The organism is Kitasatospora sp. NPDC114501 (assembly GCF_055633695.1).
In genome coordinates, this window is sequence record NZ_JBVKDS010000008.1 from 169,808 (window position 1) to 227,478 (window position 57,671).

Annotated in this window: 49 protein-coding genes and 1 pseudogene (1 of these 50 cut by a window edge); 22 read left to right on the forward strand and 28 right to left on the reverse strand. The window is 72.8% G+C overall.

Annotated elements, in window-relative coordinates:
* Window positions 1–216: 216 nt before the first annotated feature.
* Both ACZ7RU_RS16880 and ACZ7RU_RS16885 read left to right on the forward strand, forming a co-directional pair.
* Entirely contained in the window at window positions 217–876 is a 660-nt protein-coding gene (locus ACZ7RU_RS16880) for a response regulator (protein WP_470341711.1), read from the forward strand.
* A gap of 64 nt (window positions 877–940) precedes the next feature.
* On the forward strand, window positions 941–2,041 hold the full coding sequence (locus ACZ7RU_RS16885; protein ID WP_470341712.1) for a phosphotransferase: 1,101 nt from the start codon (window positions 941–943) through the stop codon (window positions 2,039–2,041).
* A 4-nt stretch (window positions 2,042–2,045) separates the two neighbouring features.
* Here the strand turns inward: ACZ7RU_RS16885 and ACZ7RU_RS16890 are convergent, their stop codons facing one another.
* The 10 genes and pseudogenes from ACZ7RU_RS16890 to ACZ7RU_RS16935 form a co-directional block, all read right to left on the reverse strand.
* The gene (locus ACZ7RU_RS16890; protein ID WP_470341713.1) at window positions 2,046–3,722 is read right to left on the reverse strand and encodes a protein kinase domain-containing protein; all 1,677 of its coding nucleotides are present in this window, start codon (window positions 3,720–3,722) and stop codon (window positions 2,046–2,048) included.
* Between the two features lie 112 nt (window positions 3,723–3,834).
* Entirely contained in the window at window positions 3,835–5,235 is a 1,401-nt protein-coding gene (locus ACZ7RU_RS16895) for a protein kinase domain-containing protein (RefSeq protein WP_470341714.1), read from the reverse strand.
* Window positions 5,236–5,536: 301 nt separating this feature from the next.
* Complete coding sequence (locus ACZ7RU_RS16900; protein ID WP_470341715.1) at window positions 5,537–6,151, reverse strand: bacterial proteasome activator family protein; 615 nt, start codon at window positions 6,149–6,151, stop codon at window positions 5,537–5,539.
* Between the two features lie 228 nt (window positions 6,152–6,379).
* Entirely contained in the window at window positions 6,380–7,072 is a 693-nt protein-coding gene (locus tag ACZ7RU_RS16905; RefSeq protein ID WP_470341716.1) for a hypothetical protein, read from the reverse strand.
* A 174-nt stretch (window positions 7,073–7,246) separates the two neighbouring features.
* Window positions 7,247–8,224, reverse strand: a complete 978-nt coding sequence (locus ACZ7RU_RS16910) for an NAD(P)H-quinone oxidoreductase (protein ID WP_470341717.1) — start codon at window positions 8,222–8,224, stop codon at window positions 7,247–7,249.
* A 42-nt stretch (window positions 8,225–8,266) separates the two neighbouring features.
* Entirely contained in the window at window positions 8,267–9,328 is a 1,062-nt protein-coding gene (locus ACZ7RU_RS16915) for a potassium channel family protein (protein ID WP_470341718.1), read from the reverse strand.
* Window positions 9,325–10,533 (reverse strand): molybdopterin molybdotransferase MoeA, encoded by a 1,209-nt coding sequence (locus ACZ7RU_RS16920; RefSeq protein ID WP_470341719.1) that lies wholly within the window; start codon window positions 10,531–10,533, stop codon window positions 9,325–9,327. Before ACZ7RU_RS16920 ends, ACZ7RU_RS16915 begins: the two co-directional genes overlap by 4 nt.
* Window positions 10,530–11,472 (reverse strand): annotated as a pseudogene (locus ACZ7RU_RS16925) (NTP transferase domain-containing protein). The gene ACZ7RU_RS16920 and the pseudogene ACZ7RU_RS16925 overlap by 4 nt, the downstream one beginning before the upstream one ends.
* Before the next feature lie 16 nt (window positions 11,473–11,488).
* Entirely contained in the window at window positions 11,489–12,574 is a 1,086-nt protein-coding gene (locus tag ACZ7RU_RS16930; RefSeq protein WP_470341720.1) for an MBL fold metallo-hydrolase, read from the reverse strand.
* Between the two features lie 109 nt (window positions 12,575–12,683).
* Window positions 12,684–13,331 carry an FMN-dependent NADH-azoreductase gene (locus tag ACZ7RU_RS16935; RefSeq protein WP_470341721.1) on the reverse strand — a complete coding sequence of 216 codons (648 nt, stop codon included), beginning with the start codon at window positions 13,329–13,331 and terminating at the stop codon, window positions 12,684–12,686.
* Between the two features lie 108 nt (window positions 13,332–13,439).
* Here ACZ7RU_RS16935 and ACZ7RU_RS16940 point away from each other — a divergent pair, with 108 nt between their 5' ends.
* Window positions 13,440–13,847, forward strand: coding sequence for a winged helix-turn-helix transcriptional regulator (locus ACZ7RU_RS16940; RefSeq protein ID WP_470341722.1), 408 nt, complete (start codon window positions 13,440–13,442; stop codon window positions 13,845–13,847).
* A gap of 111 nt (window positions 13,848–13,958) precedes the next feature.
* On the opposite strand, the gene ACZ7RU_RS16945 is transcribed toward ACZ7RU_RS16940, so the two are convergent.
* Window positions 13,959–14,726: a polyprenol monophosphomannose synthase gene (locus ACZ7RU_RS16945; protein WP_470341723.1), complete on the reverse strand. Its 768-nt coding sequence runs from the start codon at window positions 14,724–14,726 to the stop codon at window positions 13,959–13,961.
* A 335-nt stretch (window positions 14,727–15,061) separates the two neighbouring features.
* Between ACZ7RU_RS16945 and manA the strand changes: the two genes are divergently transcribed.
* Entirely contained in the window at window positions 15,062–16,267 is a 1,206-nt protein-coding gene (gene manA / locus ACZ7RU_RS16950; protein WP_470341724.1) for a mannose-6-phosphate isomerase, class I, read from the forward strand.
* Between the two features lie 30 nt (window positions 16,268–16,297).
* Here the strand turns inward: manA and dnaB are convergent, their stop codons facing one another.
* On the reverse strand, window positions 16,298–17,779 hold the full coding sequence (gene dnaB, locus ACZ7RU_RS16955; protein WP_470341870.1) for a replicative DNA helicase: 1,482 nt from the start codon (window positions 17,777–17,779) through the stop codon (window positions 16,298–16,300).
* A 577-nt stretch (window positions 17,780–18,356) separates the two neighbouring features.
* On the opposite strand from dnaB, the gene ACZ7RU_RS16960 reads away from it, so the two are divergent.
* Window positions 18,357–19,703 (forward strand): MATE family efflux transporter, encoded by a 1,347-nt coding sequence (locus ACZ7RU_RS16960; protein ID WP_470341725.1) that lies wholly within the window; start codon window positions 18,357–18,359, stop codon window positions 19,701–19,703.
* Window positions 19,704–19,796: 93 nt separating this feature from the next.
* On the opposite strand, the gene rplI is transcribed toward ACZ7RU_RS16960, so the two are convergent.
* The 4 genes from rplI to rpsF form a co-directional block, all read right to left on the reverse strand.
* On the reverse strand, window positions 19,797–20,243 hold the full coding sequence (gene rplI / locus ACZ7RU_RS16965) for a 50S ribosomal protein L9 (RefSeq protein WP_470341726.1): 447 nt from the start codon (window positions 20,241–20,243) through the stop codon (window positions 19,797–19,799).
* A 17-nt stretch (window positions 20,244–20,260) separates the two neighbouring features.
* Window positions 20,261–20,497: a 30S ribosomal protein S18 gene (gene rpsR, locus ACZ7RU_RS16970; RefSeq protein ID WP_030059640.1), complete on the reverse strand. Its 237-nt coding sequence runs from the start codon at window positions 20,495–20,497 to the stop codon at window positions 20,261–20,263.
* 79 nt (window positions 20,498–20,576) lie between these two features.
* The gene (locus ACZ7RU_RS16975) at window positions 20,577–21,191 is read right to left on the reverse strand and encodes a single-stranded DNA-binding protein (protein ID WP_470341727.1); all 615 of its coding nucleotides are present in this window, start codon (window positions 21,189–21,191) and stop codon (window positions 20,577–20,579) included.
* A gap of 96 nt (window positions 21,192–21,287) precedes the next feature.
* Entirely contained in the window at window positions 21,288–21,578 is a 291-nt protein-coding gene (gene rpsF, locus ACZ7RU_RS16980; protein WP_188298654.1) for a 30S ribosomal protein S6, read from the reverse strand.
* Between the two features lie 324 nt (window positions 21,579–21,902).
* Here rpsF and ACZ7RU_RS16985 point away from each other — a divergent pair, with 324 nt between their 5' ends.
* The 3 genes from ACZ7RU_RS16985 to ACZ7RU_RS16995 all read left to right on the forward strand — a co-directional run bounded on the left by ACZ7RU_RS16985 (window position 21,903) and on the right by ACZ7RU_RS16995 (window position 24,615).
* The gene (locus ACZ7RU_RS16985; protein ID WP_387751989.1) at window positions 21,903–22,202 is read left to right on the forward strand and encodes a hypothetical protein; all 300 of its coding nucleotides are present in this window, start codon (window positions 21,903–21,905) and stop codon (window positions 22,200–22,202) included.
* A gap of 246 nt (window positions 22,203–22,448) precedes the next feature.
* Window positions 22,449–23,567 carry a lipid II:glycine glycyltransferase FemX gene (locus ACZ7RU_RS16990; RefSeq protein WP_470341728.1) on the forward strand — a complete coding sequence of 373 codons (1,119 nt, stop codon included), beginning with the start codon at window positions 22,449–22,451 and terminating at the stop codon, window positions 23,565–23,567.
* A 13-nt stretch (window positions 23,568–23,580) separates the two neighbouring features.
* On the forward strand, window positions 23,581–24,615 hold the full coding sequence (locus ACZ7RU_RS16995) for an alanine racemase (RefSeq protein ID WP_470341729.1): 1,035 nt from the start codon (window positions 23,581–23,583) through the stop codon (window positions 24,613–24,615).
* Between the two features lie 25 nt (window positions 24,616–24,640).
* On the opposite strand, the gene ACZ7RU_RS17000 is transcribed toward ACZ7RU_RS16995, so the two are convergent.
* Both ACZ7RU_RS17000 and ACZ7RU_RS17005 read right to left on the reverse strand, forming a co-directional pair.
* Complete coding sequence (locus ACZ7RU_RS17000; protein WP_470341730.1) at window positions 24,641–26,218, reverse strand: glycosyltransferase family 87 protein; 1,578 nt, start codon at window positions 26,216–26,218, stop codon at window positions 24,641–24,643.
* A gap of 259 nt (window positions 26,219–26,477) precedes the next feature.
* Entirely contained in the window at window positions 26,478–29,105 is a 2,628-nt protein-coding gene (locus ACZ7RU_RS17005; RefSeq protein WP_470341731.1) for a transglycosylase domain-containing protein, read from the reverse strand.
* Between the two features lie 351 nt (window positions 29,106–29,456).
* Between ACZ7RU_RS17005 and ACZ7RU_RS17010 the strand changes: the two genes are divergently transcribed.
* The 5 genes from ACZ7RU_RS17010 to ACZ7RU_RS17030 all read left to right on the forward strand — a co-directional run bounded on the left by ACZ7RU_RS17010 (window position 29,457) and on the right by ACZ7RU_RS17030 (window position 34,654).
* Window positions 29,457–30,158: a PadR family transcriptional regulator gene (locus ACZ7RU_RS17010; RefSeq protein ID WP_470341732.1), complete on the forward strand. Its 702-nt coding sequence runs from the start codon at window positions 29,457–29,459 to the stop codon at window positions 30,156–30,158.
* Window positions 30,159–30,284: 126 nt separating this feature from the next.
* On the forward strand, window positions 30,285–31,367 hold the full coding sequence (locus ACZ7RU_RS17015; protein ID WP_470341733.1) for an inositol-3-phosphate synthase: 1,083 nt from the start codon (window positions 30,285–30,287) through the stop codon (window positions 31,365–31,367).
* A 180-nt stretch (window positions 31,368–31,547) separates the two neighbouring features.
* Window positions 31,548–32,807 carry an MFS transporter gene (locus ACZ7RU_RS17020; protein ID WP_470341871.1) on the forward strand — a complete coding sequence of 420 codons (1,260 nt, stop codon included), beginning with the start codon at window positions 31,548–31,550 and terminating at the stop codon, window positions 32,805–32,807.
* Window positions 32,808–32,915: 108 nt separating this feature from the next.
* Complete coding sequence (locus ACZ7RU_RS17025; RefSeq protein ID WP_470341734.1) at window positions 32,916–33,596, forward strand: LppU/SCO3897 family protein; 681 nt, start codon at window positions 32,916–32,918, stop codon at window positions 33,594–33,596.
* 32 nt (window positions 33,597–33,628) lie between these two features.
* Complete coding sequence (locus tag ACZ7RU_RS17030) at window positions 33,629–34,654, forward strand: LppU/SCO3897 family protein (protein WP_470341735.1); 1,026 nt, start codon at window positions 33,629–33,631, stop codon at window positions 34,652–34,654.
* A 90-nt stretch (window positions 34,655–34,744) separates the two neighbouring features.
* Here ACZ7RU_RS17030 and ACZ7RU_RS17035 read toward each other — a convergent pair whose 3' ends face one another.
* A complete protein-coding gene (locus ACZ7RU_RS17035) occupies window positions 34,745–36,169 on the reverse strand; it encodes a CCA tRNA nucleotidyltransferase (protein WP_470341872.1) in 1,425 nt (474 codons plus the stop codon).
* A gap of 355 nt (window positions 36,170–36,524) precedes the next feature.
* On the opposite strand from ACZ7RU_RS17035, the gene ACZ7RU_RS17040 reads away from it, so the two are divergent.
* The 7 genes from ACZ7RU_RS17040 to trxA all read left to right on the forward strand — a co-directional run bounded on the left by ACZ7RU_RS17040 (window position 36,525) and on the right by trxA (window position 47,178).
* Entirely contained in the window at window positions 36,525–39,080 is a 2,556-nt protein-coding gene (locus tag ACZ7RU_RS17040) for a DUF6049 family protein (RefSeq protein ID WP_470341736.1), read from the forward strand.
* 57 nt (window positions 39,081–39,137) lie between these two features.
* Window positions 39,138–41,612, forward strand: a complete 2,475-nt coding sequence (gene murJ, locus ACZ7RU_RS17045) for a murein biosynthesis integral membrane protein MurJ (RefSeq protein WP_470341737.1) — start codon at window positions 39,138–39,140, stop codon at window positions 41,610–41,612.
* A 303-nt stretch (window positions 41,613–41,915) separates the two neighbouring features.
* Window positions 41,916–43,874, forward strand: a complete 1,959-nt coding sequence (locus ACZ7RU_RS17050) for a protein kinase family protein (protein WP_470341738.1) — start codon at window positions 41,916–41,918, stop codon at window positions 43,872–43,874.
* 41 nt (window positions 43,875–43,915) lie between these two features.
* Window positions 43,916–44,620 (forward strand): RNA polymerase sigma factor SigM, encoded by a 705-nt coding sequence (sigM, locus tag ACZ7RU_RS17055; RefSeq protein WP_470341739.1) that lies wholly within the window; start codon window positions 43,916–43,918, stop codon window positions 44,618–44,620.
* On the forward strand, window positions 44,617–45,582 hold the full coding sequence (locus tag ACZ7RU_RS17060) for a hypothetical protein (protein ID WP_470341740.1): 966 nt from the start codon (window positions 44,617–44,619) through the stop codon (window positions 45,580–45,582). The genes sigM and ACZ7RU_RS17060 overlap by 4 nt, the downstream gene beginning before the upstream one ends.
* Window positions 45,583–45,755: 173 nt before the next feature.
* Window positions 45,756–46,721 (forward strand): thioredoxin-disulfide reductase, encoded by a 966-nt coding sequence (gene trxB, locus ACZ7RU_RS17065; protein ID WP_470341741.1) that lies wholly within the window; start codon window positions 45,756–45,758, stop codon window positions 46,719–46,721.
* A gap of 130 nt (window positions 46,722–46,851) precedes the next feature.
* A complete protein-coding gene (trxA, locus tag ACZ7RU_RS17070) occupies window positions 46,852–47,178 on the forward strand; it encodes a thioredoxin (RefSeq protein ID WP_387751947.1) in 327 nt (108 codons plus the stop codon).
* A gap of 79 nt (window positions 47,179–47,257) precedes the next feature.
* On the opposite strand, the gene ACZ7RU_RS17075 is transcribed toward trxA, so the two are convergent.
* The 9 genes from ACZ7RU_RS17075 to rpmH form a co-directional block, all read right to left on the reverse strand.
* Complete coding sequence (locus tag ACZ7RU_RS17075) at window positions 47,258–47,875, reverse strand: GNAT family N-acetyltransferase (RefSeq protein WP_470341742.1); 618 nt, start codon at window positions 47,873–47,875, stop codon at window positions 47,258–47,260.
* A 132-nt stretch (window positions 47,876–48,007) separates the two neighbouring features.
* Window positions 48,008–49,066, reverse strand: coding sequence for a ParB/RepB/Spo0J family partition protein (locus tag ACZ7RU_RS17080; RefSeq protein ID WP_470341743.1), 1,059 nt, complete (start codon window positions 49,064–49,066; stop codon window positions 48,008–48,010).
* Entirely contained in the window at window positions 49,063–50,136 is a 1,074-nt protein-coding gene (locus ACZ7RU_RS17085; RefSeq protein ID WP_470341744.1) for a ParA family protein, read from the reverse strand. The genes ACZ7RU_RS17080 and ACZ7RU_RS17085 overlap by 4 nt, the downstream gene beginning before the upstream one ends.
* 173 nt (window positions 50,137–50,309) lie before the next feature.
* Window positions 50,310–51,128, reverse strand: coding sequence for a 16S rRNA (guanine(527)-N(7))-methyltransferase RsmG (gene rsmG, locus ACZ7RU_RS17090; protein WP_470341745.1), 819 nt, complete (start codon window positions 51,126–51,128; stop codon window positions 50,310–50,312).
* Window positions 51,129–51,287: 159 nt separating this feature from the next.
* On the reverse strand, window positions 51,288–51,818 hold the full coding sequence (locus ACZ7RU_RS17095; protein WP_470341746.1) for a Jag family protein: 531 nt from the start codon (window positions 51,816–51,818) through the stop codon (window positions 51,288–51,290).
* Window positions 51,819–51,900: 82 nt separating this feature from the next.
* Window positions 51,901–53,076 (reverse strand): membrane protein insertase YidC, encoded by a 1,176-nt coding sequence (yidC, locus tag ACZ7RU_RS17100; RefSeq protein WP_470341747.1) that lies wholly within the window; start codon window positions 53,074–53,076, stop codon window positions 51,901–51,903.
* Window positions 53,073–53,444 carry a membrane protein insertion efficiency factor YidD gene (gene yidD, locus ACZ7RU_RS17105; protein ID WP_387760620.1) on the reverse strand — a complete coding sequence of 124 codons (372 nt, stop codon included), beginning with the start codon at window positions 53,442–53,444 and terminating at the stop codon, window positions 53,073–53,075. The genes yidC and yidD overlap by 4 nt, the downstream gene beginning before the upstream one ends.
* Window positions 53,441–53,869, reverse strand: coding sequence for a ribonuclease P protein component (gene rnpA, locus ACZ7RU_RS17110; RefSeq protein ID WP_387760621.1), 429 nt, complete (start codon window positions 53,867–53,869; stop codon window positions 53,441–53,443). Before rnpA ends, yidD begins: the two co-directional genes overlap by 4 nt.
* Window positions 53,870–53,887: 18 nt before the next feature.
* Entirely contained in the window at window positions 53,888–54,025 is a 138-nt protein-coding gene (rpmH, locus tag ACZ7RU_RS17115) for a 50S ribosomal protein L34 (RefSeq protein WP_030392420.1), read from the reverse strand.
* Window positions 54,026–54,379: 354 nt separating this feature from the next.
* Between rpmH and dnaA the strand changes: the two genes are divergently transcribed.
* Both dnaA and dnaN read left to right on the forward strand, forming a co-directional pair.
* Window positions 54,380–56,215, forward strand: a complete 1,836-nt coding sequence (dnaA, locus tag ACZ7RU_RS17120; protein ID WP_470341748.1) for a chromosomal replication initiator protein DnaA — start codon at window positions 54,380–54,382, stop codon at window positions 56,213–56,215.
* A 971-nt stretch (window positions 56,216–57,186) separates the two neighbouring features.
* Window positions 57,187–57,671: the 5' portion of a DNA polymerase III subunit beta gene (gene dnaN, locus ACZ7RU_RS17125; protein ID WP_470341749.1), read on the forward strand. The gene runs 646 nt beyond the window's last position; the window shows 485 of its 1,131 coding nt (coding positions 1–485); it begins with the start codon at window positions 57,187–57,189; its stop codon lies beyond the right edge, outside the window.

Genomic DNA, 57,671 nt, shown 5'->3' on the forward strand with positions numbered 1-57,671 from the left:
GCCGCGTTCGGCTCGCCGTCGGAAGGGTGGGGGTGACGGTCGGCGTGACGCAGCTCTCAATTCGAGCGCCTTCAGGACACCAGCGCACGTTATCCGGGCAGACGCCCGTACGTAAGGGGGTTCTCGGTATCGGTTTCGGACGGCCCTGGCCGGATCACGTCGTCGTGGAGGTCCGGGTGATAGGTCTTTCGTACGGTGATATGGGAGGCTTTGGACGTGACTGATAACGGACAAATCAGGGTATTCCTGCTCGACGACCACGAGGTCGTCCGGCGGGGCGTGCACGATCTGCTCTCGGTCGAGGGGGACATCGAGGTGGTCGGCGAGGCCGGCACGGCCGCCGAGGCACTCACCCGGATCCCGGCGGTCCACCCGGACGTGGCGGTGCTCGACGTCCGGCTGCCGGACGGCAACGGGGTCGAGGTCTGCCGCGAGATCCGGTCCGCACTGCCGGAGATCAAGTGCCTGATGCTGACCTCGTTCTCGGACGACGAGGCGCTGTTCGACTCGATCATGGCCGGCGCCTCCGGCTACGTGCTGAAGGCGATCCGCGGCAGCGACCTGATCACCGCCGTCCGGGGCGTCGCGGCCGGCCGCTCGCTGCTCGACCCGGTCGCCACCAGCAGGGTGCTCGCCCGGCTGCGCGACGGCGGCGAGAAGGAGGACGAGCGGCTCGCCCAACTCACCAAGCAGGAACGGCGGATCCTCGATCTGATCGGTGAAGGCATGACGAACCGTCAGATCGGCAACGAGTTGCACCTGGCCGAGAAGACGGTGAAGAACTACGTCTCCAGCCTGCTCGCCAAGATGGGCATGGAGCGGCGCACCCAGGCGGCCGCCTTCGTGGCGCGGCACCAGGTCGACCACCAGTACTGACGGACAGCTTCACAGAACTGACGGTTTGTCAAGGGCCCCCGCAAGGGGGCCATAACCTCTTCACGTGACTTTCAGCCAGACCCTCGCCTGCGCACCGGCCCGCCCCGACCTCTCCGCACCGCCGATGGGGACCCTCAGCCCACCCGTCCCGCTGGGAGCGCTCGCCGAGGTCCTGACCCGCTACCGGGTAGGACGGCTGCTGACCGCCGAACCGGTCGCCGAGGGCCTGCTGAACCGGGGGTACCTGGTCACCACCGAGGCCGGTCCGTACTTCCTGAAGTGCTACGTCGACTCCGCCACCGCCCGCCGTCCGAAGATCCTCGCCCACCACCGCGCGATGGCCGCGCTGAACACCCTCGGGCTGCCCGTCGCACCCCCGCTGGCCTGCGCCGAACGGTCCGGCACGGTGGCCGCCTGGGGCGGCCGGCTGTTCGCGCTGTTCCCCTGGGTGGACGGCCGGCACCGGCACGGCGGCGAGCTCGACCCGTCGCGGTGCGACGCGCTCGGCACGCTGCTCGGCCAGCTGCACGGCGCACTCGACGACGTCTGCGCCCCCCTCGAACAACCCGCCGGCTACCAGAGCGCCGACCCCGTCGACAGCGCCGACCTCGCCCGCGACCTGCGGCGCCGTGCCCGCGACCACCACCCGGCCGGGGAGCTGGACGCACTGGTGGTCGAACGGCTCACGGAACGGCTGGAACTGCTCGCCGAGCACGCCCACCGCCGCCCCGCCCCGGAGACCGCACCGCCCACCGGCTGGACCCACGGCGACTTCCACGGCCTCAACCTGCTGTACGACGACGGCCCCGAGGGCGGCCGGGTGGCGGCCGTCCTGGACTGGGACAAGCTCGGCCCGCAACCACGCGCCGAGGAGGCCGTCCGGGCCGCCACGCTGCTCTTCAACGACCGCTCGTCCGGCGTCCTCGACCTGGTCCGGGTCCGCCGCTACTCCCAGGCCTACCGGGCCTCCGGCGCCGCCACCGCCGAGCACCTGGCCGCCGCCGTCCACCGGGTCTGGTGGGAGCGGCTGAACGACTTCTGGATGCTGCAGTGGCGCTACCAGCGGGCCGACCACCGGGCCGACCCGCTCTACCCCGCCTCCGCGGGGCAGCTGGCGTGGTGGTGCCAGGAGTACGAGCAGGTCCTGGACGCCTTCGCCAACTGACCCGTCAGTTGGCGCCGGGCGTGGCCGGTGCGGTGACCGGCAGCGACGGCTTGGGCGTCTGGGGCGGCACCGGCTGCCCCGTTCCCGAGGTGCCGCCGGTCGGTGCCGTCGTCGGTGCCGTCGTCGCCGACGCCGTCCCCGTCGGCGTGCGGGTCGGGCCCCCGGTCGGCGTCGGTGCCTGCGTGTGCTTGCCGGTGTTCGGCGACGGCGACATGTTGTTGCCGCTGTTCCCGGTGTTGTTCCCGCTGGTGGTGCCGGGGTCGGTCGGCTGCTGCGGCTTCCTGCTGCCGGAGGACGAGGGCGGCAGGGTCGTCGGACCGCTCGGGACCGGCGCGGTCGTCTCGGTGCTGGTGACCACCGGGGCGTGCGTCGGGGGCACCTTGGAGCCGGGGTCGTCGCCGCCGCTGAGCGCGAACGCGATGCCCGCACCGGCCGCGACCAGCACGGCGACCGCGCCGGCCACCCAGGCCCACGGCCCGCGCCGCCGGCCGGAGCCGTCGCCGTCCCCGTCCGCGCCGTCGCCGTCGTACGGGCCGCCGGCCGCCGGGTAGGGCGAGGCGGAGGTGTGCGCGCCGCCCGTCGGGTACGGCAGCACGGAGGTCCGGTCGCCGGGGCCCACCGTGCCGAAGGCCGTGGTGGCCGCGATCTGGTCCGGGCGGATCACCTGGGTCGCGCCGGTGTCGCCGGCCGCGGCGCCGCCCCAGCCGGGCCCGCCCGCGCCGTGCATCTCGCGCAGCGCGTGCTGCACGTGGGCGCGGAACTCGTCGGCGTCCTGGAAGCGGTCGTCCGGGTTCTTGGCGAGCGAGCGCAGCACCAGCGGGTCGAGGCCGACCGGCACCCGGCCGTTGGCCTGCGAGGGCGGCACCGGCGGGTCCTGGACGTGCTGGTAGACCACCGAGAGCGGGGTGTCGCCGATGAACGGCGGGCGCAGCGTGAGCAGTTCGTAGAGCATGCAGCCGGCCGCGTACAGGTCGGAGCGGTGGTCGACCGGCTTGCCGAGCGCCTGCTCGGGCGAGAGGTACTGCGGGGTGCCCATGACCATGCCGGTCTGGGTCATCGTGGTGGCCCCGCCGGTCAGCGCCCGGGCGATGCCGAAGTCCATCACCTTGACCGCGCCGGTGTTGGTGATGATCACGTTGGCGGGCTTGATGTCGCGGTGGACGATGCCGTTGCGGTGGCTGTAGGCGAGCGCCTCCAGCACCCCGGCGATGATGATCAGCGCCTGGTCGACCGGCGGCGCCTCCTCGTCCGCCAGCAGCTCGCGGACGGTGCGGCCCTCGACCAGCTCCATCACGATGTACGGCGTGGACTCGTCCCCGACGTACTCCTCGCCGGTGTCGTAGACCGCGACGATCGAGTGGTGGTTGAGCGCCGCGACGGCGTGTGCCTCGCGGGTGAAGCGCAGCCGGGCGACGTCGTCCTGGGCCAGTTCCCCGCGCAGCAGCTTGACCGCGACGGTGCGGCCGAGCCGCACGTCCTCGGCGGCGAACACCTCGGCCATGCCGCCGCGCCCGAGCCGGTGGGTCAGCCGGTAGCGGCCGTCGCCGACGGTGCTCAGCGGCACGGCGGTCCCGCGGCCCGGGGTCTGCGGGCCGCCGGGCTCGGGGATCCTCGGCGTTCCGCCGGTCCGGCCGACACCTCGGACACCCGCGTCGTCGTCCGGCTGCTGCGTCTGTGCCATCGCTCCTCGCCCCGGGCGTTCGCTCGGATCGCGGTGCCCTGTCGCTTACGTATCCCCGAACGCTACCGCCTCCGGCGGACGACCGTGATACCCCCGAACCGGCCGGAACCCGTCAGAGCAGGCCATTCCGGTCGGCGGGGAGGTCGACGACCAGGACGTTGGCGGGGCGCTCCGAGGTGCTGAACTTGCCGCCGGTCTTCTCGTTCGCCTTGTTGACCACGATCGCGATGATGATGCCCGCGAGCACCAGCACGCCGACGATGATCCCGATCACGACCACGGCCGTCGAGCAGCCGCCGCCGCTGGTGGGCGCCTTCGGCTGCTGGTACGGCGGCATCGGCTGCGGCGGCGGGGTGTGCGCCTGCGGGAAGGGGTGCGGGGTGTGCGGCGCCTGCGGCCGCGGGGCCTGGAAGGCGGGCGGCGGGGTCTGGTACTGCTGCGGGAAGGGCTGCGGGGTCTGCGGCGCCTGGTAGGCCGGCGGCGGGGTCCGGTACTGCTGCTGCGGCGGCTGCGGCTGGAAGGGCTGCGGCGTCTGCGGGGCCTGCGGGGCCGGCGGAGCGGCGTGCACCGCGCGCGGGCCCTCGTTGATCACCAGCGGGGTGCTGGCCTGCAACCGCTGCCCGTTGGCACCGCCCTTGGCGGCCTCGATCAGCCGCTCCGCCTCGTCCCGCATCGCCGCCGCGCTCTGGAACCGGTGCGCCGGGTCCTTGCGCAGCGCCTGGGCGACGAAGGCGTCCACCTCGGGGGTGATCGAGCGGTTGAGGGTGGAGGGGGCCGGCGGCTCCTCCTGGACGTGCTTGTAGGCGATCGAGAACGCCGAGTCGCCGTCGAAGACCAGCTGCCCGGTGATCATCTCGAAGAGCATCACGCCGACCGAGTACAGGTCGGAGCGGGCGTCCACCGGCTTGCCGAGCGCCTGCTCGGGCGAGAGGTACTGCGGGGTGCCGACCACCATGCCGGTCTGGGTCATCGACGTCACGCCGGACTCCAGCGCGCGGGCGATGCCGAAGTCCATGACCTTGACGTTGCCCTTGCGGTCGAACATGACGTTGCCGGGCTTGATGTCGCGGTGCACCAGGCCCATGTCGTGCGAGGCCTCCAGCGCGTTCAGCACGCCGATGGTGACCTTCAGGGCCTCCTCGGCCGGCATCGCGCCGTACTGGCCGATCGCCTCGTTGATCGCCTCGCGCAGGCCCTTGCCGTCGATCAGCTGCATGACGATGTACGGCGTGCTGGAGCCGTCCGGGGCGACGTCCTCGCCGCTGTCGTACACCGTGACGATGTTCGGGTGCTCCAGCCGGGCCACGGCCTGGGCCTCCCGGCGGAACCGCTCCTTGAAGGAGTCGTCCCGGCCCAGCTCGCTGTGCATGCTCTTCAGCGCGACCTGCCGGTCGAGCACGCTGTCGTAGGCGAGGTGCACGGAGGCCATGCCGCCCTCGCCCAGCAGCCGCTGCAGCACATAGCGGCCGTTGCCCAGGGAGAAGCCCTCGACCGCGTTGCCGTGCTCGCTCATGGTCCTCTGCTCCCCCTTGGCGCGGCCGTGCTGCCGCAGCCTGACGTTCGGTCTCGTCCGTGCGTGGTGGGCCCGGCCCGCTGGCCTGGCGAGCCCCTGCCGCGGCGGTTCCACCGGCCGGCGACAGGGGTCAGGGTATCGGCTCCCGCCGACGGTGATCGGCCCAGGGCCGGGACCGGCCCCGGGCGGGCGGCCGCCGGACCCGGTGCCCCGGGCCGGGGAGGATCGTCGTGGTACGTCCGGTCCGTCGGCGGTCGGAACGGACCGGACGTCCCTACCGGCGGGTACCGCCGGGTGCGGCTTACAGGTACGGGCCGGAGCGGAGGCCGCGGCTCTGGCCCGGCTCGTCCTCGTCCGGCTCACCGCTGTGCAGACCGGGCGGCAGCGCCCGCCGCATCTGCTCCAGCTGGGCCCGCGCCGCCATCTGCTGGGCGAACAGGGCGGTCTGGATGCCGTGGAACAGGCCCTCCAGCCAGCCGACCAGCTGGGCCTGGGCGATCCGCAGCTCGGCCTCGGTCGGGATGGTGTCGTCGGTGAACGGCAGCGACAGCCGCTCCAGTTCGGCGACCAGCTCCGGGGCCAGCCCCAGTTCGAGCTCCTTGATCGAGCTCGCGTGGATGTCCTTCAGGCGGACCCGGCTCGCCTCGTCGAGGGGGGCCGCCCGGACCTCCTCCAGCAGCTGCTTGATCATGCTGCCGATGCGCATGACCTTGGCGGGCTGCTCGACCATCTCGGTCACCGGAAGCTCACGCGGCATGTCGCCCTCGTCGTCCCCGTCACCGACCGCGCCGGCGAACCCCTGGCCCACGGGCAGCCCGTCCGGTCCGACGATCAGCACCTTCTGGCCGTCCTGCGACTGCCCGCCGGCGGCCCGGAAGGGCTCCTGCGACGGGCGCTCGTTCATCGGATTCGTCATGAACAACATTCTCTCTCACTGGGGTTGGTCGGGCGGAAGCCCCCGGTCGTCCCGCCGTCCTGCGCCACCCCTGACGAAGGTACGCCGCCGGGCGCCGCACGGGTATCCGTACGGATACTCAGTTCCCGCGCCTCAGTTCCCGCGCCCCGGATGCCGCCCGCCCGCCCGCCGGCCGTCCGCCGAGGGCGACCCGGCCCCGCCCCGGCCCTGTGTCCCGGCCCCTCGGCCTCAGCTCCTGCGCAGCCGCACGCCGACCAGGCCCAGGCCGCAGCCGATCAGGCCCAGGCCGACGCCCAGCGGGAGCTGGGTGGTGGAGGCGTCCCGCCAGCGGGCGGGGAAGATCGCCGGCACCGCGGCGACGGCCGCGACCGGCTGTCCGGCGGCCGTGGCGGGGTCCGCGGCGGCCGGGCCCGCGGCGGCGTCGTCGCCGGGGACCCCGGCCGCCGCGCCGTCCCCGTCGCTCTCCGACGGCGCGGCCTCGACGGCCTGCTCCGGGGCCTGCTCGACGGCCTGCTCGGGAGCCTGCTCCGGCACCTGCTCCGGCACCTGCTCGGGGGCCTGCTCCACGGCGGCGTCCGAGCGCTCGGGCAGCGAGGCCGGGTGGTGCCGGCGGACCTGCGGGAAGCCGCCGCCGGGGTGCGGACGCGGCAGCCGCCGGGGCGGCGCGGCCGCCGGCCTGGCGGCGCCCGGCACGAGGTCGGCGTCGGCGGCCGCCCCGGCGCTCGACTCCACACCCGACGGGCGCGGTGCCCACGACGAGGGCAGCGCCACCGCCGCCGAGGCGGCGGCCAGCGGGAGCGTGAGCCCCAGCACGGCCGCCGCGAACAGCCGCTGGGCGCGGCCCGCGGAACGGCGGGCGGGACGACGGTGGTGCGGCGCGACGGGCAGCGGCCCGAGGAACGCGTGCGGTGATGCGGCCACGGTCGGAGTCCTTCCGACGGCCGACGGCGCCCGGGGGCGGGATCGGCGGCGGGACAGCTCCGGACCAGGTTCGCACGCCCCGGCCGCGGCGGCACTTCGGGCGGTTCACGCCCTCCCGCCGTCGCCCGCCGTCGCCCGCCGCGTCAGCCGCGTCCGTCGCCCGGTCTCCCGCGCTCAGGCCCGCAGGACGACCTTCCCGACCTGCTCCCCGCGCTCCACCACCCGGTGCGCCTCGGCCACGTCGGCCAGCGGCAGCACCCGGTCCACCACCGGCTTCACCACCCCGGACTCGACCAGCGGCCAGACGTGCTCCCGCACCGCCGCCACGATCGCCGCCTTCTCCGCCAGCGGCCGCCCGCGCAGGTTGGTGGCGATCACCGCCCCGCGCTTGCGCAGCAGCGCGTTGAGGTCGAGCTCGCCCTTCACCCCGCCCTGGAGACCGATGATCACCAGCCGCCCGTTGACCGCCAGCGCGTCCACGTTCCGCTGGAGGTACTTGGCGCCCATGATGTCCAGGATCACGTCCGCCCCGGCCCCGCCGGTGGCCTCCCGGAGCACCTCGACGAAGTCCTGCTCGCGGTAGTCGATCAGGATGTCCGCACCCAGCTCGGCGCACCGCGCCAGCTTCTCCGGGCTGCCCGCGGTGACCGCGACCCGGGCGCCGACCGCCTTGGCCAGCTGGATCGCCATCGTCCCGATCCCGCTCGCGCCGCCGTGCAGCAGCACCGTCTCCCCGGGCCGCAGGTGCGCGGTGAGGAAGACGTTGGACCACACCGTGCAGGCGACCTCGGGCAGCGCCGCGGCCTGCTCGACGGACAGCCCCGCGGGCACCGGCAGCAGCTGGCCGGTCGGCACCGCGACCCGCTGCGCGTAGCCGCCGCCGGCCAGCAGCGCGCACACCTCGTCGCCGACCGCCCAGCCGGCCACCCCGGGCCCGAGCGCGACGATCCGCCCGGCGCACTCCAGCCCCGGGTAGGGCGAGGCGCCGGGCGGCGGGTTGTAGAAGCCCTGCCGCTGGAGCAGGTCGGCGCGGTTGACGGCGGTGGCCGCCACCTCGACCAGGACCTCGCCCTGCGCGGGCACCGGGTCGGGCACCTCGGCCCAGACCAGTGCCTCGGGACCGCCGGGTACGGGAATCGTCATCGCATGCATGCCCCGAACCTACTGCGGGCCGGGGCGGTTCCACGGCACGGCTCAACCGGTCGGCACGACTCCGCTGGACCTGATGACGATCACCCGGTCGGTGAGCTGGAGCACGGCGGCCTCCGGCTCGGTGTAGTTGAGCACCCGTCGGCCGCGGACCACCGCGACCACCAGGTCCGCGCACTCGCGCGGGCTGTGCCCGGCCTCGGCCCGGGTGACCGGGCGCTCCACCACGTCCAGCCCGTTGCCGTACGTCAGCAGGTCCTCCATCACCGCCCCGGCGTGCGGGCTGAGCATCGACAGCCCGAGCAGCCGCCCGGCCGAACTGGAGCTGGTCACCACGACGTCGGCGCCGCTCTGCCGCAGCAGCGGCGCGTTCTCGTCCTCCCGGACGGCGGCGACCACGGTGGCGGCCTTGTTCAGCTGGCGGGCCGTCAGCGTGATCAGCACGGCGGTGTCGTCCCGCTCCGGCGCGACCACCACCCGGGCGGCGGTGGGCAGTGCGGCGCGCACCAGGGTGTCGGTGCGGGTGGCGTCGCCGACCACCCCGACCAGACCGTGCTGGGCGGCCTGGTCGATCACCTTGCGCTGCGGGTCGACGACGACGATCTCCTCCTTCTTCACCCCCTGGCCGAGCAGGGTGTCGACGGCGCTGCGACCCTTCGTCCCGTAGCCGATGACGACGGTGTGCTCGCGCACGGTGGACCTCCAGCGGTTCAACCGCCATTGCAGGCGGGTCCGTTCGGTGAGCACCTCCAGCGTGGTGCCGACCAGGATGATCAGGAACAGCACGCGCAGCGGGGTGATCACGAAGATGTTGGTGAGCCGGGCGCTGTCGCTGAACGGGGTGATGTCGCCGTACCCGGTGGTGGAGAGCGTCACGGTGGCGTAGTACGCCGCGTCCAGGAAGCTCAGCCCGCCGCCGGCGTTGTCGTTGTAGCCGGCCCGGTCGACGTAGACGACGAACGTGGTGGCGACCAGGACGGCGAGCGCCAGCAGCAGCCGGAAGCCGACCTGCCGGACGGCGGGCGCGGCCTGTCGGGCGGGCAGCACGATCCCGGCGTCCGCCCACGGCTCGGTACCGGGCGCCAGGTTGCGCCGGACCCGGTTCACGGCACCTCCAGGAGTTCGATCGTGTCCCCCGCCGCCGCCCCGCCGGGCGGCACCACGGCCAGCGCCTCGGCCCGGGCGAGCCCGCGCAGCATCGCCGGTCCGTCGAAGGCCAGCGGCAGCACGCCCTCGGCGGTCCGCCGGACCGGTTGGAGCCGGGTGTCCGTGCGGTGCCCGGGCAGGGCGGCCGCGGCGGCGGCGAGCACGGGGGCGCCGACGGTCCGCCCGCTGCGGGCGTGCAGCAGCGGCAGGGCCAGGGTGACCATCCCGGCGACGGCGGCCAGCGGGTTGCCCGGCAGGCCCACCAGGTGGCGGCCGCCGGGGAGTTCGGCCAGCAGCATCGGGTGCCCGGGCCGGACGGCGACGCCGTCCACCAGCAGCCGGGCACCGCTCTCGGCGAGCGCCCGGTGCAGGAAGTCGACCGGTCCGGCGGCCGTTCCGCCGGTAGTGACCACGAGATCGGCGGTGGAGTGCCGCAGTGCGTCCCGGAGCAGCCCGAAGTCGTCCCGGACGTACCCGGCTTCGGCCGGATCGGCGCCGGCGGCCCGCAGCCAGGGCGGCAGCAGCGGCCCCAGCGCGTCCCGGACCAGGCCCGGGCCGGGCACCCCTGCGGTGAGCAACTCGTCGCCCAGCACGAGCAATTGGACCTCGGGACGGCGGTGGACCGGCAGTCGGTCGTGGCCGCAGGCGGCGGCCAGGCCGAGCACGGCCGGCCCCACCGGCGTACCGGACGGCAGCAACTCCTCGCCCCGGCGGCACTCCTGGCCGCGCGGCCGGACGTCCTGGCCGGTGGTCAGCGGCCGCGGGCCGCGGTCGTGCAGCAGCGCGCCGTCCGTCCGCCCGTGCTCACGGCGCAGGACGGCGGTGGCACCGGCGGGCAGTTGGGCGCCGGTGGCGATCTCCGCGGCGGTGCCGTCGGCCAGCGGCGACGACGCCGCCCGTCCGGCCAGCACCCGCCCGGCCACCCGCCACGGGCCGGGACCGGCGACCGCCCAGCCGTCCATCGCGGAGGTGTCGAAGGCGGGCAGGTCGGTGAGCGCGCCGAGCGGCTCGGCGAGGGTGCGGCCGAGCGCCTCGGCCAGCGGGACGGGGACCCCGGGCAGCGGGCGCGACCCGGCCCGGCGCGCGGTCTCCCGGGCCCGGGGCCAGCTCAGCACGCCGGGACCGGTGGACGGTGCGGCCACGGTGGTCTGTCCGACCGCACTCACGACTCGCCCGGCCGGGCGGCGCCGCCCCAGCCCTCGGCGAGGGCCTCCGTCCGCCGGGCCGCCTCCGCGACGGCCTCCGCCCCGCCGCCCCGCTGGGCGGCCGCGTAGCCGATCAGGAAGGCGGTCAGCGGCGCGGCCGGCCGGTCCACCCCGTGCGCGACCACCCGGGCCGTGTCGAGCAGACCGCGGACGTCGACGTCCAGGTCGATGCCCAGGTCTGCCTTGACCTCGGTGATCCAGTCATCCAGCGTGCGCTCCATGCGCCCATGCTGCCCGATCAGCGGTTTCCCCGGGGTGTTCGTCCCGTGTGCGGGGCGCGTCGTTTCGCTCACACCCCGACGGCGGCACCGGTGAGGTTCACGTCCGGTCGCGCTCGCGGGCCTGCTCCAGGTCCTCCCAGGTGTCGCAGTCGTAGGCGACGTCGTCGGTGTCGGCCACCCGCAGCCGGGTCAGCCCGCCGACCAGGCGGCGCAGCGGCCGGCCGACCGGGTCGCCGAGGGCGGCCAGCGCGGCGCGCAGCGCGGCGGTGCGGTAGGCGGCGGCGAGCGGCTGGTCGCGTCCGCCCGCGTCGACCAGTACGGCGGCGTCCGCCCGCTCCCCGGCCTCGTCGAGGGCGGTGGCCAGCCGGTCCACCGTCCGCCGGTCCAGGAAGGGCAGGTCGGCGGCGAGCAGCAGCACGGTGTCCGCGGTGACCAGGTCGAGCCCGGCCGCGACGGCGGCCACCGGCCCGCCGCCGGGCGGCTGCTCCCTGGTCCAGTGGACGCCGCCGCGCGCGGTCGGCCGGGCCGGGCCGACGACGACGGTGGTGCGGGCGCCCGCACAGGCGGCGAGCACCCGGTCGAGCAGGGTGGTCTCGCCCACCGTCAGGCCGGGTTTGTCGGCGCCGCCGAGGCGCCGGGCGGCCCCGCCCGCCGGGACGATCACGTCGTACGGCGTCATGCGGCCAGTATCCGCCCTACTCCGGCGCGCGCCCGCCGCCCTCCCCCGGCTCCGGGCCGTCCTCGGGCGTGCTCCCACCGTTCTCGGCGGGCACCGGGCCGTTCTCCGTGGACTCCGGGCGGTCCCCGGCTGGCTCCGGACCGTTCCCGGCCGCCGCGTCGGACCGGGCCGCACGGGCGGTGTTGGCCGCCGCGCCCAGCGTCAGGAAGGACGGCAGGGTCAGCTCCCCGTACCGCTCGTTCATCGCCGTGACCAGCGCCTCCGGGTCGTCCGGGTGCTCGGCCAGCAGCCGGTCGAAGTCCTGGAGGTACTCGCCGGTGAAGGCCAGCACCCGGGCCGCGTCGTCGCCCTGGTCCGGGGCCCGGTGGCCGGCGATCACCCGCTCCACGCCGAGGTCGGCGATCCGGCCGAGGTTGTGCCCCCAGGTGATGCGCTGGGCCGGGGTGGTGTCGGCGGTCCAGACATGGGTGCCGTTGTGGACGAAGTCCCCGGCGATCACGGTGCGGACGCTCGGCACGTGGACGACCGTGGAGTCCCCGCAGTCGGCCTGGCCGAGCAGCAGCACGGGGATCACCTGGCGGTCCAGCATCAGCGGCTGCGGCAGCAGCGGGGCGGGGACCAGCGGGTGGTCCGGGATGTCGTCGCCGTACACCGGCTTCCACTGGGCGACCTTGGCGGCGACGGTGCGCCGGATGCCCTCGACCACGGCCGGGGCGGCCAGCAGCTGCGCGTCGGGGAAGAGCCGCAGCACCTCCTCGGCACCGAAGTAGTGGTCCGGGTGCTGGTGGGTGACCACGACGGCGAGCAGCCGTCTGCCCTTGCCCGCGACCCATTCGGCCAGCTCCCGCCCGGCACTGCGGGTCAGCTGGGCGTCCACCAGGATCGCGGTCCGCTCGCCGAGGATCAGCGTGGAGGTGGCGAAGAAGGCCGACTCGGGGCCGGTGAAGACGGCGACCTCCAGCGGCGGGGCCGGCTGCCCGGGCTCCGGCGGCTCGGCGCCCGCGGCCGGACCCCCGGGGGCCTCGGCGGGCCCGCCGGGGACGGCCGGCCCGGCCTGGGCACGCTCCGCGCCGGCGCTCTCCTCGGGCGGGGACGTCGTCACGGGCTGCTCCCTCTGGTCGGCGGTCGGATTCCCTGCGCCCTACAGCATGGGAGCACCGGCGGCCGAATGCGCGGAAGGCGCGCCCGGCGGGGCGCGCCTCCGGCGGACGTCACACCGCGTGTCGGACGGCCAGTTCCTTGGCCCGGCGGGCGGCCTCCTCCAGCGCCCGGGCCTTGGACTCGGCGGCGTTCGGGACGAACTCGGCCATCGCCGGGACGACGCCGGCCAGGGTGAACTCCGGGACGATGAAGTCGACCTCCAGCCCCAGCATGCCGGTCAGCACCTTCTCCAGGTAGGTGGTGACGAACTCGTACGGCTCGCGCGGGGCGCCGGGGGCGTACGAGCCGCCGCGCGGGGCGACCACGGTGACCGGCGTGCCCTTGGCGGACGGCGTCTCGCCGGCGGTGCGGCCCATCAGGATCACCTGGTCCAGCCAGGCCTTGAGGCTCGACGGGACCGTGAAGTTGTACATCGGGCTGCCGATCAGCACGGCGTCGGCCCGCTCCAGCTCGGCCATCAGCTCGTCGCGCAGCGCGTAGGCGGCGGCCTGCTCGGCGCTGTGGGTCCCGGCGGGGGCGAATCCGGCGCTGATGCCGTGCACGTCCAGGTGCGGGACGGGGTCGAGGGCGAGGTCCCGGTAGATCACCGTGCCGTCGGGGTGCTCGGCCTGCCAGGCGGCGCGGAAGGCGGCGGTGACCTCGCGGGAGACGGAGCCGTCGGCGACCGCGGAGGAGTCGAGGTGCAGGAGTGTGGGCATGGCAGGGCCTCCAAGGGATTAGTAGCTGCCGAATCCGCTGCAACTGCGAATACGGTAGCAGCTTACTTTTCTTCAGTCACTGGGGGAAGGTCGAGTAGGCTTGGCCCCATGGCCGAGCACGAGGCAGTGACCGACGGAGTCCCGATCGCCACCGACTCCTGCGCCGCGGCGGACCCGGGCCCCTGCCAGAACATCGACCTGGCCCTCAACCGGGTGTTCACCCTGCTCGGCAAGCGCTGGACCGGCATGCTGCTGGGCGTGCTCAACACCGGCGGCCCCGCGTACTTCTCCGAGCTGCGCCGCGCCGTCCCGGGCATCAGCGAGCGGATGCTCTCCGACCGGCTGACCGAGCTGGCCGAGGCCGGGCTGGTCGTCCGCGAGGTCGACGCCGGGCCGCCGCTGCGGGTCAGCTACCGGCTCACCGAGGGCGGCGTCGCGCTCAGGCCCGCGCTCACCGAACTGGCCGTCTGGGCCGACCGCTACCTGCCGGAGGCCGCGCTCAGGAACGGCTGCTGAGCCGCCCGCCGGCGCCGGCCCGCCCGGGCACCAGGTGCTCCCGGACATGCGGAAGGGCCCGTCCGCCGGTTGCGGCGGACGGGCCCTTCCGGCCAGGAGGGGTTCGGTCGGTCAGCGCTTGGCGGCGCCCCCGCGCAGCCCGGCCAGCCGGTCGGTGACGCCCCAGGTGGTCACCCGCCACAGCGCCTCGACCACGATGCTGCGGCTCATCTTGGACGCCCCGAGCTCGCGCTCCACGAAGGTGATCGGCACCTCGGCGACCTTGAACCCGGCCTTCACCGTGCGCCAGGCCAGGTCGACCTGGAAGCAGTACCCGGCCGAGGCGACCTCGTCCATGCCCAGGCCCAGCAGGGTCTCCTTGCGGAACGCCCGGTAGCCGCCGGTGACGTCCCGGATCGGCACGCCCAGCATCAGCCGCGAGTAGGTCGAGCCGCCGCGCGAGAGCAGCAGCCGAGACTTCGGCCAGTTCACCACCCGGCCGCCCGGCACCCAGCGCGAGCCCAGCACCAGGTCGGCGCCGCGCAGCGCGCCCAGCAGCCGGTCCAGCTCCTCGGGCTGGTGCGAGCCGTCCGCGTCCATCTCGACCAGGACGTCGTAGCCGTGGTCGATGCCCCAGCGGAAGCCCGCCAGGTAGGCGGCGCCCAGGCCCTCCTTGCCCTTGCGGTGCATGACGTGGACGTGCTCGTCCTCGACGGCCAGCTTGTCGGCCAGCTCGCCGGTGCCGTCGGGGCTGTTGTCGTCGGCGACCAGCACGTGCGCCTCGGGCACGGCGGCACGCACCCGGCCGACGATCCGCTCGACGTTCTCCGCCTCGTTGTAGGTCGGGATGATCACCAGGACCTTGCCGAGATCAGCAAAACTCTGCTGGTTGACGGTCACGTGCAAACCTCTCGGCCGATGGCGGGGGGTCTCGGAACACCGGCGCCCGCACTCTGGAACGCGGCTCCGCCGGCAGCCCGCCGGGGAGGATCTCGGTGGCGAACTGCGCGCAGGGCGGAGGCTACTGCGTCCTGGCATCCTACTACCGCGCCCGGGAACCACCGGTCCGGCCGTGGCACTCCCACCCGATGCCCACCGTTTCCCCTCGGGTGACGCCGTTCGGCTAGGGTCGTTTCCCTTGCCCGTGCCCGGACCGCCCGCACCGCCGGGCCCCCGGCGATCCGGACTCGGGACGTCCGGGGCCACCCAGACTGCGAAGGAGTAGGACCGCGCGCATGGACAGGCTCGTCAACACCGTCCGCCCGTATGCCTGGGGGTCGCTCACCGCCCTGCCCGACCTGCTCGGGCAGCAGCCGACCGGCGAGCCGCAGGCCGAGCTGTGGATGGGCGCCCACCCCGGCGCCCCGTCGCGCGCCGACCGCGGCGAGGGCCCGCGCCGGCTGGACGAGCTGATCGCGGCCGACCCCGAGGGCGAACTGGGCGCCGCGAGCGTGGCCAGGTTCGGCCCGACCCTGCCGTTCCTCTTCAAGATCCTGGCCGCGGGCATTCCGCTGTCCATCCAGGCCCACCCCACGCTGGACCAGGCCCGGGCCGGCTTCGCCGCCGAGAACGCCCTCGGCATCCCCCTGGACGCCCCCGAGCGCAGCTACCGGGACGCCAACCACAAGCCCGAAATGGTCTGTGCGCTGGGCGAGTTCGAAGGCCTGTGCGGCTTCCGCCGGCCCGCCGGGGCAGCCCGGCTGCTGGCCGGACTCGCGGTGCCCGGACTCGCCCCGGTGATCGGGCGGCTGACCGCCGGTGAGGACACCTCCCGGCCGGGGGCCGGGGGGGAGTCCGACGCGCTGCGCGGCGCCCTGACCGCCGCCCTCGCCCTGGACGGGGAGACCGTCCGGCAGACCGTCGAGGCGCTCGCGGCGACCGACCCCGACGGGGAGTACGGCCCGTACGCCCGGATCGCCAAGGACTTCCCGGACGACCGCGGCGTGATCGCCGCCATGCTGCTCCACCACGTCCGGCTGCGGGCCGGCCAGGCGCTCTACCTGGGCGCCGGGGTGCCGCACGCCTACCTGTCCGGCGCCTGCGTCGAACTCCAGGCCAACTCCGACAACGTGCTGCGGGCCGGCCTCACCCCGAAGCACATCGACGTGCCGGAGCTGCTGAAGGTCGTGGTCTTCGAAGCCGGCGCCCCCGACGTGCTGGAGCCGGTCCCGGTCCGGGACACCCCGGGCGAGGAGCTCTACCCCGTCCCGATCGACGAGTTCCGGCTCTCCCGCTTCGTGCTGGACGGCACCGGGCGCGAGATCGACGGCCGCACCCCGCAGATCCTGCTCTGCACCGAGGGCACGGCCCGACTGACCGCCGCCGACGGCACCGTGCTGGACCTGGCACGCGGCCAGTCCGCCTTCCTCCCCGCCACCGGCACCCCGACCCGCCTCTCCGGCACCGGCGGCACGCTCTTCCGCGCCACCGTCACCGTCTGACGCCCCGGGCGGGGACGCCCGGGCCGGGCCTCAGTCCCGGGTCATGTCGACGAAGCGCGAGTAGTGGCCCTGGAAGGCCACCGTGATGGTCGCGGTCGGACCGTTACGGTGCTTGGCGACGATCAGGTCCGCCTCGCCCGCGCGCGGGGACTCCTTCTCGTAGGCGTCCTCGCGGTGCAGCAGGATGACCATGTCGGCGTCCTGCTCGATCGAGCCGGACTCGCGGAGGTCGGAGACCATCGGCCGCTTGTCGGTGCGCTGCTCGGGGCCACGGTTCAGCTGGGAGAGCGCGATGACCGGGACCTCCAGCTCCTTGGCCAGCAGCTTGAGGTTACGGGACATGTCCGAGACCTCCTGCTGACGGTTCTCGGCCCGCCGGGAGCCGCCGGACTGCATCAGCTGGAGGTAGTCGATGACGATCAGCTTGATGTCGTTGCGCTGCTTCAGCCGGCGGCACTTGGCCCGGATCTCCATCATCGACAGGTTCGGCGAGTCGTCGATGAACAGCGGCGCCTCGCTGACGTCGGGCATCCGGCGGGCGACCCTGGTCCAGTCGTCGTCCGTCATGTTCCCGGAGCGCATGTGGTGCAGCGCCACCCGGGCCTCGGCGGAGAGCAGGCGCATGGCGATCTCGTTGCGGCCCATTTCGAGCGAGAAGATCACGCTCGGCAGCTTGTTCTGGATCGAGCAGGCCCGCGCGAAGTCCAGCGCGAGGGTGGACTTGCCCATGGCGGGGCGGGCCGCGATGACGATCATCTGGCCGGGGTGCAGCCCGTTGGTGAGCTGGTCGAAGTCGGCGAAGCCGGTCGGCACGCCGGACATCTGGCCCTGCCGGGAGCCGATCGCCTCGATCTCGTCGAGGGCGCCCTCCATGATGTCGGCGAGCGGCGCGTAGTCCTCGTTGGTGCGCTGCTCGGTGACGGCGTAGATCTCCGCCTGGGCCGCGTTGACGATCTCGTCCACGTCGCCCTCGGCCGCGTAGCCCATGCCGGCGATCCGGGTGCCCGCCTCGACCAGCCGGCGCAGCACCGCGCGCTCGTGCACGATCTGGGCGTAGTACTCGGCGTTCGCCGCGGTCGGGACGGAGTTGACCAGGGTGTGCAGGTAGGAGGCGCCGCCGACCCGCTGGAGCTCGCCGCGCTTGGTCAGCTCGCCGGCCACGGTGATCGGGTCGGCCGGCTCGCCGCGGGCGTAGAGGTCGAGGATCGCGCCGTGCACCATCTCGTGCGCGGGCCGGTAGTAGTCGGCCGGCTTGAGCACCTCGACCACGTCGGCGATGGCGTCCTTGGAGAGCAGCATGCCGCCGAGGACGGACTTCTCGGCGTCCAGGTCCTGCGGCGGGACGCGCTCGAAGCCGTCCACCCCGCCCCCGGTCTCGCCGTCGCCCTCGCCCCGGCGCTGCCAGCCGCCCTCCAGCTGGCCGCCCTTGCCGCCCTTCTGGAAGCCGCCCTTCTGGAAGCCGTCGCGGCCACCGCCCTGACGCCCCTCGCCGCGGTTGCGGGAGACCGGCAGCCGGTCGCCGGGGCCGTCCGGGAAGGGCGCGCCGTCGAAGGCGCCCGCCGGGAACGGGTCCTCGGCGTGCTGCCAGTCCTCCTCCGGCGGCGGGGCGTCGTGGTCGTCGTACTGGGGGCCGGTCACGCGTGTTCCCCGATCAGCGAGTGGTGCGAAGTTGGAGCGGGCCTGCCGGTGGCTGGATGGAGCGGATCCGCTCCTCTTTGTACGCCACGGCTCCGACAAATCGGACGCCGGGTCGGCGGGAGTGTCGGGCGGAGAGCCCACGCTAAGGCGCCGGACGCCCTTGCGCCAAGGCGGTTATCCACAGGGGGTGTGGATGAACGGCCCCGTCCTGTGGAGAACTGCCGCAAAGCTGTGGACACCCCTGTGGACGTCCCTGTGGATAACCGGACGATCGATCCACTGTCAACCGGTTGACCTGGGATTACCTCTTCCGGGGCCTGTGCATGAGAAATTCTTCACACACCTCCGAACGGCTGTGGGCACAGAGGGGGCGAACAGCGTCGCTCAGGATTTCGAGTAATAGGCACGAGCCCCTTACATCCATTACCTGTGGATGAGTAGCCTGGACCCCATGACCGCCTCGCCCCCGACCCCGGCCCCGGTGCCCCCGCGACGCCGGCACGACCGGGAGATCCTCGCCCTGGCCGTCCCGGCCTTCGGCGCGCTCGTCGCCGAACCGCTCTTCCTGATGGCCGACTCGGCGATCGTCGGCCACCTCGGCACCGCCCAACTGGCCGGGGTGGGCGTCGCCTCCGCCGCGCTCTCCACCGCGACCGGCGTGTTCGTCTTCCTCGCCTACGCCACCACGGCGGCGGTCGCCCGCCGGATCGGCGCCGGGGACCGCCGGGGCGCCGTGCAGCAGGGCATCGACGGCATCTGGCTCGCCCTGGGCCTGGCCGTCCCGGTGGTGCTGCTCACCCTGCTGCTGGCTCCCTGGGTCGCCGACGCGCTGGGCGCCTCGGCGACCGCCGCGCCGCACGCGGTAACCTACCTGCGGATCAGCTCCCTGGGCATCCCGGCGATGCTCATGGTGCTGGCCGCCACCGGGGTGCTGCGCGGCCTCCAGGACACCCGGACGCCGCTGGTGGTCGCCGTCGCGGGCTTCGCCGCCAACATCGGGCTGAACGCCGGCCTGGTGTACGGCGCCGGGCTCGGGGTGGCCGGCTCGGCCTGGGGCACCGTGCTCGCCCAGACCGGGATGGCCGCCGCCTACCTGGTCGTGGTGGTCCGCGGCGCCCGCCGGGAACGGGCCTCGCTGCGGCCGGACGCGGCGGGCATCCGGGCCGGCGCCAGGGCCGGCGGCCCGCTGCTGGTCCGGACGATCAGCCTGCGCGCGGTGCTGATGACCGCCACCGCGGTGGCCGCCCGGCTCGGCGACGACCAGGTGGCCGCCCACCAGATCACCATGGCGCTGTTCAACTTCCTGGCCTTCGCGCTGGACGCCATCGCGATCGCCGGCCAGGCCATCATCGGCCGCTACCTGGGCGCCTCGGACGCCCCCGGCGCCCGGGCCGCCACCCGGCGGATGGTCGAGTGGGGCATCGTCTCCGGGCTGGTGCTCGGCCTGCTGGTGGTGGTCGCCCGCCCGCTGTACGTCCCGCTGTTCACGCCCGATCCGGCCGTCCGGGCCCAGCTGGCCACCGCCCTGCTGCTGCTCGCGATCACCCAGCCGGTGGCCGGATTGGTCTTCGTGCTGGACGGCGTGCTGATGGGCGCCGGGGACGGCCCCTACCTGGCCTGGGCCGGGCTGGCGACCCTGGCGGTGTTCGTCCCGGTGGCGCTGGCGGTGCCGGCCACCGGCGCCGGACTGGCCGGGCTCTGGTGGGCGATGAACCTGTTCATGCTGCTGCGGGCCGGCTTCCTGGCCTGGCGCGCCCGTGGCGGCAAGTGGCTGGTCACCGGAGCGGTGCGCGGCTGAGACGTCTCCGCGCCCGCCTCTTCCGGGCCTGCGCGGAAAAGACCGAGGGCCGGACTCCCGGAGGAGTCCGGCCCTCGGGCCTTGCTACGGAACTCAGGCAGCCACGACGGCGACGTCGAGCTTGGCCACGACGTCCGAGTGCAGCTTGACCGAGACCTTGTGGGAGCCCACGGTCTTGATCGGCGAGGCGATCGCGACGGCGCGCTTGTCCACAGCCGGGCCGCCGGCGGCCTTGATGGCCTCGACGACGTCGGCCTGGGTCACCGAGCCGAACAGACGGCCGGCCTCGCCCGAACGGACGGCCAGCTTGACCTGGACGCCCTCGAGCTGACCCTTGACCTCGTTGGCGGCCTCGAGGGTCTGGATGGCGTGGATCTTCCGGGCGCGACGGATGGCGTCGACGTCCTTCTGACCACCCTTGGTCCAGCGGATGGCGAAGCCACGCGGGACCAGGAAGTTGCGGGCGTAGCCGTCCTTGACCTCGACGACCTCGCCGGCGGAGCCGAGACCCGGCACCTCGTGCGTGAGGATGATCTTCATTACTCGGTCACCCTCTCTTAGCGCGCGGTGCTGGTGTAGGGCAGCAGCGCCATCTCACGGCTGTTCTTCACGGCCGTGGCGACGTCACGCTGGTGCTGGGTGCAGTTGCCGGTCACCCGACGGGCACGGATCTTTCCGCGGTCGGAGATGTACTTCCGCAGCAGGTTCGTGTCCTTGTAGTCAACGTAGTTGACCTTGTCCTTGCAGAAGACGCAAACCTTCTTCTTCGGCTTGCGAGCAGGCGGCTTCGCCATTGTGTGCTCCATTTGGGGTTCACGGCCCGGCGGGCGTCCGGGGACGCCGGCCGCCGGGCCGCACGAAATCTGTCAGCTCTTAGAACGGGGGCTCTTCCGAGTAGCCGCTGCCACCGGCCGGGGCACCCCAGCCGCCGCCCTGGTTTCCACCGGACGGGGCGCTGGAGGCCCAGGGGTCGTCGGAGGGGCCGGACTGACCGCCACCGGAGTTTCCACCCCAGTTGCCGCCGCCCTGCTGGCCGCCACCGCCGCCGCCCCAGTTGCCACCGCCCTGGCCGCCACCCGGCTGGCCGCCGAAGCCGCCACCGGGGCCGCCGGGGCCGCCGGACCGGTTGGCCCGGGTGACCTTGGCGGTCGCCGAGCGCAGGCTCGGGCCGACCTCGTCGACCTCGACCTCGAAGACCGTCCGCTTCTCGCCTTCCTTGGTCTCGTAAGACCGCTGGCGCAGTCGGCCCTGCACGATGACGCGCATGCCGCGCTGCAGCGACTCGGCCACGTTCTCCGCCGGCTGCCGCCAGACGTTGCACGTGAGGAAGAGGCTCTCGCCGTCCTTCCACTCGTTCGTCTGACGGTCGAAGGTGCGGGGGGTGGACGCGATGCGGAACTTCGCGACCGCCGCACCCGACGGGGTGAAGCGCAGCTCGGGGTCGTCGACGAGATTGCCGACGAGGGTGATGACGGTCTCGCCTGCCATGGTGGTGATGACCTCTCGGGAAGATGTCCGTTCACCGCTGTTTCACGTGAAACAACGGACGCGAGCTACCCGAGACCCGAAGGCCTCAGAGGTGGCTCAGTGGGTGTCCGGGCGCAGGACCTTGGTCCGCAGAACCGACTCGCTCAGGCCCAGCTGGCGGTCGAGCTCCTTGACGACCTCAGGCGTGGCCTTGAGGTCGATGACCGAGTAGATGCCCTCGGACTGCTTGTTGATCTCGTAAGCCAGACGGCGGCGACCCCAGGTGTCGACCTTCTCCACCTTGCCGCCGGCGTTGCGGACGACAGCGAGGAAGCTCTCGATCAGGGGGGAGACAGCGCGCTCCTCGACCGAGGGGTCGAGGATGACCATCAGCTCGTAGTGACGCATGAGTAACCCACCTCCTTTGGACTCAGCGGCCACGGTCTCTCCGTGGCAGGAGGGTTGTGCGTAGCGTCGGCACCGGTGCGGCGACGACTCCGGGCCCACCGTAACGGCCGGGTCGGACAGTCGGCCCCACGCTCCGCCCGGAGGCGGGACATCACCCGGAAGAGGGCACAGAGGGGGCACAACTACACCAGTGCAGACGGCACAGCCTACCCGCACCCGGACGGCCGAACAAAACGCATAGGGGTTGTGAGAGCGACCCGAGCACCGCAATCTGGACGGAACGGGATCCCTGCCCGTTCGTCTCCACGCCAGGAGGTGGGACCCATGGCCCAGTCCGTCCACCGCATGCCCGCCCTCACGCTGAACACCGACGGCCACCCGCACCCCCGCGAGAACACCCTGGTGGGCATCACCGCCCTGCTGGGCGTGATCGCCTTCACCACCTCGTTCTTCCACAACCTGCACCTGCTGACCTCGTGGACCGGCCTGTTCGGCATCGTCACGGGCCTGTGGGGCATGTTCGTGTCGGTCACCACCGCCGAGCGCTTCGTCCTGATGGTCACGCTCGGCGCCGCCGCGCTCGGCTTCTATCTCGGCATCGCCCGCGGCGGCCTCTGGGGCTGAGCCGCTCCCGGACCGCCCCGCGCCGTCCCCCCGACCGCCCCTACCGAGCCCCCGTCCGCCCGCTGGGACCGAGCCCACAGGGCCCGCCCGGAACCCTCACCGCCCCCGTCGCGTATCTGCAGGAGGAGACAGGTACCCGACGGGGGCGCCGCCGTGCCCGCCGCGACGGGCGCCCGGGCCCCGGACGATAGGGTCAGCCCGAGAACCTGGGGCCACCGCAGCCCGACCGACGAGGAGCACCGAGCAATGAGCCTGCGCCTGAGGACGATCACCCGCGAGGAGCACCTCGCCTTCATCAGGAGCCGCGCCTCGGCCAGCCACATGCAGGTGCCGTCGTGGGGTGACGTGAAGGCCGAGTGGCGGTCCGAGTCGATCGGCTGGTTCGACGACGCCAACCAGCTCGTCGGCGCCGGCCTGGTCCTCTACCGCCAGCTGCCCAAGCTCAAGCGCTACCTCGCCTACCTGCCCGAGGGCCCGGTCATCGACTGGTTCGACCGCGACCTCGACCGCTGGCTCTCCCCGATGCTGGCGCACCTCAAGTCGCAGGGCGCGTTCTCGGTGAAGATGGGCCCGCCGGTGGTCATCCGCCGCTGGAACGCCCCCACCATCAAGGAGGCCATCGCCGCCAAGCAGGCCAAGCGGCTGCGCGACGTCGAGGCCGACTGGTACGAGGCCCGCGCCTTCGAGGTGGCCGACCGGCTGCGCAAGGCCGGCTGGCTCCAGGGCGAGGACGGCGGCGCCGGCTTCGGTGACGTCCAGCCCCGCTACGTCTTCCAGGTGCCGCTGGCCAACCGCTCGCTGGACGACATCCAGAAGGGCTTCAACCAGCTCTGGCGCCGCAACATCAAGAAGGCCGAGAAGAGCGGCGTCGAGGTGGTCCAGGGCGGCTACGACGACCTGCCGATCTTCCACCAGCTCTACCTGGTCACCGCCGAGCGCGACAAGTTCACCCCGCGCCCGCTGGCCTACTTCCAGCGGATGTGGAAGGCCCTCGTCGCCGAGGACCCGAACCGCATGCGGCTCTACATCGCGTACCACGAGGGCGAGCCGCTGGCCGCCACCACGATGCTGGTGGTCGGCGAGCACGTCTGGTACTCCTACGGCGCCTCGGCCAACCACAAGCGCGAGGTCAAGCCGTCCAACGCCATCCAGTGGCGGATGATGCGCGACTCCTACGCCCTCGGCGGCGGGGTGTACGACCTGCGCGGCATCAGTGACACCCTGGACGAGGACGACCACCTGTTCGGTCTGATCCAGTTCAAGGTCGGCACCGGGGGCCAGGCCGCCGAGTACCTCGGCGAGTGGGACTTCCCGCTCAACAAGCTGCTGCACAAGGCCCTCGACCTCTACATGTCCCGCCGCTGAGGAGGCTGCCCCGATGACGCTGTCGCTCTACCTCGACACCGAACGCTGGCGCACCCACCAGCGCTCCGTCCTCGCCGAGTTCCCCGGCCTGGTGCCGGTCGCCAAGGGGAACGGCTACGGCCTGGGCAACCACCGGCTGGCCGAGGAGGCGACGCTGCTGGGCACCGGGGTGCTCGCCGTCGGTACCGCGTACGAGGCGGCCGACGCCGCCGAGTGGTACGGCGGGGAGCTGCTGGTGCTCACCCCCTACCGGGTCGGCGAGGAGGTGCTCCCGCTGCCGCACGCCCGGGTGATCCGGACGGTGGCCGGCGTGGACGCGCTGCGCGCGCTGCACGGCACCCGGGTGGTGCTGGAGTGCATGACCACCATGCGCCGGCACGGCGTGAGCGCGGCGGACCTGCGCACCGCCGCCGCCGAGCTGGAGGGCGTCAGCTTCGAGGGCCTGGCGCTGCACCTGCCGATGGACCGGCCGGACGGCTCCAGCCCGGTCGAGGAGGTCGCGTACTGGGTGGACACCGCCCAGGCCGCCGGCATCCCGGTGCACACCGTGTTCGTCAGCCACCTCGGCGCGGCCGGGATGGTCCAGCTGGCCCAGCGCTACCCGCAGACGGTCTTCCGGGCCCGGATCGGCACCCGGCTCTGGCTGGGCGACCACGCCGCGCTGGAGGTCCGGGCCACCGTCCTGGACGTCACCCCGCTGCAGAAGGGCGACCGCTACGGCTACCGCCAGCACCCGGCGCCCTCCGACGGCCACATCCTGGTGGTCGCCGGCGGCACCGCGCACGGCATCGGCCTGGAGGCGCCCAAGTACGTGGCGAGCATGGGGGCGCGGGCCAAGGGCATCGCCCGGGCCGGCCTGGCGACCGTCAACAAGACCAAGTCGCCGTTCCACTGGGCCGGCAAGCAGCTGTGGTTCGCCGAGCCGCCGCACATGCAGGTCTCGCTGCTGTTCCTGGACGGGGAGACCAAGCCCCCGGCGATCGGCGAGGAGCTCGGTCTCCAGGTCCGGCACACCACCACGCACTTCGACCGCGTGGTGGACCGCTGAGCCAGGCCTTCTCGGCGCTCGCTCGCTACGGCTTCTCGGCCGGCTCCAGCAGTTCGGGTTCGCCCAGCCACTGCTCGGGGCCGGCCGGCGCGTACGCGGCGTAGCTCTCCTCCTCGCGCAGCCTGCGGGCGGTGCCCAGCACGAACACGTCCGGGGCGTGGTCCAGCACCCCGCCGGAGGGGTCGTCGCTGCCGTCCCAGCGGACCGGGTCACGGTCCGGGTGGAGGACGTCGCGGACCACCAGGGCGACCAGGTAGAGCGTGCCCAGCAGGTGCAGCCCGATCGCGAAGTGGTACCAGCCCTCGCCGAGCCCGTGCTGCTTGGAGCCGGTGACCAGGCCCAGGTGGGACCAGATGCCCAGGGTGTAGAGCACCTCGCAGGCCTGCCAGATCAGGAAGTCCCGCCAGCGCGGCCGGGCCAGCACCGCGAGCGGCAGCAGCCAGAGCGCGTACTGCGGCGAGTACACCTTGTTGACCAGTACGAACAGCGCGACGACCAGGAAGGCCAGCTGGGCGAAGCGCGGCCGGCGCGGGGCCGAGAGGCCGAGCCACGCCACGGCCAGGCAGCCCAGCACCATCAGCACGCCGATGTAGACGTCGAGGTCGGCCAGCCCGGCGCCGCGGCGCTGCATCAGGATCAGCCAGAACGAGCCGTAGTCCTCGCCGCGGTGCTTGCTGAACACGTAGAAGGTCGACCAGCCCCGCCAGTTGGCCAGCATGATCGGCAGGTTGACCAGCAGCCAGGAGCCGACCGCGCCGCCCAGCATCACCCGGAAGTCGCGCCACCTGCCGGCCCGCCAGCAGAGCACCAGCAGCGGGCCGATCAGCAGCAGCGGATAGAGCTTGGCCGCGGTGGCCAGACCGATGAAGACACCGGCCCAGCCGGGCCGGGCGCCGGACCACCAGGCCATCGCCACGGCGGCCAGGGCGACCGCGAGCAGGTCCCAGTTGACGGTGCCGTTGAGCAGCAGGACGGGGGCGAGCGCGAACAGCAGCGCGTCCCACGGGCGGCGCCGGTGGGTGCGCGAGAGCGCCACCACGGCGACCACCGCGCAGGCCATCAGCATCCCGGCGTTGATCGCCCAGAACCACTGCTCCTGGCTCTGCTGGTCCCCGCCGCCGGGCGTCAGCCAGGCCGCGACCTGCATGAACAGGCCGGTCAGCACCGGGTACTCCAGGTACTGGAGGTCCCCCGAGGAGCCCGGGATGCGGTCCACGTACGGGTGCAGCCCGGCCGCGAAGCCGCGTCCGGAGAACAGGTGCGGGACGTCGCTGTAGCAGGCGTGGATGTACTGCGGCGAGCCCGGCTGGAACCAGGCCTGCTCGTAGCAGGGCAGCTTCTGCACCATGCCGAGCACCGACACCACGATCACCGCGAGCGCCAGGAAGCGCGCCGGGATCCACCAGGAGACGCCGAGCAGCGCCCGGCGGCCCGGCGGCCCGCCGATCACCTCGCTGCCGGCCGCCGCCACCGGGTCCTCGTCGGCCGGGACGACCACGGTGTTGGCCGGCGGCGCGGCCGTGGCGACGGCTGCCGGGAGGGGCCCTGCGGCGGCGCCGGACCCGACCGGGCCGGCGGTTTCGTCACGATCGCTCGACGTCATGCCGGACATCCTGCCGCACCGGTCCCGTCGGGACGAGGAGGACCCCGCAACGGTCCGCGCCCCCGCACGGCGGCCGGGCCCGCCAATCGTGACGAAACGGCCGTCCCGGAACGGCCGCGCCGGGGCCGCGGTGCGCCGGACGGGAACGGGGTCGACGGCCTCCGGAGGGGACGGCGGGTGACGGCCCCCGGACGGGAACGGCGGTGGCGGCCCTCCTCGGAGGACCGCCACCGCCGTTCGTGGTTCCGTCGGCGCCGGGCTACGGCGTGGTCGACCCGCCCTGCAGACCGCCGGTGCTGGTCGGCGACGGCTTGCCGCCACCGCCCGGCTTGCCGCCACCGCCGGGTGACGCGCTGTCCGTCGGCCCCGGCGGCTGCGTCGGGCAGTTGAACAGCAGGCAGCTGTTGGTCGGGCGCGGGTTCCTGGTCGGCGTGTTGGTCGGCTGGTCGCCGGGGCAGTCCACACCGGGCACGCAGGTCTGGGTGGGCTGCGGCTGCACCGGCGGCTGCGGCGCCTGCGACTGGGTCTGCGCCGGGGCCGTCGGGGTGTCGGTCGCGGTCGGGACCGCCGTCGGGCTGGCCGTGGACGGCGCACCGGAGGAGTCCACCTCGGTGCCGACCGGCTGCGGGGTCGGGAAGTCCATCTTCTTCTCGTTGGCCAGCGCGGCCCTCATGTACCGGGTGAAGACGTCGGTCGGGATGTCACCACCGTGGATGGACTCCTTGCCGCCGGTGCCGTTGAGCGACTGCCGCTCGTGCTTGGCCGGGTCCTCGCGCCACATCGCGACGCTGGTCACCAGCTGCGGGGTGTAGCCGACCCACCAGGCCGACTTGTTCTGGTCGGTGGTACCGGTCTTGCCGGCCACCGGGCGGCCCAGGTCCTTCGTCTTCTTACCGGTACCGTTCACCGCCACGTTCACCAGCACGTCGGTGACGTTGTCGGCGACGGCCGGCTCCAGCGCGACCTTGGCCTCCTTCTTGCCGAAGCCCGGGCGCTCCACGCCGCTCACCTCGACCTTGGTGACCGAGTACGGCTCGGCCTCCTTGCCGCTGGCCGCCAGGGTGCCGTAGGCGGTGGCCATCCGGATCGGGCTGATGGTGGAGGTGCCGAGCGGGAAGGTCGCCGTCTTCGGGTCGGCGAGGCTCTCCTTCTTGACCCCCATCTGCACCGCGATGTCGGCCACGTTCTGGCCGCCGACGTCCTGGTTGAGCTGGACGAAGGGCACGTTGTACGAGTACTGCATGGACTGCCGCAGCGAGACGTAGCCGCGCTTGCCGGAGTCCTCGTTCTTCTGCCGGTACGGCTTGCCGTCGTCGCCGATCACCAGCGAGCCGTCCGGCTTGCGGATCTCGGACATGTCGTCGGCCAGGTAGCGGCTGTCGGCGTTGATCCGCTTCGGCTTGCCCTTGTCGTCCTTCGCGGTCTGCACGCCGACCTGCATCGCGGTGGCCAGCACGAAGGGCTTGAAGGTCGAGCCGACCTGGACGCCGGTGGCGTCGGCGTTGTTGTCGAAGTGGCCGTTCTCCACGCCGTCACCGCCGTAGAGGGCGACGATGGCGCCGTCGCCGGGGCGGATGCTGGCGGAGCCGAACTGGATGTTGGTGTCGTTGTCCGGCCGCTTCTGCGGGTTGAGGTTCTCCGCCTTGACGTCGTCGACGGCCTTCTTCAGGGCGTCGACCTTGTCCTTCTCGAAGGTGGTGTAGATCTTCAGGCCGCCCCGGTCGATCATCTGCTGGGTGATCGTCTTGTCGGTGGCCATCACGTACTTGTTGGCGGTGTCGACCAGGTAGCTGATCTCACCGTTCATGTTGGAGCTGGGCTTCTGCGGGATCGGGTCCGGGAAGGCGGTGCACTTGGCGCGCTCCTCCGGGGTGATGGCCTTGGTGTCCACCATCTGGTCCAGGATCCAGTTCCACCGGCCCTGGGCCCGTTCCTTGTTGTTCGGGTTGGTGGGGTCGTAGTACGTCGCGCCCTTGAGCAGGCCGGCCAGCATGGCGCTCTGGCAGACGTTCAGGTCCTTGGCGTCCACCCCGTAGTACGCCTGGGCGGCCGCCTGGGCGCCGTTCGCGCCGCGACCGAACCAGCTGGTGTTCAGGTAGCCCGTCAGGATCTCGTTCTTGTCCTTGTCCTGGTTGATCTTCAGCGTGATGAAGAACTCCTTCACCTTGCGGCTGAGGGTCTGCTCCTGGCTCAGGTAGGCGTTCTTCACGTACTGCTGGGTGATGGTCGAGGCGCCCTGGGTCTCACCTCCCTTCGCCATGTTGTAGACGGCGCGGAGCATGCCCTTGGGGTCGATGCCGCTGTCGGTCTTGAAGGTCTTGTTCTCCGCGGCGATGACGGCGTTCTGGAGGTTGGGACTGATGTCCTTGAGCTCGACGATCTGCCGGTTGGTCTGGCCCTTGCGGGTCATCTCCGTGTTGTCGGCCCAGTAGTAGATCGTGTTCTGGTTGTTCACCAGGTCGTTCAGCTCGGGGACCTTGGTGGTCTGGTACAGGTAGAACACCAGGCCCACGAAGGTGCCGAAGACCAGCAGGAAGCCGCTCAGCCACTGCCGCCAGGACGGCAGCCAGCGCCGCACGCCGGTCTTGCCGAACCGCGGGTAGTCGATGAAGCGCTTCTTGCCGGGGCCGGCGGCCGCGGCGGCGGAGGCCGTGGCGGCACCGCGCCGACCGCCCCCCTTGCCCTTCTTCTGGGCGGCCTTGCGCATCTCCGCACGGGTCATCCGGGGCTGTTGCGCGGTCTCCCTCATCCCCTGCGGGCGGCGCCGGCCGACGCCTTCCGAGCGCAGCTCGTCGGGCCCCGGCCCGTCGCCCCGACGGCCGCCGCCTCCCGGGGGCTGCTGCCCCTCACCGCCCGGGTTGGGCGTCCTTCGCCGTCGCTCGCTCATCTTCCAGCCACTCCTCGCCAGGCGTTTCCAGCCTGAAGGCAGGGTTCACGTCCGATGCCCGCAAACCGCCCTGATCGGAGGTGGTCCTCGTGCACACGCGACAGCGTACGCAGCACGGAAATACAACTAATCGGACATCAGTTCCCAATGCCCACAAAACGGCGACAGATCATTACACGCCCGTTGCCAACCCCGCCCGCGCGTCGGCTTGTGATCACATTCACGCGTGCCCCCCTTGCCCGTTCCGGGGTTCGGGTTTACTGTTCTCGATATATCGAGCCGATACATCGAAGCGGCATACCGCCGGATGCAGCGGCCGGTCGGACACCGAGCGGGAGGAGGACGACGGCAGTGGGCAGACGCTCAGGAGTGCTGGAGTTCGCCGTCCTCGGACTGCTCCATGACGCCCCGATGCACGGTTACGAGCTGCGCAAGCGGCTGAACATCCTGCTCGGAACGTTCCGGGCGCTGTCCTACGGGACGCTCTACCCCTGCCTGAAGAGCCTGGTCGCCCAGGGTTTCCTGGTCGAGGACAACCCGGACGTCGAGTACGTCCCGGCCACCGCGCTCAACGGCAAGCGGTCCAAGATCGTCTACCGGCTATCCGCCGAGGGGAAGCAGCGCTTCGAGGAGCTGCTCGCCGACTCCGGCCCGGACGCCTGGGAGGACGAGCACTTCGGCGTGCACTTCGCCTTCTTCGGCCAGACCGACCGGGCCGTGCGGATGCGCGTCCTGGAGGGCCGCCGCAGCCGGCTGGAGGAGCGGCTGGAGCGGATGCGCAACTCGCTGGCCCGCGCCCGCGAGCGGTTCGACGACTACACCGTCGAACTCCAGCGGCACGGACTGGAGTCGGTGGAGCGCGAGGTCCGCTGGCTCAACGAGCTGATCGAGACCGAGCGGTCCAACCGCACCGGGCGGACCGGCCCCGACGCCGGCGGCAACACCGCCGCCGGCCCCCGCAAGACTTCGGACGGCCGTGGCCAGGAGACCGGGTCCCAGGACCCGTCCGGGCAACCGTACGACCGCCCGGGGCGCTCCGACCAGGAGCGCTGACACCGCGCCAGCCCTGTGCCGCGCGGCAGGATTGGGCGCCTCGCGCCCGCACATGCAGTCATCGAAGAAGCAGGACGAGTTCCGCCGACCCCGGCGGTCCTCATGAGATCACAGGGAGCAACCGGAATGGGTTCGGTTCGCGTAGCCATCGTGGGCGTGGGCAACTGCGCCGCGTCGCTGGTGCAGGGTGTCGAGTACTACAAGGACGCCGACCCGGCCGGCAAGGTCCCCGGCCTGATGCACGTCCAGTTCGGTGACTACCACGTCCGTGACGTGGAGTTCGTCGCCGCCTTCGACGTCGACGCCAAGAAGGTCGGCTTCGACCTGGCCGACGCCATCGGCAACAGCGAGAACAACACCATCAAGATCTGCGACGTGCCGCCGACCGGCGTGACCGTCCAGCGCGGCCACACCCTCGACGGCCTGGGCAAGTACTACCTGGAGACCATCGAGGAGTCGGACGACGCCCCGGTCGACGTCGTCCAGGTCCTCAAGGACCAGCAGGTCGACGTCCTGGTCTGCTACCTGCCCGTCGGTTCCGAGGACGCGGCCAAGTTCTACGCCCAGTGCGCCATCGACGCCAAGGTCGCCTTCGTGAACGCCCTACCGGTGTTCATCGCGGGCACCAAGGAGTGGGCGGACAAGTTCACCGAGGCCGGCGTGCCGATCGTCGGTGACGACATCAAGTCCCAGGTCGGCGCGACCATCACGCACCGCGTGATGGCCAAGCTGTTCGAGGACCGCGGTGTCATCCTCGAGCGCACCATGCAGCTGAACGTCGGCGGCAACATGGACTTCAAGAACATGCTCGAGCGCGAGCGCCTGGAGTCCAAGAAGATCTCCAAGACCCAGGCCGTCACCTCGCAGATCCGCGACCGCGAGCTGGGCGCCAAGAACGTCCACATCGGCCCCTCGGACTACGTGGCCTGGCTGGACGACCGCAAGTGGGCCTACGTCCGCCTGGAGGGCAGGGCCTTCGGCGACGTCCCGCTGAACCTGGAGTACAAGCTGGAGGTCTGGGACTCCCCGAACTCCGCCGGTGTCATCATCGACGCCGTCCGCGCCGCGAAGATCGCCAAGGACCGCGGCATCGGTGGCCCGATCCTGTCGGCCTCCTCGTACTTCATGAAGTCCCCGCCGGTGCAGTACTTCGACGACGAGGCCCGCGAGAACGTCGAGAAGTTCATCCGCGGCGAGGTCGAGCGCTGAGCCTGACCGCTCCTGGCTCGTAGGAAGGGCCCACGGTCTCCGGATCGTGGGCCCTTCACGTCTCCGCAGCCGATGTTTCACGTGAAACGGCGGCCTGTTCCGTGGCACCCTGGGCGGGTGGCGATCACCGAGAACGGCAGCACCCACCAGTCCGCGCACCGCGCCACGCTCCTCGACCTGATGCGGGGCCGCGATTTCCGGCGGCTGCTGACCGCCCGGGTGCTGTCCCAGCTCTCGGACGGCGTCTTCCAGGTCTCGCTCGCCGCGTACGTGGTGTTCTCCCCCGAGAAGCAGTCCTCCCCGGCCGACATCGCCTCGGTGCTGGCCGTGATGCTGCTGCCGTTCTCGGTGATCGGCCCGTTCGCCGGTGTGCTGCTGGACCGCTGGCGCCGCCGCCAGGTGCTCTACTTCGGCAACCTGGCCCGCTTCGGGCTGGGCCTGGGCACCGGGGTGCTGCTGCTGGCGGAGGCGCCGACCTGGCTGTTCTTCGCCTCGGCCCTGCTGGTCACCGCGCTCAACCGGTTCATCCTGGCCGGCCTGTCCGCCGCCCTGCCCCGGGTGGTGGAACAGGACCGGCTGGTCACCGCCAACGCCCTCTCCCCCACCCTCGGGACGGTCGCCGCCGCCTCGGGCGGGGGCATCGGCTTCCTGCTGCACCAGCTGATGGCCCCCGGACCGAGGGCCGACGCCGCCCTGGTCACGGTGGCCGCGCTGCTCTACCTGTCGGCCGCGCTGGCCGCCCGGCGGATGGACCGCGACCTGCTCGGCCCGGACCAGCACGAGGACCGCCCCGGGCTCGGCCAGGCGCTGGTCCGGGCCGCCGTCGGACTCGGCGCCGCGGTGCGCCACCTGGTCCGGGACTGCCGGCCGGCCGTGCACGCGCTGGCCGCCGTCACCGCGGCCCGGTTCTGCTACGGCGTGCTGATCGTGGTCGTGGTGATGCTCGCCCGGTACACCTTCAACGACCCGACCGACAGCGCGGCCGGGCTGGTCACCCTCGGCCAGGCGGTCGGGCTGTCCGCCGCCGGGTTCTTCGTCGCCGCGCTGGTCAGCCCCTGGTGCACCCGCCGGCTGGGCCTGGCCGGGTGGATGACGGCCTGCCTGGCCGCCCCGGTGGTGTTCGTCCCGGCGCTGGGCCTGAGCTTCGCCCTGGTGCCCTGCCTGGTCGCCGCCCTGCTGCTCGGGGTGGTCACCCAGGGCACCAAGATCTGCGCCGACACGGTGGTGCAGGAGTCGGTCGAGGACGAGTACCGCGGCCGGGTGTTCGCCATCTACGACGTGCTGTTCAACGTCGCCTTCGTGGCCGCCGCGCTGGTCACGGCGCTGGTCCTGCCGCTGTCCGGCCGCTCGGTCGCGGTGGTGACCGGGGTCGCCGGGGTGTACGCCCTGACGGCGGTCCTCTACCTGGGCGCCGCCCGCCGGAGCCCGCTCCCCCGGTGACCAGGCCGCCCGGGAGACCTCGGGGGCTCGGGGCGGAGGGCGTCCGACCGACTCGCTAAGGTACTCAACCTGTCGGAACGACAGAACTCTTCCTCGGGGGACGAACTGATGAGCACACCACCCAATCCGTACGGACCGGCCCCCATGGGCCCGCCCGCGGCACCGCCGTACGGGGCGCCCGTCCCGCCGCCGGCCGCGCCGTACGGCCCGCCGCCGGCCTACGGTCAGCCCGCGCCGCAGGCCCCGCCCGGCTACGGCCCACCGCCCGGCTACGGACAGCAGCCCCCTGGGCAGCAGCCCTACGGGCAGCAGCCGTACGGACAGCCGGGCTACGGCCAGCCGGCCCCCGGCCCGTACGGCCAGCAGCCGCCGCCCGGGCCGTACGGCCAGCCGCAGCCGGCCCCGGCGATGCCGCCCGCGCCGGCCGCCAAGAAGCGCGGCCTGCGGTCCAAGCTACGGATCGTCGGGGTGGTCGGCGGCTGCGTGGCGCTGGCGGTGGGCTACTTCGTGGCCGGGCCGAGCGTCAGCAGCGCCAAGCCCGGCGACTGTGTGCGGGCGAGCGGCTCCCGCGACATCGACATCGTCAAGTGCACTGACAGCAAGGCGAATTACCGCGTGCTCGCGAAGTTCGAGGGCACCACGGACACGACCCGCTGCAAGCAGACGCCGCAGACCACGAGCGTGGTCTCGGGCAAGAGCGGCCGCCGCTGGAACAAGAAGCGGTACGTGCTCTGCCTCGGCCCGCTGGCGCCCACCACCACCGGCGTCCCGCCGGTGAAGAAGTCCTGACCTCTTCCGCCTCTCCTTCCCGGGGGACCCCCTTGTCCGTTCCGCCTCCGCCCCAGATGCCGTACGGCCCGCCCCCGGGTGACGGCAACCCGTACGCCTCCGGCGGCTCCTACGGGGCCCCGCCCCCGCCGCCGCCCCCGGGGTACGGCTACCCGAGCGCCCCGCCGCCCGAGCAGCCGTACGGCGCCCCGCCCGCGCCCGGCGGTTACGGCTACGGGTACCCGCCGCCCCCGCCGGACGGCACCACCTGCCGGTTCTGCGGCGGCTACCCGGCGGTGGACGCCACCGTCCGCGGCCACCAGGGCATGATCATCATGTACCGGATGCTGCGGATGACCGGCCCGTTCTGCCGCACCTGCGGCACGGCGACGGTGCGCGACATGTCGGCCCGGACGCTGGTCCAGGGCTGGTGGAGCCCGGTGTCCTGGCTGCTGACCCCGATCACGCTGCTGCTGAACCTCGTCCCGCACAACCGGTTCAAGCGGCTGATGCCGCCCGTCCCGGGCAGCCACGGCCCGCAGCTCGACCCGGGCGCCCCGCTGACCAGCCGGCCGCACATCGCGATGCTGCTGGTGCCGGTCTCGCTGGCGGTCGCCCTGACCCTGGCCGCCACCGGGGTGCTCGGCCCGAAGAAGGGCGACCCGCTCGCCGACCCGACGCCGTCCGCCACCCGGCTGACCTTCTCGCCCGCGCCGCTGCCGATGCCGACCTACACGCCGCCGGTCATCCCCTCGCCGACCTTCACGCTGCCGGTGCCGACGCTCACGCTCCCGCCGGTCACCACTCCGGCCGACTCGGACACCAAGGTGGACTCGGCCGGCCCCGGTGACTGCCTGCGCAACGCGAACGGCACCAGCGAGACCACGGACACCAACCCGAAGATCACCGTGGTGCCCTGCACCGACGCCAAGGCGCAGTACAAGATCGTCTACAAGTACGTCGCCACCTCCGACGAGAAGTCCTGCGAGAAGCAGCCGAAGTCGGACAGCTGGTACACCAGCAAGCACCCCAACTTCCCGGCCCTGGACTACGTGCTCTGCCTGAAGCAGATCAAGTAGCCCGGTACGGACGAGGGGTGGCCCCGGCGCTCGGCCGGGGCCACCCCTCGCGTCGTGTCCGGAGTCCGCTGCGCGGCTCCGGAGCGGGACTCAGTCCTGCTGCCCGGCCCACCAGGCCCGCAGCGCCGCCACCGCCTCGTCGTGCTCCATCGGGCCGTGCTCCAGCCGCAGTTCGAGCATGTGCTTGTACGCCTTGCCGACCTGCGGGCCGGGCTTGAGGCCGAGCAGCTCCATGATCTGGTTGCCGTCCAGCGCCGGGCGGACGGCGTCCAGCTCCTCCTGCGCCTTCAGCTCGCCGATCCGGGCCTCCAGACCGTCGTAGGTGCGGGAGAGCGCGGCCGCCTTCTTCTTGTTGCGGGTGGTGCAGTCGGAGCGGGTCAGCTTGTGCAGGCGCTCCAGCAGCGGCCCGGCGTCGGTGATGTAGCGGCGCACCGCGGAGTCGGTCCACTCGCCGCCGCCGTAGCCGTGGAAGCGCAGGTGCAGCTCGACCAGGCGCGAGACGTCCTCGGTGAGCTCCTTGGAGTACTTGAGGTCGCGCATCCGCTTGCGGGTCATCTTGGCGCCGACCACCTCGTGGTGGTGGAAGGAGACCCGGCCGTCCGGCTCGAAGCGGCGGGTGCGCGGCTTGCCGATGTCGTGCAGCAGCGCGGCCAGCCGCAGGGTGAGGTCCGGGCCGTCCTGCTCCAGGTCGATGGCCTGCTCCAGGACGGTCAGCGAGTGCTCGTAGACGTCCTTGTGCCGGTGGTGCTCGTCCCGCTCCAGCCGCAGCGCGGGCAGTTCGGGCAGCACGTACCCGCCCAGACCGGTGTCGACCAGCAGCCGGAGGCCCTTCACCGGGTGCTTGGCCAGCAGCAGCTTGTTCAGCTCGGCCTGGATCCGCTCGGCGGAGACGATGGTGATCCGCTCGGCCATCGCGGTCATCGCCGCGACCACCTCGGGCGCCGGGTCGAAGTCCAGCTGGGCGGCGAAGCGGGCGGCCCGCATCATCCGCAGCGGGTCGTCGGAGAAGGACTCCTCGGGGGTGGCGGGGGTGCGCAGCACCCGGGCCTCCAGGTCGTCCAGGCCGTGGTGCGGGTCGACGAAGCCGCGGCCGGGCAGGTCGACGGCCATCGCGTTGACCGTGAAGTCCCGGCGGACCAGGTCCTCCTCGATGGTGTCGCCGTAGCTGACCTCGGGCTTGCGCGAGGTGCGGTCGTACGCCTCGGAGCGGTAGGTGGTGATCTCGATCAGGAACGAGCCCTCGGGGGTGTCCTTGCGGGCGCCGACCGTGCCGAAGGCGATGCCGACGTCCCAGACCGCGTCGGCCCAGCCCTTGACCAGCTTGAGCACCTGCTGCGGGCGGGCGTCGGTGGTGAAGTCCAGGTCGTTGCCGAGCCGGCCGAGCAGCGCGTCCCGGACGGAGCCGCCGACCAGCGCGAGCCGGTGGCCGGCCGCCTCGAACCGGCGGGCGATCTCGTCGGCGACCGGCGACACCCGCAGCAGCTCTTGGAGGCCGAGCGTCTGGGCCTCGCTCAGACCTGGGACGGCCTGGACGGCGGTGCTGGAACGGTCGGTACGCGCGATGGGCTCATTGGCAGTGGACACGGCTCACAAGGGTACGTGCCCCGACAGGTCAACCGCCCGCGCGTTCTGGGCGTCTCACCCCACAGCCCGCAACACTGCACCGCGGGCTGCATCGTTACCATGCCGGTGGACGGGTCTCGGGCACCGGACAGGGGATGCGGTGCCGCGTGCCGCCGCCACCCGCGGAACTCCGGCGGCGACGGTGCCGGACGAAGAGTCCCGAGAGGGTCAGCGAAGAGCGTCGGGCGGACCGCGCCGGACGGACAGCATCAGCAGCGAACGATCGAGAACGGCGAGGGCGAAGCGAGTGAGCGAGCCGGCACGGCACTCGGGCCTGGGGGCGCACCGACAGCCTGGACGGGCCGAACGCCCCGCCGGGGGGCGCCATCCGGCCCGCCGGGCGCGCCGTGCGGGCCTGCGCCTGGCCGCCGCCTGCGCGGCCGCCCTGACCCTGCTCACGGCCGCCCCGGCCGGTGCGCTGCCGGCCGGCGGCAACGTCCGCCCGGCCGCCGACTCCTCCGGCACGGCCGAGTACCCGGTGGTGATGACCATCGACACGCTGAGCCCGCAGGTGGCCACCCCGAACGGCATCGTGACGATCACCGGGCAGGTCACCAACGCCGGCAAGTCGGCGGTCAAGGGCGCCCACGCGGCCGTCCGCAAGCCGTACTCCGGCAAGCCGCTGGACCGGCGCAGCGACCTGGCCGCCGTGGCCGACCGCTCCACGCCGGACAGCAAGGACGGCGTGGAGCTGGACAGCCCGCAGTACGCCCTGCCGGAGCTGGACCCGGGACAGAGCCAGCCGTACACCCTGAGCGTCGCGGTCAGCGACCTCGGACTCTCCAGCAGCGGCGCGTACGAGCTCGCGGTGGACGCCTGGGGCGGGACCGCCGACAACCCGCGCGACCGCGCCCTGGGCATCGCCCGGACCTTCCTGCCGTACAACCCGGGCGGCGCCGAGGCGCAGCCGACCAAGGTCGCCACGGTCTGGCCGCTGGTGCACCCGCCGGTGCTGGCCGCCCAGACCGTGGCCGGCAGCGACAACGACCAGCCGGTGTCGGTGCTGCGCGACGACAGCCTGGCCACCGAGTTCGCCCCGGGCGGCCGGCTGTTCGAGCTGGTCGACACCGGCGCCAAGCTGAACGGCCTGACCTGGGTGATCGACCCGGACCTGCTGGACGCCGCGCTCGCGATGACCAAGACCTACCGGGTGCAGAAGCCGGGCACCGAGGGGTCGGGCAAGTCGGCCAAGGACGACAACACCGTCCAGGTCCAGGGCGGCTCGCCGGCCGCCGTCGCCTGGCTGGACAAGCTGCGGGCCGCCGTCGCCAAGCCGGGCAGCCAGGTGGTCGCCCTGCCGTACGCCGACCCGGACCTCGCCTCGATCGCGCACAACGGCTCCGACCTGGCCGGGATGACCACCGCCCTGAGCAAGGCGGCCACCGCCGGCCGGCTGACCGTCGAGGGCCGGCTCGCCGTGGACACCCGCTCCGACGTCGCCTGGCCGTACCAGGGCCACCTCGACCAGCAGATCGCCGCCCTCGCCCAGCAGTCGGGCAGCGGGCTGGTGCTGGTCAACGGCGGGAGCATGCCGGAGCCGGACTCGCTCAACTACACCCCGAGCGCGGTCCGCCCGATCGGCAACGGGCAGAGCGCCGTGGTGGCCGACGAGACCGTCTCCGCGCTCTTCGAGCACGACCTGACCAGCCCGCAGGCGCAGACCCGGTCCACCCAGCGCTTCCTCGCCGAGACCTTCGCGATCACCCACGAGCAGCCGCAGAACCAGCGCGGGCTGCTGGTGATGCCGCCGCGCGACCTGAGCGCCGCCAACGCCAAGGCGCTGGCCAACGCCCTGCAGACGGCGGACGGCAAGTGGATCTCCTCGGTCAAGCTGGACGCGGTGGCCCAGTCCGCGGCCGACCCGAAGGCCAACACCGCCGTCCCGGCACCCACCGACTACCCGACCCAGTCCCGGGCCTCGGAGCTGCCGGCGGCCGACCTGAGCCGCACCGACGACATCCAGCACGACCTGGACACCCTGATGCGGGTGCTCACCCTGCCGCAGCGGGTGCGCGGCCCGTTCAGCGCCGCGATGGTCCGCTCGCTGTCCACCGAGTGGCGCAGCCGGCCGCAGGCCGGGAACACCTACCGGGCCGGCGTCACCGGGTACCTGAAGGAGCTGACCAACGCCGTCCAGGTGCCGAAGAAGAACGTGGTCACCCTGGCCGGCAACACCGGTCTGCTCCAGGTCAGCGTCCGCAACGACCTGACCCAGACGGTCACCAACCTGAAGCTGGTGCTCACCTCGGCCCAGCCGAACCGGCTGCGGGTCAGCAAGGAGGAGGAGCTGGTCCTCCCGGCCTCGCAGAGCGTGACCCTCCGCTTCAACGCCGAGGCGCACAACAACGGGCCGGTGGCGATGACCGCCCAGCTGTGGACCACCGGCCCCGACGCCAGGCCGTACGGCGAGCCGCAGAAGTTCAAGGTGGAGGTCACCTCGGTGACCAACGGCGTGCTGTACGTCTTCGCGGGCGCCGGCCTGCTGCTGCTGCTGGCCGCGCTGCGCTTCGTGCGCCAGCGCAAGCGCCGTGGCGGGCAGCCGCACGAGGACGGCGACCAGCCGGTCGGCGACGGCCCGGCGGCGGGCGACGGCGGAGCGGCGGGGAGCGCTCCGCGGCCCGCGGCGGACGGTGCCGAGGAGGGCACCGCGCGGCGGTCCACCGCGGATCCGGCCGGGGCCCCGGCACCGGACGGGACCGGCGGGACGGACGGCACCCCTGGTGACGGTCCTGCGCAGACACCGCGCGGCAGCAGCCCGGATGGCCGGGATCGGACCGCCAGTGATGAGAAGGTTGGTCCTTGACACCGCCGACCCCCAGCACCGCCGGGCCGGTCTCCCCCACGACAGCGAAGAGGTGACATGACCGGGCGCAGCGAGGAGCGGCCGCCGGGCCGCGGTGAGAGCCGGCCGGGCGCCGAGTCGCCGTCCGGCGACTGGTACGTGGCCGACACCTACGCCCAGGACCCGTACGCGGCGGACGCTTACGGGCACCCGCAGGACGGCCAGGACCCGTACGGTCTGCGGGCCGGTCGGCCCGCCGCGCCCCAGCCGCCGGCCGCCGCGTACGACGTGCCGCCGCAGCTGCCGCCGCAGGCCGGCGGCTACCCCACGCCGGTGCCGCCGACCCCGTACCAGGCCCCGGAGCAGTTCCCGGAGCAGTTCGCCGCGCCGGTGCCGCCGGTGCAGCCCGGCTGGGACACCCCGGCGCAGGCCGCCTGGCCGCAGGGGCAGGCCCCCGCGCAGGCCGCCGGCGGCCACTGGGGCGGCGTCGAGCAGCCCCGGCCGCAGTGGGAGCCGGGCCCGGCGCACTCCGCCTGGGACTCCGAGACCACCGAGTACGTCGGGGTGGACGCGCTGTTCGGCGGCGGTCCGGCGCAGGCCGCGGCCCAGCCGCCGGTCCCGCAGCCCGCTCCGGCCCCCCAGCCGGGCCGGCCGACCGCCCCTGCGCCCGGCCCCGCGCCGTACCCGCAGACGGGCGGCTACCCGGGGCAGCCGCAGAACGGCGGCGCTCCGGGCGGGCAGCACCACTTCGTGCCGCCGATCGAGTTCGACCCGCCGCTCTCCGAGGAGGAGGCCACCATGCAGGTGGCCGCCGTCGCGGTGCCCCCGGCGGTCGAGCCGCTCGCGGACGTCGCCGCCGACGAGCGGGCCGCCGGGCAGGAGTCCGGGCCGGCCAAGGCGGCCGGCGGCGGCAAGGTCTCCAGCCTGCTGAACTCCAGCGCGATCATGGCGGCCGGCACGCTGGTCTCCCGCGGCACCGGCTTCGTCCGGACCATGGTGATCACCGCGGCCATCGGCGTCGGCGTGATGGGCGACTCGTACAACGCGGCGAACACCCTGCCGACCCTGCTGTACATCCTGATCGGCGGCGGCGCGCTGAACGCCGTCTTCGTGCCGCAGCTGGTGCGCAGCATGAAGAACGACGAGGACGGCGGCACCGCGTACGCCAACCGGCTGCTCACCCTGGTGATGGTCGGACTCGGCGGCGTGGTCTTCCTCGCCGTGCTCGGGGCACCCGTGCTCGTGCAGCTGATCGCCCACCCGATGATGGCCAACCCGGAGCGCGCCGAGACCACGGTGGCGATGGCGCGCTACTGCCTGCCGACCATCTTCTTCATGGGCATCCACGTGGTGATGGGCCAGATCCTCAACGCCCGCGGCCGCTTCGGCGCGATGATGTGGACCCCGGTCCTGAACAACATCGTGGTGATCTTCACCTTCTCCGCCTACCTCTGGGTCTACGGCGGGTTCGGCACCACCCACGTCACCCCGGAGGGCATCTCCCCCGAGGGCGTGCGGCTGCTCGGCCTCGGCACCCTGATCGGCCTGGTCGTCCAGTCGCTGGCGATGATCCCGTACCTGCGGGCCGCCGAGTTCCGCTTCCGGCCCCGCTTCGACTGGCGCGGCCACGGCCTGGGCAAGGCCGCCCGGCTGGCCAAGTGGACGTTCTTCTTCGTGCTCGCCAACCAGGCCGGCTACCTGGTGATCACCCAGCTGTCCACCAAGGCGGGCGACGCCGCGTCGGCCTCCGGCCACGGCGGTGTCGGCCTGGCCGCGTTCTCCAACGCGCTGCTGATCTGGCAGCTGCCGCAGGCCGTGATCACCGTCTCGATCATGAGCGCGGTGCTCCCCCGGCTCTCCCGGGCGGCGGCGGACGAGGACGCCGGCGCGGTCCGCGACGACATCTCCTACGGGCTGCGCACCACCGCGGTGGCGGTCGTCCCGGCGGCCTTCCTGTTCCTGTCGCTCGGTCCGGTGGTCGGCCGGGCGATCTACGCGGTCGGCGGCAACGACACCGTCCTGAACGATGCCACCAACATCGGCCTGATGCTCTCCGCGTTCGCGCTGGGCCTGATCCCGTACTCCGCCCAGTACGTGATGCTCCGCGGCTTCTACGCCTACGAGGACACCCGCACCCCGTTCTCCAACACGGTGTGGGTCGCGGCCTGCCAGGCCGGCTTCGCGCTGCTGTGCTGGCTGGTGCTGCCCGCCGAGTGGACGGTGACCGGCATCGCCTTCGGCTACGGCCTGGCCTACGCCATCGGGGTGATGGTCGCGATGCCGAAGCTGAAGAAGCGGATCGGCGGGCTGGACACCAAGCGGATCGGCCGGACGTACAGCCGGCTGGCCGCCGCCTGCGTCCCGGCCGCCCTGGTCGGCCTCGGCGCCAGCCTGGGCGTCCAGCAGGTGCTCGGCGGCTGGGCGGGAAACATCCTCGCCCTGGTCGTGGCCGGCGGCCTCCAGCTGGCGGTCTTCGTGCTCATCGCGAAGCGCCTGCGGATCGAGGAGCTCAACTCCATGCTGGGCATGGTCCGCGGCCGGCTGGGCCGCTGACCGGCCGACCACCGGCCGGACGAGCGGGCGCCCTGACCGGGCGTCAACCGGAGCGAGGCGCTCCTCCGCTCGTCCGGCCGAGTGCTGGGTCACCGGTCGGTTCGGGTCCGCCCGGCCGCCGGATGGCGACCCGGTGTCGGATCTGCACCACATCTCTCCACCCGTATGCAACCGAGCGGACGCCTCAGCGGTCGTACCCGGTGGAGAAGAGTGGGCACAATTGTCCTGGAGCACAGGGCCGCCGACCCTCGGGCTCCAGCGACTCTCTCAGGCCGGGGCGACACAAGGGGAGGCAGGACCACGGTGGCTGATGGCACCAAGGCGGTCGTCGACACGTCAGCAGCTGACGCGGCGACGGACGAGGCCGCGCTGGCCGCGGCGATCGACGAGCTCGCGGGCTCGGAGGACGCCGCCGCGAGCACCTCCGCGGACGCCCGCGAGGACGCCACCGCCGCCCCCGGGCGCACCGAGGCGGACGAGGAAGAGGACGAGGAAGAAGACGACGCACCGGCCGCGGGCCCGGGGTCCGCCGTCGGCGAGGAGACCTCGGAGATCACCGCCCCGCTCTCGGTCCAGGAGCTCCGCGCCGAGCTGGCCGCCGGCTCCCCCCGGAAGAAGCCCGACCCCGAACCCGCCCGCCCCGCGCGCCGCCCCACCGACCCGCAGCCCACGGTCGACCCGCGCGACACCGCCACCCTCCCGCGCACCCTCCCCGCCCCGCAGCGCCGCAGCGGCGACATGATCGGCCACCGGTACCGGTTGGAGGAGTGCATCTCCCAGACCGAGACCTTCAGCAGCTGGCGCGCCGTCGACGAGAAGCTGCGCCGGGCGGTCGGCGTCCACCTGATGGCCTCCGGCCACCAGCGGGCCCGCAAGGTGCTGGCCGCGGCCAAGTCCGCCGCCCTGCTCGGCGACCCGCGCTTCGTCCAGGTGCTGGACGCCGTCCACGAGGGCGAGCTGGTCTACGTCGTGCGGGAGTGGCTGCCGCACTCCTCCGACCTGGCCAGGCTGCTGGCGAACGGCCCGATGGAGCCGCACGAGGCGTACCAGATGGTCCGCCAGGTAGCCGACGCCGTCGCGGCCGCCCACCGGCGCGGCCAGGCCCACCTGCGGCTTACCCCGCGCTGCGTGCTGCGCACCGACAGCGGCCAGTACCGGATCAACGGCATCGCGGTGGACGCCGCCCTGCGCGGCCTTCCCGGCGAGGACGCCGAGGACGCCCAGCGGGCCGACACCCGCGCGATCGGCGCACTGCTGTTCGCCGCGCTCACCCACCGCTGGCCGTACCCGGAGGACCGCTACGACCTCAAGGGCCTGCCCAAGGACCTCCAGAACGCCGCACCGGACCAGGTCCGCGCCGGCGTCCACAAGGGCCTGTCAGAACTAGCCGCACGGGCCCTGTTCGACCAGCCGCCGCACCACGCCCAGCCGATCAACACGCCGGAGGAGCTGGTCCGGGCGATCGCCCAGATGCCCCGGATCCGCCAGCCCGAGCCGGAGCTGCCCGCCTTCCCGACCCCGCCCCGGCACAACACCCACGCGCTGCCCACCGCGCCCAACCCGACCCGGGTGGCCGACACCACCGTCGCCCCGCTGCCGGCCTCCTCCCGCCCGACCTCCTCCCGGCGCGCCCGGCGGCGGCTGCGCCGGGTGGTCAAGGCCACCGCCTGGACGGTCGCCCTGGGTGCGATCGGCGTCGCCTCCTGGCAGTTCGTCGACAGCCTGCGCCACACCGGGTCGGCCACCGCGTCACCGCTCCCGTCGGTCAGCAGCAGCGCGCCGCACCCGCAGGCCAGCACCCACAACCCGGCGCCGATCGCGATCAAGGGCGCCCAGTCGTACAACCCGCTGGGCGAGGGGTCCGACGGGAACGCCGCGAAGGCCGTCGACAACGACGTGAACACCACCTGGAACACCCAGTGGTACAACGACCAGTTCGGTACCAAGCCGCCCGCCCTCAAGTCGGGCACCGGCCTGATCATCGACCTCGGCTCGTCGCAGACGGTCTCCTCGGTGAACGTCCAGTTCGTCGGCGAGCACACCGCGGAACTGCGGGTGCCCACCGCGGCCGCCGCCGCCAACCCGGCGCAGGCCAGGCCGGAGGGCTTCACGGTGGTGGGCAGGCAGACCGGGACCAACGTCGAGTACACCCTCGACGCCCCGGTCACCACGCGCTACCTCTTGATCTGGCTCACCGCTCTGCCGAAGGATAACGTCGGCCACTTCGTCGGCCAGGTCGCGGAGGTCAAGGTCTCCGGCTGACCGGGTACGGCGGACCCGGCACGACGGCGAGGGGTCGAGGGGTGACAGGAACGGACGACGACGCGGCGCTGCTCGCCCGGCACGTCGCGGGCGACCCGGAGGCCTTCGGCCTGCTGGTGGACCGCCACCGCGACCGGCTCTGGGCGGTCGCCCTGCGCACCCTGGGCGACCGCGAGGAGGCCGCCGACGCGCTCCAGGACGCCCTGGTCTCCGCCTTCCGCGCCGCAGCCGGCTTCCAGGGCCGCGCCGCGGTCACCACCTGGCTGCACCGGATCGTGGTCAACGCCTGCCTGGACCGCGCCCGGCGCACCGCCACCCGCCGCACCGCCCCGCTCGGCGACGACCCGCAGCGGCTGGACATCCTGGTCGGCACCGCCGAGCCGGCCGACTCCCCGGTGGTCCGGGCCGAACTGCACCGCGAGGTGACCGCGGCGCTCGCCGAACTGCCCGCCGAGCAGCGGGCCGCGCTGGTGCTGGTCGACATGCAGGGCTACCCGGTGGCCGAGGCGGCCGCGTTGCTCGGTGTCCCGGTGGGCACCGTGAAGAGCCGCTGCGCACGCGGCCGGGCCCGGCTCCTCCCCCTGGTCCGGCACCTGCGCGAGCCGGGTGTTTCACGTGAAACACCACCCGCCCCCGGCTCGGCCCCACCACGCCGGAACACCCCGGGGAACCCGAAGCGCCCCGGACCCGTCACAGGGACGAGCACCGGTCGGACGGTCCTGGAAGGAGACGCGAGCACCCGATGAACGCCCACCCCTCCTTCCCCGACCCCGCCGACGACCACCCCCCGGTCGAGCGACTGGCCGACCTCGCCGAAGGGCTGGTCGACTCCCCCGAGACCGCCGGGGCGCTGCGGCGGCACCTGGACGGCTGCGCCGAGTGCCGCGAGACGGTCGACGCGCTCGCCGAGGTGCAGGCGCTGCTCGGCGACGTCGAGACCCCGCCGATGCCGGCCGACGTCGCCGCCCGGCTGGACGCGGCGCTGGCCGAGGCCGCCGAGCGGGCCCAGGAGGCCACTGCGGCCGACCGCCGGACCGAGGGCCCGGCCCGGCCCGCACCGGCCGCCACGGCACCCGTCACGCCGTCCACCGCCGGTCCCTCCCGGCCCGCCGGCGAGCGGCCCGCCGGCGGGTCCGGCTCCGCGACCGGCCCCGGCCGCGTCCGCGCCCGTCGGCGGCGGTTCGCCCTGCTGCTCGGCACCGCCGCCGCCCTGGCCGCGCTCGGGCTCGGCGGCGTACTGCTCCAGCACCCCGACGACCGGTCCGGCACGGTGACGGCCAGCGCGGGCGGCGCCCCGACCGCCACCTCCGACAGCCACGACGCCCGCGCCCCGCACACCACGGCCACCGGCACCGCCGCCGCCCCCGGCACCGACTACCGCGAGGACGCGCTCGCCGCCCAGGTCCGGCAGTTGCTGGCCCGCTCGGAGAAGGTGCCCGGGCTGTGGGCCACCGGGCCCGCCGCGTCCGAGGGCGCCCTGCCCGCCGACGGCGCCCGACCGGAGCCCGACTCGCCCTCCCCCACGGGCTCGGACTGCCCGGCCCCCGCCGCCGGCACCCCGCTGGCCACCGACCGGGGCGAATACCACGGCGCCCCGGTCGACGTCCTGGTCTACCCGCTGCCCGGCCGGCCCGGTTTCGTCGACGTCTACCTGCGCTCCCCCGACTGCGGCCCGGTCCTCCTCCACCAGGCCGTTCCCAGCCACTGACCGACGGTTCCCATGCGATCCACGCCGACGGCGGCACGCCGCTTCCGGAGTTCGGGCGCCTGGTACTGATCCGCCTGGGAATGCGAGACACTGGTCAGTCGTTGTCCCGGGCGGCGGAGCAGGACCGCCCTCCCCGCAGCAAACGCGGGTCGCGATGCGAACCAGGAGAAGCAGTGAGCGACGTCCGTAACGTCATCATCATCGGTTCCGGCCCGGCCGGGTACACGGCAGCGCTCTACACGGCCCGTGCCTCCCTCAAGCCGCTGGTCTTCGAGGGGGCCGTCACCGCCGGTGGTGCGCTGATGAACACCACCGAGGTCGAGAACTTCCCGGGCTTCCGGGACGGCATCATGGGCCCCGAGCTGATGGACAACATGCGGGCCCAGGCCGAGCGCTTCGGCGCCGAGCTGATCCCCGACGACATCGTCGCGGTCGACCTCACCGGTGACATCAAGACCGTCACCGACTCCGAGGGCAACGTTCACAAGGCGCGCGCCGTGATCGTCACCACCGGCTCCCAGCACCGCAAGCTCGGCCTGCCGAACGAGGACAAGCTCTCCGGCCGCGGCGTCTCCTGGTGCGCCACCTGCGACGGCTTCTTCTTCCGCGACCAGGACATCGCGGTGGTCGGCGGCGGCGACACCGCCCTGGAGGAGGCGACCTTCCTCTCCCGCTTCGCCAGGAGCGTCACGATCATCCACCGCCGGGACACCCTGCGCGCCTCCAAGGCGATGCAGGAGCGCGCCTTCGCCGACCCGAAGATCCGCTTCGAGTGGGACAGCGCGGTCGAGGCCATCCACGGCGACCCGAAGCTGAGCGGCGTCACCCTGCGCGACACCACCACCGGCGAGACCCGCGAGCTGGCCGTCACCGGCCTGTTCATCGCGATCGGCCACGACCCGCGCACCGAGCTCTTCAAGGGCCAGCTGGACCTGGACGCCGAGGGCTACCTCAAGGTCGAGGCCCCCTCGACCCGCACCAACATCCCCGGCGTGTTCGGCGCCGGCGACGTCGTGGACCACACCTACCGCCAGGCCATCACCGCCGCGGGCACCGGCTGCTCCTCCGCCCTGGACGCCGAGCGCTACCTGGCCTCGCTGGACGACCTGGAGGCCAAGGCCGCCGCCGTGGCGGTCTGAGCCCCTCCCCGCTCCACCTCGCGGGGGTGTTCCACGTGAAACGCCCCCGCCCCGGCCGGGCAGAAACAGAACGGACCCCTCCGTTGTTCTCCTGGCAGCAGCCCCCTCCGTCCGATCCCGAGGAGTTCCCGTGGCCGGCGCCACCACCACCGTCACCGACGCGACGTTCGAGAACGACGTCCTGAAGAGCGAGAAGCCCGTACTGGTCGACTTCTGGGCCACCTGGTGCGGCCCGTGCCGCCAGGTCGCCCCGGTCCTGGAGGACATCGCGGCCGAGCACGGCGACAAGATCACCATCGCCAAGCTCGACGTGGACGCCAACCAGCAGACCGCTGCCCAGTACAACGTCATCTCAATCCCGACCCTGATCGTCTACAAAGACGGCGAGCCGGTGAAGTCCATCACCGGCGCCCGCCCGAAGGCCGCGCTGCTGCGCGAGCTGGCCGAGTTCATCTAGGCCTCCCGGTCGTCGACCACACGGCGGCGGGGCTCCCCCTCGATGGGGAGCCCCGCCGCCGTCGTCGTTCCGTCGGTCCCTAGAAGGGCCGCAGCGCCGGCTCCTTGCGCCCGCCGCCCAGCAGCCGCTCCAGCGCCCCCTCCACGTCGCCCCGCCAGGAGAGCGTGGTCCTGGCCTCCAGCCGCAGTCGGGGGTACCGCGGATGCGGTCGGACGGTCTTGAAGCCCACCGCGAGCAGGTGGTCGGCCGGCAGCACGCAACCGGTCGGCACCCGCCCGGACGAGCCGAAGGCCTCGATCGCCCGCACCCCGCGCCCGATCAGGTCCTTGACCACGGTCTGCACCAGCACCCGGCCGAGCCCCTGGCGCTGGTAGCCCGGCAGCACCCGGCTGACCATCAGCTGGACGGCGTCCGGCGAGACCGGGCTGGTCGGGAAGGACTGCGAGCGGGGGACGTAGGCGGGCGGCGCGTACAGCACGAACCCGGCGGGCCGGTCGTCCACGTAGACGATCCGGCCGCAGGAGCCCCACTCCAGCAGCACCGTGGAGATCCACCCCTCCTTCTCCAGCTCCGGTTTGCCCGACTCCACCGCATCCTTCGCGCTGACCGGGTCCAGCTCCCAGAACACGCAGGAGCGACAGCCGGTCGGCAGGTCCCCGAGGTTGTCCAGCGTCAGCGGAGCGATCCGCCGTCCCATGGCCGCACCTCCTCCTCCCTCTCACGGTCGAGCATTCCCCCACCAACGCCGAAGGGTGCATGTTTCACGTGAAACAGCGCTCACGTGGAACACGCACCCTCGGGTCGTCGCCCTCGGCCGGGCCGGTCCGGCTCAGCCCTGTGACAGCCGCAGACCGTCCTCGCCGGGCGCCATGCTGTCCAGGATCCGGTTCAGGTCCTCCACCGAACCGAACTCCAGCACCACCTTGCCCTTGCCCAGCTTGCCGCCGCGCTGCGACACCTCGACCTTGACCCGGGTGTCGAAGCGGTCGGACAGCCGGCTCGCCAGGTCGGCGAAGGCCGGGGAGTTCAGCTTGCCCGCCTTGGGTGCCTGGCGCTTGGGCTTCTCCTCCAGCTTCATCACCTTGACGATCTCCTCGATGTTGCGCACCGTGAGACCCTCCGCGATGATCCGCTTCGCCAGCCGCTCCTGCTCGTCGGCGTCCGGCACCCCGAGCAGCGCCCGCGCGTGTCCGGCCATCAGCGTCCCGGCCACCAGCCGGCGCTGGACGGACGGCGTGAGCTTCATCAGCCGCAGGGTGTTGGAGACGTACTCGCGCGAGCGGCCGATCCGGTCGGCCAGCTCCTCGTGGGTGCAGGCGAAGTCGCGCAGCAGCTGGTCGTAGGCGGCCGCCTCCTCCAGCGGGTTCAGCGCGGCGCGGTGCAGGTTCTCCAGGAGGGCGTCCAGCAGCAGCTTGTCGTCCTCGGTGGCCCGGACGATCGCCGGGATCCGTTCCAGCCCGGCCTCCCGGGAGGCGCGCCAGCGGCGCTCACCCATGATCAGCTCGAAGCTGTCCAGGCCGACCTGGCGCACCACGATCGGCTGGAGCAGACCGACCTCCTTGATGGAGGTGACCAGCTCGGCCAGCTTGTCCTCGTCGAAGACCTCACGCGGCTGGCGCGGGTTGGGGGTGATCGAGTCCAGCGGCAGCTCGGCGAACCGCGCGCCGGTGGCCTCGACCGCCTCGGCCGCGCGGGAAGCCCGGGCCGCGACCGTCCCCCGGCCGTTCGGCAGCACCGGCACCGCGGTCGGCGAGACCGCGCCGGTCGTCACCACCGAGGCCGCCGCGGGCGCGGCCGGCGCGGGCTGCGCCGCCGCCCCGTCGACCGCCGGCGGAGCCGACGGGAGCAGTGCCCCGAGCCCCTTCCCCAGACCCCTGCGACCACTCACTGATGACCCTCCGTCGTGCCGTGCTGTGCCGCCGGGGCGCCGTGCCCCTGCTGGCCGTCCCGCTGCTGACCCACCAGCGATCCGCCCTGGCCCACCGCGCGCAGCGCGAGCTCCCGGGCGGCCTCCAGGTAGGAGAGGGCCCCGGTCGAACCCGGGTCGTAGGTGAGCACCGTCTGCCCGTAGCTGGGCGCCTCCGAGATGCGGACCGAGCGCGGGATCGCCGTGCTCAGCACCTCTTGCTGGAAGTGGGTCCGGACCTCCTCGGCGACCTGGGCGGCCAGCCTGGTCCGGGCGTCGTACATGGTGAGCAGGATGGTCGACACGTGCAGCTCGGGGTTGAGGTGCGCACGCACCAGCTCGACGTTGCGCAGCAGCTGGCCCAGGCCCTCCAGCGCGTAGTACTCGCACTGGATCGGGATCAGCACCTCCCGGCCGGCGACCAGGGCGTTGACCGTCAGCAGGCCGAGCGAGGGCGGACAGTCGATCAGGATGTAGTCGAGCGGCTGCTCGTAGGCGGCGATGGCGCGCTGGAGCCGGCTCTCCCGGGCCACCAGGGAGACCAGCTCGATCTCGGCGCCGGCCAGGTCGATGGTGGCGGGGACGCAGAACAGCCCCTCGACGTCGCGCACCGGCTGCACCACGTCGGCCAGCGGCTTGCCCTCCACCAGGACGTCGTAGATGGACGGCACCTCGGCGTGGTGGTCGATGCCGAGCGCGGTGGAGGCGTTGCCCTGGGGGTCGAGGTCGACGACCAGGACGCGCAGGCCGTGCATGGCGAGCGAGGCGGCCATGTTCACGGTGGTGGTGGTCTTGCCCACCCCACCCTTCTGGTTGGCGACCACGATCACCCGGGCGGCGGCCGGCCGGGGCAGTCCCTCACCCGCTCGGCCGATCGCCCGGACCGCGGCCTGGGCAGCCCGTGCGATGGGCGTGTCGTCGATCTGGTCGACGGTCTCCGAGTCCTGCATGGGGGTCAGTGTTTCACGTGAAACCGGAGCGGCAACAGTCACCGCCCGGTCGCGGCGGAGGATGCCCGAGAGCAGGGAGCGACGTTTCACGTGAAACACCATGCCCGCTATGCCGGAAATCTGACGTTGCGACACTCCGGCTTTCCCGCGTCGGCCCGACCGTCACCTGAACGACGACGGGCGGACGCTCCTCCCGTCCAGGAGGCCCGTCCGCCCGTCGCCGTCACGTTCCCGGCGTCACGTCTACGGCGTCACGTTTCCGGCGTCACCCCGGATCAGCGGCTGCGGCGCCGCCCGCTCCGGCCGCGCTCGCCGTTGCGGACGGTCGCGTTGCGGCCCGCCCGCGCCGCCTTGGCGCGACGGGTGGCCGCCTTCACCCCGCCGGGGCTCTCCCCCGCCTTCACCTGGACCACCCGGGTCGAAGTCTCCAGGGTGCCCTCACCGACCGCGATGACGGTCCACTCGACCGCGCCCAGCCTGGCCAGCCCGGCCCGCGAGTCGGCCAGCTCCTGCTCCGCGCTGTCCCCCTTGAGCGCCAGCATCTGCCCGTGCGGGCGCAGCAGCGGCATGCCCCAGCCGGCCAGCCGGTCCAGCGGCGCCACCGCCCGGGCGGTCACCACGTCCACCGCGAGCTTGCCGACCATCTCCTCGGCGCGGCCGCGCAGCACCGTGACGTTGTCCAGCCCCAGCTCCCGGACGACCTCCTCCAGGAAGGTGGTCCGGCGCAGCAGCGGCTCCAGCAGCGTCACCGAGACGTCCGGACGGGCCAGCGCCACCGGGATGCCCGGCAGGCCGGCACCGGAGCCGACGTCGCACAGGGTGATGCCTGCGGGCAGCAGCTCGGCCAGCACCGCGCAGTTCAGCACGTGGCGGTCCCAGAGCCGGGGCACCTCGCGGGGCCCGATCAGCCCGCGCTGGACGCCCGCGGTGGCCAGCAGCTCGGTGTAGCGGACCGCGGCGTCGTAGCGCTCCCCGAAGACCTCCCGGGCGACCGCCGGCGCCTCGGCCAACTGCCCCAGCTCGGTGGCCCGCCCCTCAGCGGCCGGGTCCACGTCCGCCCCCGGCCGGCCGGCAGCCGCGTTCTCCGTGTCCATCTCGACCTCTCCGATCCCCGGATCCACCGACCCGCTCAACGCACTGTTTCACGTGAAACAACCCAGAAGGGACGACGACCCCGCCCGCACGAGGCGGACGGGGTCGCGTCCGGTGAAGCTCTCCGGCCGCCGCGGCGGCCGGTCGTCGACCTGTCGGCCTCAGACCGGCAGCACGACCACGAACCGCTGGGGCTCTTCGCCCTCGGACTCGCTGCGCAGGCCGGCCGCGGCGACCGCGTCGTGGACGACCTTGCGCTCGAAGGGCGTCATCGGCTGCAGCCTGACCTGCTCACCGGTGCTCCTGGCCTGCTCGGCGGCCCTGGCACCGAGCACCGCCAGCTCCTCGCGCTTGCGGGCCCGGAAGCCGGCAATGTCCAGCATGAGGCGGCTGCGCTCGCCGGTCTCCCGGTGGACAGCCAACCGGGTCAGCTCCTGGAGTGCCTCCAGCACCTCGCCGTCCTGGCCGACCAGGCGCTGGAGCGCGCGGTCGTTGCCGTCACTGACGATGGAGACCAGGGCACGGTCGCCCTCGACGTCCATGTCGATGTCACCGTCGAGGTCCGCGATGTCGAGCAGACCCTCCAGGTAGTCCGCCGCGATGTCGCCCTCCTGCTCCAGTCGGGAGATGAGGCTCTCGTCGGCGTTGGCGGCGGCCTCGGCCTCGACGATGGAGGTGGTGCCTTCCGTCACTGATGGACTCCTTCGGAGATGGGCCCGTCTGTCGGGCCGGGGACGAAGCTCTTCGCGGCTGTCACCACGGGCTCGGGGCCGGTCAGGACTTCTTCTTCGGCCGCTGGCCGCCACCGCGCTTCGGCTGCTGCCTGGTGCCCTGCCTGGTGCCGGCGGGCTTGGCCGAGGCCTGCTTGGCGGCCGCCGGCCGGCCCCCGGACTCAGCGGGGGTGGAGTCGGCCGGAGCAGTGTCGGCGGGCTCCTCGGCCGGGGTCTCGTCCTTGCCCAGCTCGGCGGTCGGCTGCCCGGCTCCGCCCTGCTGGCGCTGCGACTTGCTCTGCCGACGGGGCTGCTGGCGGCGCGTCTGCACCGACTCCTCGACCACCGCGGCGGCGCTGGCCGCCTCGCTGACGGCCTCCTTGGACGGAGGCAGCATGCCCCAGAGCGCGCCCTTGATCTCCGTACCGTCCGGACGCAGTCGACCGGCCTTCTTCAGGCGGGCCTGCCGCTCCTCGAAGGCCTTGCTGCCCGGGGTCGGGTTGTTGTGGATGACGATCAGCTGCTGGCCCATCGACCAGACGTTGGTGGTCAGCCAGTAGACCAGGACACCGACCGGGAAGTTGATGCCCATCACGGCGAACATGATCGGGAAGACGTACATCAGCATCTTCTGCTGCTGCATGAACGGCGTCTTCACCGTGAGGTCGACGTTCTTGGTCATCAGCTGGCGCTGGGTGACGAACTGTGACAGCGACATCATGATGATCATCACCGCGGTGACGATCTTGACGCTGGTCTCGGGGCTGCCGACGAAGGTGGCGGAGAGCGGGGCACCGAAGATGTGCGCCTTGCCGGCGCTCACCAGCAGGTCGCCGTGGATGACGCCGATGTCCTGGCCCTTGGCGACCTTGGCGAGCACGCCGTAGAGGGCGGTGAAGAACGGCGCCTGCACGAGGATGGGAAGGCAGCTGGAGAACGGGTTGGTACCCGCCTCCTTGTACAGCTTCATCATCTCTTCGGACTGGCGCTGCCGGTCGTTCTTGTAGCGCTCCTGGATGGCCTTCATCTTCGGCTGGATCGCCTGCATGGCCCGGGTCGCCTTGATCTGCTTCACGAAGAGCGGGATCAGGCAGATCCGGATGACGACCACCATCGAGGCGATGGCGAGACCCCAGGCCCAGCCACCGTCCGGGTCGAAGATGTGGCTGTACAGCGAGTGGAACTGGACGATGATCCAGGACACCGCTGTGTACAGGGGATTCAGGAAGGAGAAGGTCACCGGTCAGGCTCCTTGGACAGGTGGATCGGCCGCACGGGGCCAATGGTCGCCGGGCCCTCGGGGTCCGGACCGGCGGAAGTGGCGGTCACCGGGTCTCCGGTGGCGGACCGGCTCTTCAGCCAGTCTCGCAACCGCCGGTGCCATACCGGATGCTTGCGCGGCGGGACGTGATCGACCCCGCCGGGCGTCCACGGATTGCAGCGCAGGATTCGCCACGCGGTCAGTCCGCCGCCCTTGACCGCCCCGTGCACCTTCACGGCCTCGTAGCCGTAGTGCGAGCAGGAGGGGTAGTAGCGGCAGACCGGACCGAGCAGTGGGCTGATCGTCCACTGGTAGACCCTGATCAGACCCATCAGCAGGTACTTCATCGCCCTGCTCCCGTCGGCGCCGTGGCGGCGGGCTCCGTCCTCAGCAACCGCTTCAGTGCCGCGTCCAGGTCACGTTCGAGGTCCTGGTACGAGGCGGTCGCGGCCTGGGGCAGCGCACGCACCACTATCAGGCTACCGGCGGGCAGCCTGGACAGACGATCACGAACGAGGTGGCGCAACCGGCGCTTGACCAGGTTGCGGACGACCGCCGGGCCAACGGCCTTGCTCACGACGAAACCCGCACGCGCCGAAGGAGTCCCCTCGGCGACGTGCGGGCGGAAGTCGCTGGTCCCGTCGGTCTGCCCCTGCGGGTCACCGTCTCTGCTGAGATGGACGACCAGAAGGGGCCGGCCGGCCCGGCGACCGCGTTTCACCGCGGTCGCGAAGTCCTGGCGCCGCCGCAGCCGATTCTCGGAGGGCAGCACAACAGACTCTGGCGCGGATCAGGCGGACAGGCTGGTGCGGCCCTTGCCACGGCGGGCAGCCAGGATGGCGCGGCCGGCGCGGGTACGCATACGCAGCCGGAAGCCGTGGGTCTTCGCGCGACGACGGTTGTTCGGCTGGAAGGTGCGCTTGCTCACTCGGGGGCTCCTGAGGTGAATCGTAGGATGACGGGGGGTCGCTTGGCCGTCACCGTGCGTCCGCGTGATCTCCCCTGATTCGGAAATCCAACCCATCGCCCCAGTTCGGCTGGGGTCTGAGGCAATCCACGGCGCCCGTGCTGCGCGCCTTATGGAGCGGGTGGACCCGCGGACATGCGGCAGCGGCCATCGACAACTCGACCTGGTTACGGTACGCGGGACGGGGCACGAGGGTCAAACCAGCCCCCTCCGGCCCCCGGTTGCCCACAGCCTGTGGACAACGACTTGATCCGGCTCTGTTCGCTGACTACCGTTGCAGAACTTGTCTGGTTTGTTCTTGGAAAGCGTGCACCAGTGGCTGATGTCAACAGCGACCTCGTCCCGGTCTGGGCCAGGGTCGTCGAGCGGCTGGTCAGCGACCCCGATGTCGGGGAGATGGACAAACAGTGGGTGCAGCGCACCCAGCCGATGTGGATGATGCACGACACCGCCCTGCTGGCGACCCCGAACGAGCGGGCCAAGCAGGTGCTGGAGGGCCGGCTGCTGCCGCAGCTGACCGAGGCCCTCAGCCGTGAGCTCAGCCGCCCGGTGCGGATCGCCGTGATGGTCGACGCCAACGCGGTACCCACCCCCGCGTCCGCCGCCCAGGCCCCCGCCGAGCCCTACCCCGGCCCGGCCGAGGAGGACGCCCCCGACTACGGCGGCCAGGGCTACCAGCAGCCGTACGAGCACGGCCAGCCCTACGAGCAGGACTACGAGCGTCCCCGCTACGACACCGGCGGCTACGAGCAGCGCCAGGCCCCGTACGGCGGCCCCGGCGGCGCACCGGGCTGGCAGGGCTACCAGGAGCAGGGCGGCTACCAGGAGCAGCCGCCCGCCTACCGCGATCCGGAGGAGCCCGCGTCCCGCCCGGCGCCGCGGCCCCTGCCGGGCCCGCCCGCGACCACCCAGGGCGACCTCTTCGGCGGTGCCTACGGCCCCGGCCCGAACGAGCAGCCCCGCGCCGGTGCCGGCCGCCGGACCGGCGGCTCCCGCCCCTCCGGCGGCCGCCCCGCGGAGAAGGCCGCCCCGGAGCGCTCCGCCGACCGCCCCGGCGTCCCCGGGGTGCCGGCCCCGCCCGGCGCTCCCCCGGCCGGCGGCTCCCGCAAGGACGAACCCGCCGCCCGGCTGAACCCCAAGTACCTGTTCGACACCTTCGTCATCGGCGCCAGCAACCGCTTCGCGCACGCGGCGGCGGTGGCGGTCGCCGAGGCCCCGGCCAAGGCGTACAACCCGCTCTTCATCTACGGCGAGTCCGGGCTGGGCAAGACCCACCTGCTGCACGCCATCGGGCACTACTCGCGCAGCCTCTTCCCGGGCACCCGGGTGCGCTACGTGTCCTCCGAGGAGTTCACCAACGAGTTCATCAACTCGATCCGGGACGGCAAGGCGGACACCTTCCGCCGCCGCTACCGGGACATGGACATCCTGCTCGTGGACGACGTCCAGTTCCTCGCGAGCAAGGAGTCCACGCAGGAGGAGTTCTTCCACACCTTCAACACCCTGCACAACGCGAACAAGCAGATCGTCCTCTCCTCGGACCGGCCGCCCAAGCTGCTGACCACGCTGGAGGACCGGCTGCGCAACCGCTTCGAGTGGGGTCTGATCACCGACGTCACCCCGCCGGAGCTGGAGACCCGGATCGCGATCCTGCGCAAGAAGGCGATCCAGGAGCAACTCAACGCTCCCGCCGACGTGTTGGAGTTCATCGCGTCCCGGATCACCCGCAACATCCGGGAGTTGGAGGGCGCGCTGATCCGGGTCACCGCCTTCGCCAACCTCAACCGGGCCCCGGTGGACCTGGAGTTGGCCGGGATCGTCCTCAAGGACCTGATCCCGGGCGGGGACGAGGACGCCGGCCCGGAGATCACCGCCCAGGTCATCATGCAGCAGACCGCCGCGTACTTCGGCCTGGGCGTGGACGACCTCTGCGGATCCTCGCGCAGCCGGGTGCTGGTGACGGCCCGGCAGATCGCGATGTACCTCTGCCGGGAGCTCACCGACCTCTCGCTGCCGAAGATCGGCGCGCAGTTCGGCGGCCGCGACCACACCACGGTGATGCACGCGGACCGCAAGATCCGCTCGCTGATGGCCGAGCGGCGCTCGATCTACAACCAGGTCACCGAACTCACCAACCGCATCAAGAGCTAGCGACAGCGCACCAGCCGCGCAGAGCCGGCGGCACCGCGAGCACGGCCCCAGTCGGGCCCCCAGGGCGTCAGGAGTGGATCCTGACGCCCTTTTCGCGCGTCCACAGGTGTGCGGCGCGCTCCGACCGGGCAGGGATGCGGTCGACGGACGGTCCGCCAGTCCACAGCCCGCGCCGAACAACTGACCGGTGATTCGAAACCCGGGGGCGCGCAAGGCCGTTGTCCACAGGACCGGCCCCTCTTCCACCGTCCACAGGGTGGGGAGTGCGGAGTTATCCAGAATTCGTCCACAGGCCCGTCACCGCTACGCTCTTCGGCGCAGGTCAGGTGCCTGTGGACTTGTGCACAACGGTTGTCCACAGGCTGTGGACAATTGACGGCCCGCCACTGGGCCGTCCGGGTTGTCCACCGGTTGTCCCCAGGGAGAGGGCGGTTATCCCCAGGTTGTCCACAGCGGCGTCCACAGTTCGACAACCGTGGGCTGGCGTTCATACCCTGGTGTGAAAGGCGTCACGAAAAGTTGACCGGCGCCCGTGGATAACCGGGCCCGGATCTGGGGACAGCCCTGGGGATAACCTGTGGATACCCTGCGTGCCCTGTGGGTAACGCTCGGCTGTCCACAGCGCGGCCTGTCCGTCCACAGCCGCCGTCCACAGTCCCTGTGGACAAAATTCGGGCTCTGACCTGCGGAAACGGGGTTATCCACGGTTTCCACAGGCCCTACTACTACCACTACACATTTAGACCCCGGACCTGCTTTCAAAGTGGGTGGGCCCCGAATCTGTGGACAACCGGTCTGCGACAACCGTTCGAGCCGCTTCCGCCCGTCTGCCCCGTCTGTCGGCGGAGTACGTCAGACTGTCCTTGCGACTGGAAGCGGAGTGACGAGCTCGGCGGACAGCCCGAACCGACGATCAAGACCAGACGAACCAGAGTGCGAGCGGGAGCGCTCGATCCAGGAGGCGGTTACCGGTGAAGTTCCGGGTGGAGCGTGACGTCCTCGCGGAGGCGGTGGCCTGGGCTGCCCGCAGCCTCCCGGCACGGCCGCCGGTGCCGGTGCTGGCCGGCCTGCTGCTGACCGCGCAGGAGGGCAGCCTGGCGCTGTCCGGCTTCGACTACGAGGTCTCGGCCCGGGTCGAGCTGGAGGCGGACGTCGAGGAGGCCGGAACCGTCCTGGTCTCCGGCCGGCTGCTGAACGACATCTCCCGCAACCTCCCCAACCGCCCGGTGGAGATCTCCACCGACGGCCAGCGGGTCAGCGTGGTCTGCGGCAGCTCCCGCTTCACCCTCCCCACCCTCCCGGTGGACGAGTACCCCGCGCTCCCCCAGATGCCGACCGCCACCGGCACCGTCGCCGGCGACGTCTTCGCCTCGGCCGTCAGCCAGGCCGCGGTCGCCGCCGGCCGGGACGACACCCTCCCGGTGCTCACCGGTGTCCGGGTCGAGATCGAGGGCGA

Bases quoted from the DNA above. Each gene is read 5' to 3' on its own strand.
- ACZ7RU_RS16995 (WP_470341729.1), top strand. From the start codon at position 23,581: ATGACGCTGTCGCTCTACCTCGACACCGAACGCTGGCGCACCCACCAG.
- ACZ7RU_RS16940 (WP_470341722.1), top strand. From the start codon at position 13,440: ATGGCCGAGCACGAGGCAGTGACCGACGGAGTCCCGATCGCCACCGAC.
- rpsF (WP_188298654.1), bottom strand. From the start codon at position 21,578: ATGCGTCACTACGAGCTGATGGTCATCCTCGACCCCTCGGTCGAGGAG.
- murJ (WP_470341737.1), top strand. From the start codon at position 39,138: ATGACCGGGCGCAGCGAGGAGCGGCCGCCGGGCCGCGGTGAGAGCCGG.
- ACZ7RU_RS16895 (WP_470341714.1), bottom strand. From the start codon at position 5,235: ATGAGCGAGCACGGCAACGCGGTCGAGGGCTTCTCCCTGGGCAACGGC.
- manA (WP_470341724.1), top strand. From the start codon at position 15,062: ATGGACAGGCTCGTCAACACCGTCCGCCCGTATGCCTGGGGGTCGCTC.
- ACZ7RU_RS16990 (WP_470341728.1), top strand. From the start codon at position 22,449: ATGAGCCTGCGCCTGAGGACGATCACCCGCGAGGAGCACCTCGCCTTC.
- ACZ7RU_RS17075 (WP_470341742.1), bottom strand. From the start codon at position 47,875: ATGGGACGGCGGATCGCTCCGCTGACGCTGGACAACCTCGGGGACCTG.
- ACZ7RU_RS16890 (WP_470341713.1), bottom strand. From the start codon at position 3,722: ATGGCACAGACGCAGCAGCCGGACGACGACGCGGGTGTCCGAGGTGTC.
- ACZ7RU_RS16900 (WP_470341715.1), bottom strand. From the start codon at position 6,151: ATGACGAATCCGATGAACGAGCGCCCGTCGCAGGAGCCCTTCCGGGCC.
- ACZ7RU_RS16910 (WP_470341717.1), bottom strand. From the start codon at position 8,224: ATGCATGCGATGACGATTCCCGTACCCGGCGGTCCCGAGGCACTGGTC.
- ACZ7RU_RS17000 (WP_470341730.1), bottom strand. From the start codon at position 26,218: ATGACGTCGAGCGATCGTGACGAAACCGCCGGCCCGGTCGGGTCCGGC.
- ACZ7RU_RS16960 (WP_470341725.1), top strand. From the start codon at position 18,357: ATGACCGCCTCGCCCCCGACCCCGGCCCCGGTGCCCCCGCGACGCCGG.
- ACZ7RU_RS17015 (WP_470341733.1), top strand. From the start codon at position 30,285: ATGGGTTCGGTTCGCGTAGCCATCGTGGGCGTGGGCAACTGCGCCGCG.
- ACZ7RU_RS17060 (WP_470341740.1), top strand. From the start codon at position 44,617: ATGAACGCCCACCCCTCCTTCCCCGACCCCGCCGACGACCACCCCCCG.
- ACZ7RU_RS16975 (WP_470341727.1), bottom strand. From the start codon at position 21,191: ATGGCAGGCGAGACCGTCATCACCCTCGTCGGCAATCTCGTCGACGAC.
- ACZ7RU_RS16935 (WP_470341721.1), bottom strand. From the start codon at position 13,331: ATGCCCACACTCCTGCACCTCGACTCCTCCGCGGTCGCCGACGGCTCC.
- rplI (WP_470341726.1), bottom strand. From the start codon at position 20,243: ATGAAGATCATCCTCACGCACGAGGTGCCGGGTCTCGGCTCCGCCGGC.
- yidD (WP_387760620.1), bottom strand. From the start codon at position 53,444: ATGAAGTACCTGCTGATGGGTCTGATCAGGGTCTACCAGTGGACGATC.
- ACZ7RU_RS17085 (WP_470341744.1), bottom strand. From the start codon at position 50,136: ATGGTGTTTCACGTGAAACGTCGCTCCCTGCTCTCGGGCATCCTCCGC.
- rsmG (WP_470341745.1), bottom strand. From the start codon at position 51,128: ATGGACACGGAGAACGCGGCTGCCGGCCGGCCGGGGGCGGACGTGGAC.
- rpsR (WP_030059640.1), bottom strand. From the start codon at position 20,497: ATGGCGAAGCCGCCTGCTCGCAAGCCGAAGAAGAAGGTTTGCGTCTTC.
- ACZ7RU_RS16985 (WP_387751989.1), top strand. From the start codon at position 21,903: ATGGCCCAGTCCGTCCACCGCATGCCCGCCCTCACGCTGAACACCGAC.
- ACZ7RU_RS17020 (WP_470341871.1), top strand. From the start codon at position 31,548: ATGCGGGGCCGCGATTTCCGGCGGCTGCTGACCGCCCGGGTGCTGTCC.
- ACZ7RU_RS17005 (WP_470341731.1), bottom strand. From the start codon at position 29,105: ATGAGCGAGCGACGGCGAAGGACGCCCAACCCGGGCGGTGAGGGGCAG.
- ACZ7RU_RS17025 (WP_470341734.1), top strand. From the start codon at position 32,916: ATGAGCACACCACCCAATCCGTACGGACCGGCCCCCATGGGCCCGCCC.